Raw genomic sequence first — 55,977 nt, 5'->3', positions numbered from 1 at the left:
GTACCACCCCACGACCGCCGACTGTGCGAACGGCGGCGGGTCGATCGCCCCTTCCCGGTCCAGTCCTCGGGCCACCACGGGTGCCTGCACCCCGAGGTAGGGAATATCGACGCGCTGCGGCAGGGCCGCGCCGAGCGGCCGGTGGGCGGGCGGCAACTCCACTTCCGGCGGCCGCCCGACCGCCGCCATGTCGCCCGTGGTGGGCGCGGATATCCCGGGTCGTACGTCGGTCACCTCGCGCCCCCACAGCCACAGCCCGAGCAGCAGCACCGCCCAGGTCACGCCGGTCAGCAGACGGCCGGTGCCGGAGGAACGTCCGTGGTCGGACATGTCGGTCAGCCCGTCCTGCGGCTCCGGCGGGTACTCCGGAGCACGACGGCCACCGCCGCGGCCGCGGCGAGGATCAGGCCGATCACGGCGTGCCCGGTGCCGGGACCGGCGGCACGCGCCTCGTCGGCGGGGTCCACGGCCGCGAGGCGCGCGGTGCCGCCGCCTCCGGCCCGCACGGGGGCGATCGGGGAGGTGGGGGTGGTGGGCTGGTGTGCGGCCTGGTCGGGCCGCGGCGCTTTCTCCACGACGGTCAGGGCGGCCTTGCGGTCGCTGTCGCCGCAGGTGATCTTCACCTCGTAGGAGCCCGCCTTGACCGAGGCGCGCACCCGGGTCTCGCCGACGAGCGTGCCGTCGGTACCGGTGAGCTTGATGTCCGCGACGAAGGCCGCCGAGACGGCCGTGGCGGTCCGGGTCGTGCAGTCCGAGACCCGCAGCGCGATGTCGGTGCCGGGGGCGGGGGTCGAGGGGGTCACCGCGATGCCGTTGGCTCCGTCCGCCGCGTACGCCGTCGGGGTGAGGACGGCGGCGACCACGAGGCCGGTACAGAGAGTGAGACGTGCTGAACCCATCGTGAACCTCCAGATATCTGGAGCCTCCCCCTCGGGCCGCGGCCCCGCATCCTCAGCGGGGCCGCACTGCTCCGAACGGGTCAGGAAAGGTTTCAGACCCGGTCGACGAGGTCTGCGATCGAGTCCACGACCTTGGACGGCCGGTACGGGAAGTTCTCGACCTGCTCGGGCCGGGTCAGGCCGGTGAGCACCAGGAACGTCTGCATTCCGGCCTCTATGCCGGCCAGGACGTCGGTGTCCATGCGGTCGCCGATCATGGCGCTGGTCTCGGAGTGCGCGCCGATGGCGTTGAGCCCGGTCCGCATCATCAGCGGGTTGGGCTTGCCCGCGAAGTACGGCTGCCTGCCGGTCGCCTTGGTGATCAGCGCGGCGACGGCTCCGGTCGCCGGGAGCGGGCCCTCGGTGGAGGGGCCGGTCTCGTCGGGGTTGGTGGCGATGAAGCGGGCGCCGGCCTCGATGAGCCGTACGGCCTTGGTCATGGCCTCGAAGGAGTACGTGCGGGTCTCGCCGAGGACGACGTAGTCCGGCTCGTGGTCGGTGAGGATGTAGCCGATGTCGTGCAGCGCGGTGGTCAGGCCCGCCTCGCCGATCACGTACGCCGAGCCGCCCGGCCGCTGGTCGTCCAGGAACTGGGCGGTGGCCAGCGCGGAGGTCCAGATGGACTCGACCGGCACGTCCAGGCCCATGCGCCGCAGCCGGGCGTGCAGATCGCGCGGGGTGTAGATCGAGTTGTTCGTCAGGACCAGGAAGGGCTTCCCGGACTCCTTGAGCCTCTTGAGGAACTCCTCGGCGCCGGGGATCGGTATGCCCTCGTGGATGAGCACACCGTCCATGTCGGTGAGCCATGACTCGATGGGCCTGCGGTCTGCCATGTGCGGGATCTCCTGCCGTACGCATGCCGCATGAACGCGGTGCTGGGTGCGCCCCAGCCTAGACAGTGGCCGGATCTTGGGGGAATGGCCAGTTTCCGTGGAGATGACCGCCGACCGGCTCAGCGGCGTCCGCGGGCCAGCAGCAGGGCGCCGCCGGTGACGAGCAACAGGGCGAGGGCCGCGAGGGCGACGGCTGTGCGCAGGCCGGTGAGGGCGAGTTCCTGGGCCTCGTCGGAGAAGGGGAGGCGAGGGATGGAGGTGGAGGTGGAGGTGGAGGTGGAGGTGGAGGTGGAGGCGGGGGTTGCCGTGTGGGCGGCGTCGGTGGCTGTGTCGGTGGCAGTGGCGGTGGCGGTGGCGGTGGCGGCGGTGGCGGCGGCGGCGGTGGATTCGAGGGCCGGGCTGCGCTCGGGAGACGGTTCGGTGTCGACGCCGAAGCGGTAGTCGTTGGACTGGCCGATCCACTCGCCGTCGTCGTCGTGGCGTTGTACGACGGTCGCGTTGGCGGTGACCTCGTTCGGTACGGCGTCCGAGGTGAGAGCGAGCCGGACCTTCACGGTGAGGGTCTTTCCCGGGCCGACGGTGAACCCGGGAAAGCCGGCCGGCTCGTCGGCGAAGACGCCCACGAGCTCGTCGGCGTCGGTGTGCTCGAAGCGGACGGGGTGGGGGCGGGTGCCGCCCCGCGCTGTGCCGTCGTAGAACTCCAGCCGGGGCTGGGAGGGTGCGAGGCTCCGCGCCTCGTCGGCGAGGACGACGACCGGGTGGATGTTCGCGCAGGTCCGGGTGGTGGTGTTGGTGAGGTCCAGGTACCAGGTGCCGTACCCGCCCCCGGCCTCGTAGGAGCGGGGTCCCCCGTGAATACGCGTGGTGACCGGAAACCCCCGCTCCCCGGAGGCGGCACAGGATCCACCGGAGTCGGCATACGCCGACACGGGGAGCAGTACGGCGGCGGCTGCTGCGAGGCAGAGGCAAACGGGCACGGGCACAGGCATGGGCAGTCGCATGAACACATGACCATGCCGGGTGGGGGCGGGGTCGCGGGGGCGCCATGCCGGGCGAGGGGAAGGAGGGGGTGGGATTCCGCCCGATTGGCGGGGGGGCATCCCGCGGGCAATCGTGCCGCCGGGGCGGCACGATTGGGCGCAGACGGCACCCCGCCCACGCCGGGCCGCGCGAGCCACCCCCGCCCGGCCACAACCGCCCCGCCCGCACACGGACGGGCGTCACCCGTCCCCCCGCCCGAACAGCGGCGCGAGCAGCAGTTGCGCCGCGCCTTCCGCGACCCCGCCGGAGGCGACCCGCACCGGCACCGGCAGCGAACCCCGGGCGCGGGCGTCGAGAACGATGGCCACCCCTCGTACGAAGGCATCCGGGGTCGCGGTGATCGTACGGCCGCCGAGCAGCACGAGGTCGATGTCCAGCAGCCCGACGAGGTTCGCGACGCCCTCGCCGAGCACCCGCGCCGCCTCCCCGATCTCGCCGCGTGCCACCGCGTCCAGGCACAGCGTCTCGACGCAGCCCCGGTTCCCGCACTCGCAGCGCGGCCCGTCCAGCTGGATGACCTGGTGTCCGAACTCCCCCGCCCCGGTCCGCGCCCCCCGGTGCACGACCCCGCCGATCACGAGTCCGGCGCCGAGCCCCGTACTGAGGTGGAGATAAGCGAAGGACCCGCCCCCGCCGCCCTGTCCCGCCACGGCCAGTCCGAGCGCCGCCGCGTTGGTGTCCTTGTCGACGACGACGGGCACCCCGAGCCGCCGCATCAGCGTGGACCGCAGCGGAAACCCGTCCCACTCGGGGAACCCGGTGACCCGGTGCAGCATGCCCCGGGCGTGGTCGAGGGGACCGGGGAGAGCGACGCCGATGCCGAGGAGGGAGGCGACCTGGGCGAGCGCCACGCCAGAGGGTTCGAGTCCCTCCGCCACCAAGCCCCCCGCCTCCCGCGCCACCGCCCCCACCAGGGCCTCCGCACCCGCACCCAGGTCCAGCGGGGCCCGGCGTTCGCCGACCACGGTCCCGTTCAGGTCGACAAGGACCGCGCGCAACTCGTCCCGGTCCAGATGGACCCCGATCGCGTGTCCGGCCCCCGGCACCAGACGCAGCACCGTGCGCGGCTTGCCGCCCGTCGACGCGCGCTGCCCGGCCTCCGCCGCCAGCCCCTCCTCCCGGAGCCGGGCGGTGATCTTGCTAACGGCCTGGGGGGTCAGTCCGGTCCGCTCGGCGAGTTCGAGGCGGCTGATGCCGTCCGGGCCCGCGGTGCGCAGCAGGTCGAGCACCAGCGCGGCGTTGTGGCTGCGCAGCGCGAGCAGATTGGCGCCGCCGGGCCCGCTGCCGTACGCCCTGCCGTTCGTCCTGTTCACAGCTCCATTCTCCCCCGCGCTTGCACTTTGGCAACAGCGTTGCGAAAGTGGAGGTCATGACTGGACGCAAGACTGCTGGTACCCCTCTCCGCGTGGGCCTCGTGGGCTACGGCCTCGCCGGCTCCGTCTTCCACGCCCCGCTGATCGCCGCGACCGAGGGCCTCGCCCTGGACACGGTGGTCACCTCGAACCCCGAGCGGCAGGAGCAGGCCCGCGCCGAGTTCCCGGACGTGCGCCCGGTCGCCTCGCCGGACGAGCTGTTCGACCGGGCTGACGAGCTGGACCTGGTCGTCGTCGCGTCCCCGAACAAGACACACGTCCCGCTCGCCACCGCCGCCCTCAAGGCCGGCCTGCCCGTGGTCGTGGACAAGCCCGTCGCCGGCACCGCCGCCGAGGCACGCGAGCTGGCGGCCCTCGCCGAGGAGCGCGGCCTGCTCCTGTCCGTCTTCCAGAACCGCCGCTGGGACAACGACTTCCTGACCCTGCGCAAGCTGTTGGCGGACGGCGAGCTGGGCGACGTCTACCGCTTCGAGTCCCGCTTCGAGCGCTGGCGGCCCCAACTGAAGGGCGGCTGGCGCGAGTCCGGCGACCCGGCAGAGATCGGAGGTCTGCTCTACGACCTCGGCAGCCACCTCGTCGACCAGGCACTGGTCCTCTTCGGCCCCGCGGCCTCCGTGTACGCCGAGTCGGACGTCCGCCGCCCTGGCGCGGAGACGGACGACGACACGTTCATCGCGATCACGCACACCAACGGGGTCCGTACCCACCTGTACGCCTCCGCCACCACCGCCCAACTCGGCCCCCGCTTCCGGGTGCTGGGCTCGAAGGCGGGCTATGTGAAGTACGGCCTCGACCCGCAGGAGGCGGACCTGAAGGAGGGCAGGCGCCCCGGCGGGACCACCGACTGGGGCGCGGAGCCCGAGTCGCTGTGGGGCCGGGTCGGCGCCGGGGGTCCCCCCTCTGGGGGAGAGTCCCCGCTGACCGGCGGCGGCCGCCCAGAACCTACCCTTCCCGGCGACTACCCGGCCTACTATGCGGCCGTGGCCAGGGCCCTTGCCGACGGCGGTCCCAACCCGGTGACCGCGCTGGAGGCGGCCGCCGCCCTCGACGTACTGGAGGCGGCGCGCCGTTCGGCCCGTGACGGAGTGGCGGTGTCGCTGTGACGCAGAACCAGTCGCGCAATCAGTCGCGCAACCAGTCGCACAACCAGGAGATCACCCCGAAGTTCCACCCGGAGCTCACCCCGCCCCTGGAGGAGCTGGAGGCGCAGGAACGCCGTCTGGTCTTCCGCCAGTTCACGAACGACGACGCGTGGGCGCTGGGCTCCCTCATCGTCGACCTGGCCCGCGAACGCCAGGCCCCCGTCGCCGTCGACATCCACCGCGCCGGCCAGCAGCTCTTCCACGCGGCGCTGTCCGGCTCGGCCCCCGACAACGACGCCTGGATCGTCCGCAAGCGCCGGGTCGTGGAGCGCTACGGCTCCGCCTCCTACCTGGTGGGCGCCCGTTTCCGCGCCAAGGGCACGACGTTCGAGGAGTCCTCCCGTCTGGACCCGGACGAGTACGCGGCCCACGGTGGCTCCTTCCCGATCACCGTGGAGGGCGTGGGCGTGATCGGCGCGGTGACGGTGTCGGGGCTGCCGCAGTTGCAGGACCACCGGTTCGTCGTGGAGGCGCTGGAGCAGTTCCTGGGGCTGGCCGAGCAGTGACCGGCCGAGCGGTGACCGGTGACCGGCCGAGCGGTGACCGGTGACCGGCCGAGCGGTGACCGGTGACCGGTGACCGGTGACCGGTGAACGATGACCGGTGAACGGTGACGGGTCATCCAGGGATCGGCCATCCAGTGACCCGTCATCCGGTGACCGGTCACTGAAGGGAAGATCTCGGGGCACCCTCCGGTTGGCATCGCCGTACGGCACACGCACCGACTGGAGGGTCCACCCCATGAGCGACGCGTTGAAGGAATCCATCGGACGGTACGGCGTCTGGAGCGTCGGCCTGCGTTCGGAGGATCCGGACCGGCAGGGCGAACTCGCCGAGGCGGCAGCCGAGTTGGAACAGCTCGGCTTCGGCGCGGTGTGGCTGGGCGGCAACAGCTCCGCAGGCCACGCCGCCCCGCTCCTGGAAGCCACCTCGACGCTCACGGTCGGCACCAGCATCCAGAGCATCTGGGAGCACGAGGCCATCGACAGCGCCGCGAGCTTCGCCGAGCTGGAGGCCGCCCACCCGGGCCGCTTCCTCCTCGGCCTCGGCGTGAGTCACGCCAAGCTCGCGGAACAGTACCGACGCCCGTACTCGGCCCTGGTCGCCTACGTCGACGCCCTGGACGAGGCGGCCGTACCGGCGGACCGCCGGCTCCTGGCCGCCCTCGGTCCGAAGACGCTGGAACTGTCCCGCGACCGGGCCGCCGGCTCGATCCCGTACCTGGTCACGCCCGAGCACACGGCGTACGCCCGCAAGATCCTCGGCGAAGCCCCGCTCCTGGCCCCCGAGCTGGGGGTCGTCCTGGAGGCGGACCCGGACCGGGCCCGCACGCTGGCCCGCGAGTTCCTCGCCATGTACCTCACCCTCCCGAACTACACCAACAACTTCCTGCGCCACGGCTTCACCGACGACGACCTCGCGAACGGCGGCAGCGACCGGCTCGTCGACGCGCTGTTCGCATGGGGCGACGAAACGACGATCCGCGCCCGCATCGACGCGTTCTTCGAGGCGGGCGCGGACCATGTGGCGTTGCAAGTGGTGGACGGCGGGTCCAGGGACGTCCTGCCGCGGGAGAGCTGGCGCCGGGTGGCCGCCCTGCTGGCGTGAGGGGACGCCCCTAGGGGCGCGGGGAACTGCGCGAGCGACCACGGACAACCCGCGGCCGCCGAACAACAGCAGCCCCCCGCCCTCTAGGCGTCCTTGAACTCCTGCCGCTGCCGGCCGAGCCCCTCGATCTCCAGCTCCACCACGTCCCCGGCCCGAAGGAACGGCTTCGGCTCGGGCGCACCGAGCGCCACCCCCGCCGGCGTCCCGGTATTGATCACGTCACCGGGATACAGGGTCATGAACTGGCTGACGTACCGCACCACTTCCCCGACGGGGAAGATCTGCTCGGCCGTCGTACCATCCTGCTTCAGCTCCCCGTTGACCCACAGCTTCAGCGACAGATCCTGCGGATCGGCCACCTCGTCCGCCGTCACCAGCCACGGCCCGAGCGGGTTGAACGTCTCGCAGTTCTTCCCCTTGTCCCAGGTCCCGCCCCGCTCGATCTGGAACTCCCGCTCGGACACGTCGTGCGCCACCGCGTACCCGGCGACACACGCCAGCGCCTCCTCCGTGGACTCCGCGTACCGAGCCGTACGCCCGATGACGACCGCCAGCTCGACCTCCCAGTCGGTCTTCACCGACCCGCGAGGGACCAGCACGGTGTCGTAGGGCCCGACCACCGTGTCCGCGGCCTTGAAGAAGATCACGGGCTCGGCGGGCGGCTCGGCCCCCGTCTCCCGCGCGTGGTCGTGGTAGTTGAGCCCGATGCACACGATCTTGCCGATCCGTGCGAGCGGCGGTCCGACCCGCAGCCCGGTGGCGTCCAGCGCGGGCAGCGAACCCGCGTCGACGGCGGCGCGGATCCGGCCGAGCGCGGCGTCGTCGGCGAGCAGCGGTCCGTCGATGTCCGGCACGACGCCGGACAGATCCCGCAGGGTCCCCTCGGAATCGAGCAGCGCGGGCCGCTCCGATCCCGCCGTACCGACTCGCAGCAACTTCATGGTCACAATCTCCCTCGATCGCGGGCACGTCGACCGATGGGTGCAGCCATCGGATGACTGGTCGATCGTCCAAGGTCGGCGTCCGGTCCGCAATACCCGGTTCACGGACTGGACCGGTGCCCTCAGGCTCCAGGACGCGACGCGGACTCAGCGGTAGAGCACCGCCCGTTCCACCGCGCTCCACGTCGTGCTGGTCACCACGTACAGCGCGGCGGCCAGCGGCACCACCGCCACGGTGAAGAGCGTGAAGAAGGACATGAACGGCATGACCTTGGTTACCGCACCCACCCCGGCCACCTGCCCGCCGCCTCCCACCGGCATCGCCGGATTCGCGGCCATCATCCGCTTCGTACGGCGGTAGTTGAACACGGCCACCACGGCGACGAAGACGAACAGCCCGACGTACACGAGCCCGGCGGCCCCGAACGCCCCGCCGGAGCCGAGCGCGTCCGTCCAGCGGTCGCCGAGGGGCGCGGCGAAGAGCTGGTGCGAGAGGAGTCCGTTCTCCTGTCCGCCGATCCGTGTGTTGGAGAACAGGTGATAGAGGAGGAAGAACGCCGGCATCTGGAACAGGCTCGGCATACAGCCCGACAGCGGCGACACCTTCTCCTCGGCGTGCAGCTCCATCACGGCCTTCTGGAGCTTGGCGGAATCCTTCCCGTGCTTCTTCCTGAGCTCCGCGACCTTCGGCTGGAGCGCGGCCCGGGCCTTCTGTCCCCGCGCGGCGGCCCGGGCCAGGGGATGTACGAGGAGTCGTACGAACGCGGTGAACAGGACGATCGCGGCGGCCGCCGCGGTCGCGCCGAACAGCGGCTGGAGCAGGTCGGCGAGGTGCCGGACCAGATCGGCGAAAACGGACATGGGTGAGCCCTCCGAGGGTCTCGTCGTGCCGGGTGATGAACGACGGCATGACGACCCGCGCGGGGCGGCGATGGAGTGTGGGGGGTGCGGCTGCTGCCCTACGCGACGGTCGTCGGGAGGGCGTGACCCGGCGCTCGGGGCCGTGTGCGCCCCTTCGCGTCGGGGTCGCGTTGCGGCAGGAACGCCGTACGGCGGGCGCGGTCGCGGATGGCCGTACGCACCCGGGTGGGCGGCACGGTGAGCGCGGAGCGGGAGGCGAGGAGCGAACAGGCGGCGAACGCGGAACCGGCCGCGGCGGTCGCGGCGAGCGCGACGGTCGCGGAGAGGCTGCCGGCGTCGAGCATCACGACGTCGAGGAAGAGGATCAGCAGGAGGGCTGCGGGGCGCAGATTCGCCAGACTGCGGATCATGGGCGGGCCCTCCTCTCCTACGTCGGCCGGTACGTCTGCGCGTTCGCGCTTGTACGTGTGCTTGTCCTGCCCTTGGTTATACCTGATCGGGCTCGGCGTGGGGGTGGCCGGTCCGGGCCGCACCGGGACGAGCTGATCGCAGTCCGTCGGCAGCGTCCGCCAGCCGCCGGCCGCTGTCGGCCGGTGCCAGACCGCTGATCGCAGCCACGTGTTCGGCACCTCGCACACCTTCCTCTACAGGTTTTGAAAAGGGCTGTCGCATCCCTCGACAACCCCATACGCCACACCCGATGCTTCCTCGTGGCACGAACGGGACAGGCCACGACTCCGGTTCAGGGACCGGTCGTCGATCGAATCGGAGAAGCCATGATCCGACGTAGAACACTGCTCACCGCCGCGGGCGGGACACTCCTCGGCAGCGCCCTGGCGACCGGCACCGCACGCGCGGACGCCACCATCGCCGTCAACCCCGGCACCTCGTACGGCACGTGGGAGGGCTGGGGCACCTCCCTCGCCTGGTGGGCCAACGTGTTCGGCGCCCGGGACGACTTCGCCGACGCCTTCTTCACCACCAAGTCGGTGTCGTACAACGGGACGACGCTCCCCGGCCTCGGCCTGAACATCGCCCGCTACAACCTGGGCGCGTGCAGCTCGAACAGCGTCGGCGGCGAGACGATGGTGAAGTCGCCCAACATCCCCGCCTTCAAACAGATCCAGGGCTTCTGGCAGGACTGGAACAACGAGGACCCCGCGTCCTCCGCGTGGAACTGGTCGGCGGACGCGAACCAGCGGGCGATGCTGGTGAAGGCGACGCAACGAGGCGCAGTGTCCGAGCTCTTCGCGAACTCCCCGATGTGGTGGATGTGCGCCAACCACAACCCGTCGGGCGCGTCGGGCGGCGGCAACAACCTCCAGACCTGGAACTACCGCCAGCACGCCTCCCACCTGGCGGCCGTGGCCCTGCGCGCGAAGTCGAACTGGGGCGTGAACTTCGCGACCGTGGACCCCTTCAACGAGCCGGCCTCGTCATGGTGGACCGCCACCGGCACCCAGGAGGGCTGCCACATGGACCCCGCGGTCCAGGCCGCCGTACTCCCCTACATGCGCAGCGAACTCGACAAGCGTGGCCTCACCGGCCTGCGCGTCTCCGCCTCCGACGAGACGAACTACGACACCGCCCGCTCCACCTGGGCCTCCTTCAACTCCACCACCAAGGGCCTGGTCAGCCAGGTCAACGTGCACGGCTACCAGGGCTCGGGCGGCCGTAGGGACCTCCTCTACACGGACGTCGTGACGACATCCGGCAAGAAGCTCTGGAACTCGGAGACGGGCGACAGCGACGGCACGGGCCTCACCATGGCGTCGAACCTCTGCCTCGACTTCCGCTGGCTGCACCCGACGGCGTGGGTCTACTGGCAGGTCATGGACCCGACGGCGGGCTGGGCGATGATCGCGTACGACCAGAACACCCTCCAGCCGACGACGGTCCAGACGAAGTACTACGTCATGGCCCAGTTCAGCCGCCACATCCGTCCCGGGATGCGGATCATCGACACCGGCGTGGGCTACGCGGCGGCGGCCTACGACGCGACCGCGAAGCGCCTCGTGATCGTGGCGGTGAACACCTCCACGTCCGCCCAGACCCTCACCTTCGACCTCTCCCGCTTCACCACGGTGACGGGCGGCTCGGGCGGCCTGGTCCCGCGCTGGAACACGGTCACGACGGGCGGCGACAAGTACAGGGCGTACTCGGACACCCGGCTGAGCGGAAAGTCGGTGGCGGTGCCGTTCGCGGCGAAGGCGGTGCAGACGCTGCAGATCGACGGGGTGACGATCTAGAACGGACGTCACGCCTCGGGACTACCTCCGGGACTACTCCGGGGCTCCGGTGACTACAGAGCCCCGGAGCCCCGGAGCCCCGGAGTCCGGGAGCCCGGGAGCCCGGGCGTCCGGGCGTCCGGGCGTCCGGGCGTCCGGGCGTCCGGGCGTCCGGGCGTCCGGGGAAGTGAACGCGCGAACGCGCGAGTCGTAGCCGGAACAAGGCGGACCCGGGCGGACGCAGGCGGACGCAGGCGGACGCAGGCGGACCGAGGCGGAACGAGCCGGTACGACCCCGCACAAGCCGGACGTGCGGGACGTGCCGGAACCCACGCCACCGCCCCCCGCGATCCGCCGATCCGCTTGCTGGCCTGGGGATACCTCTCCCTTTGCCACAGCCCGGCAGTACGGTGTCATGCATGCGCCCCGACACGCCTGCCGAGAACGTCGACCACACCGCCGAAGCGGCACGCCTGGAGCGGACCGCCGGCCTGTATCCCGAGGACGCCGAAGCCCTGCTCCTGCAGGCCGCGGCCCACCTGGAACTCGCCGGCGACCGCCCCGCCGCGAGCACGCTCTACGACCGTCTGCTGTCGTCACCGGACGGCTTGGAGAACCCCTTTCTCGTACGAGCCCTCAAAGCCTCGAACCTCTGGGAGTACGGCCACGAGGCCGAGGCCAGGGCGATCATCGAGGGCGTCCGCGCAGCGTCCCCGCGTGAGGCGGCCCCGTGGGTGATCGTGGCGGAGTCCCTGGAGGCGCACGACGAGCTGGAGGCGGCGCAGGAGACGTTCACGGAGGCGGTACAGCTGCTCCTCAGGGAGGACGCGCAGCCCCCGTACTCGACGCATCCCCTCCTGTTCGGCCGCCACCGGGTCCGCCGCATGCTGGGCGTCGGCCACGACGACTGGGACGTCCTGGCGGACACCCTCCACACCTCCCCCGTCTCCCTGGACGAACTCCACGACCCCAAGCGCGTCTGGTCCCTGGGCTCGGACAACCCGGCGGAACTGGCAGCGGAGATCTCAAGGCTGCGAGCGGAACTCGGTACCTACCGCGAGGCCCTGTCCCGCCCGTTCCCGGTAGCCGTACTGCACTGGCCGGCAGGCGAACTGACGGAACTCGTGTCGGCGTACCCGTCGCTGGCCTCGGAGTACCCCTCCCACGAGGAACACCTCGCGACCATAGAGTCCTCACTCCGCGAACTGGCCTCTTCGGGGACTCCGAACCTCGGCATCGTGACGGGCACTGTCCCGTCGTACGAGGCCTTCGCCGCGTCAGAGGGCGCGTCCCCGGAGGACGCGGCGCTGCTGCCGCAGTACGCGACGACGCTGGCGGCTCGGGGGCGGGCGGTGGTTTGGCCGCCGCAGCGGGGGGCGGGTTGCTGGTGTGGGTCGGGGCGGGGCTATGGGGAGTGTCACGGGGCGTGACACCCCCCGTTCCCGGCCGCAAGCCGCCAAGCCGACCCGGCGTGCAGGCGAGGCGCGACCGCGCCTCTTCTCACCGGTCGACTGAACACCGACGTCAGGGCCCTCGTGCTGGAGCGGCCCGGGTCAAGGGTGGCCCGAAGGGCCATCGCCGAAGGCGACGCGAAGCGCCCTTGAGTCGGGCCGTGGAAGCCTGACACTGGCCAAAGAAGCGGGTGGCCCCGACGGCACCCCGACCCACGCTGCTCGTCCGCGGCACTGTCCAGCTCACCACCGCCGAAGCTGACGTGCTTCCCCTGGTGATTCAACGCATTTCAGGCGCCGTGTCTCTCCAGTTCCATGGCCCAAGTTGCGACTCATGTGCCCAGGGCATCCGCACCGGACTACGCTCTGCGGTGTGTCCGTAAATCCCGAGTGGGAAGCTCCAGAAGGCTCCTGGGCCTCGTCCGCAGCCCGCCGTCGCAACATGCAGGCGATCCGGAGCCGTGACACTAAGCCCGAGAAACTGATCCGGCGGCTAGTCCACGCTCAGGGCCTGCGGTATCGCGTCGCTGCACGTCCCCTGCCAGACCTCCGCCGTACAGCAGACATGGTGTTCCGCGCAGCCAAGGTGGCGGTCTTCGTCGACGGCTGCTACTGGCATGGATGCCCAGAGCACTACGTCCCCCCGAAGACGAATCCCGGTTACTGGTCTCAGAAGGTCCTGCGCAACATGGAGCGTGATCGCGACACTGATCAGCGGCTTCTGGAGGCAGGGTGGCTAGTACTTCGCTTCTGGGAGCACGAGTCGGCTGAAGAGTGCTCGCTCGTGGTCTGCCAGGCGGTCGCCGGCAGAAGGGCCCGGTAGAGGAAAAGCGTCGTTGAACGCCCCTTCCGCAGGAGCGGCCTTAGACGTCTGATCCCAGCGCTTCTCCCAGCGATGTAAGAGTCCAGGCCACAGCCCATTTCCCTCTCCCCTACCCTGTCTCTAGCGAGTGCAGTGCCCAAGCGGCTTCCGTGGGGGGAGGCTGTCTAGCTGGGCTCGCGTCGAGCCACAGCGGGTGCAGGCGATCAGCCTCGACCGCGCGGAACACTGGGGGCAAGGTGGCGGTCGAGCGCACAAACCGCGACGTCCGGACACTCATCACACAGATCGCGGCCGGGGAGATCATGCTCCCTGAGATCCAGCGTGGATACGTATGGAAAGCTTCGCAGGTCGCAAGGCTCGTCGAATCGCTGTACCGCGGATATCCGGCTGGCTCTCTTCTCTTCTGGAAGACTGGACAGCCTGCTGAGACGCGAGGCGCAGCAATCGGCGTGCCTCAGGCCCTGCCGAGCGTTATGCCCCTTTATCTCCTCGACGGGCAGCAGAGACTCACCTCACTCTTCCGAGTGCTGACCGATCACCCGGACGCTCAGGTCGTCTTCAACATCGAGACTGAGGCTTTCCAGAACCAGAGTGCGGCGACTCGGCGGAACAAGAAATGGATCAAGATCTATGACGTTGCGGGTCCTGAGTCCGACGTCTTCGCGATTCACAGCGATCTCAAGGGGGCCGGGCTCGCCATCCCGGACCAGGAGATCGGGCGTCGTCTGAGCGCACTTCAGAAGATCACCCAGCGGGACTTCCACATGGAGGTGCTGCATGACTTCGAATACGAGGAAGTCGCAGACATCTTCGTCCGCGTGAACAGTGGTGGACGAGCACTCAAGACCACCGACCTCGCGCTCGCGACACTGTCCGCACGTACTCCCGGGTTCCTAGGGCAGTTGGAAGCCGAATCAGTCCACTGGGCTGAGCACGGGTACGGGGCTCTGGACGTCAACTTCCTCATCAAAGCTTTGACCTTGAGCCTGTCGACCACGGGCAAGCGATTGGCATCCGTAGCCAAGCTCACCGCTGCCAGCAAGGAAACGGTCGAAGCAGGGTGGGAAACGGTCCGCCGAGGCCTTGCCCGTGTCGTACCTCTCCTTGAGGAGAGGCTCCTAATCCCGACTACGGCCCTGGTCCCATCACTCGCCGCACTCCACCCGTTGATTCTCTACTACGGACAACACCCGGAAGGCGTAGAGGTCACCGATGAAGTGGAGAACGGTCTTCTCTACTGGTTCCTGGCCGCTACCGCCCGCAACCGGTATGGCGGTGCCTCGGACACAGCACTGACACAGGACATCAGGATGCTCGATGCTGAAAACCCTGTAGCAGCATTGCTATCTAACCTGGGAATCCGTGAAGGTGGCGTCTCCGTAACTGCCGACGACTTGGCCGGGCGCAACCACCAAAGTCCCTACCTGATGTTCTGCTATCTCGCAGCGGCACATGCCGGCGCTACCGATTGGTGGGACGGCGGCCCCATCTCCGGAGGCGTCGACAGGTCTGGCAAGCCGCAGTACAGCCTTGTGCATCCGGCCACGAAACTGCGCAACTACGGCAGCAAGTACTCATCCACGGAGATCAACGAACTCGCGAACATCGTGTTCGTCTCCGATCAGACGGCAAAGAACATCATCGGCAGTACCTCCCCGGCCGACTACCTGCAGAACGTGAGCACCAGCGACCGCGTAGCCCATGCGATTCCGAGCGACCCTGCCGTACTGGAAGCCGAGGGGTACCCTCACTTTCTCGTCGCCCGGCGGACCTTGCTCGCGGAAAGGATCACGGCACTCCTGGACCAGTTCCGGCCTGCTTTCCTGACGAAGGACATCACCGCGGCTGGGACCCGTGCACCACGGTCGTTCGTCCTCGCCTGGTACACCGGAGCCGGCCGCAGCGTACTCGTGGCAGAGGCTGAAGCTGATGGCCAGAGTTGGATGGGGTGGATTGACCCCTCGGACTTCGAGGCAGCACTCGATGCTGCCGCAACAGGCCTCGCCAGCGATGTGCCAGTCGGCGACGAGACAGCACCGCTACGCGTCGACGACGAGGGCAGCGTCACCTTTGCCCTCGGTCCGTTCATAGTTCGGGGCTCGCTCGATCAGTGGCGGACGGCAGTCAAAGATGCCTTTGAACACGCACAGCCGCTGGCCGAGTGCCCAGAACCCAACGACGATCAATGGCCCGCGGAACCAGAAGAGTTCCTGCTCTCGGACGCTGGAGTGCATGCCTAAGATACGGGCTGCCCCCTGAGAACCCCGGGCGCGGATTCGGCGAGCATCGGCGCGACGCTCGGAATCCCCGGCACAGGCACCTCGGGGGGTATGTCGAGACGGCACGACTGCCACCTCCCCCGGGCAGTGCGGTCCGAGGGTACGTGTTCGGTAATCCAGTCTCTTGGCACTGCGGCAACCGCGGATAGTTTCAGCTGGGGAGTGAGGCGGACTGTCACGAGTTCCCAAGCCGGGTCACGCAGCATGGTCTCGTATTCGTTGCGCGAGATGTAAACCGTGAGTCGGCCCCTCCGCACTGTGGTCTTCACTTCCAGGTGGGCCGAGTGCTGATAAGCATCAACGAAGATGTCGTATCCATAGCCGTCCGACCATGCTGCGACGTGCTCCACTCGGCCCTCCGCTGATTCGGACAGCAACTCAAGGAGCGCGAGTTCACCCGCTGTGCCGATCCGGGATCGCTCCTCGGTGTCTACCTTTCCCCACGCTGTACTCACTTGCGCGTAAGCCTCTTCTGGAGTGAGACCGAGGGTCTCGGCCGCGCGCAAGGCGTCTTCGGGGAGTTCGTCGGGCCTGCGAATGAGCAGGTCAGCATCTCTGAACCACGGCACCCCGCTATGAGCCATCGCAGCATTGAAGACTCTGCAGCTCACAGGCGCTCCGCTTTTCGCATCGCCCAGAAGCCCCGTTTCCCGGACCCAGGTGTAAGCAGCGTCGTACTGGGTTGGCGTGATGTCACTGTAGTCACCGTGTGTAGTGAACAGAGCCCGGACCCGTGCGACACCGCTAGCTGGAAGCCTCTCCAGCCAGCGAACTGCCGCACGCAGGACCGGCTCAGGCGGCACGGGCACGGAGGTGACCCATCAGCGCCTGGAGATCTCGGTGGTCGAGTCCACCGCCGATGGCCGGCTCCTCCTCAAGGTCAGCCAATTGCTGGACGGCCGGATCATCCAGAATGCTCCCCATGAATTGCAATTTGTCACTGAGCCGTTGATCAACGATTTCGTCGATCGTGCCCTCCGAAGCGAGCACCGTGATCCGAGTCTCCGCCTCCGGAGCAAGACCCAGGCGGTGAATGCGGTCGAGGCTCTGGAGGAAGCGGCCAGCAGCGAAGTCTCGGTCCACATAAACAGCGTCATGGCAGTGATGGTGAAGACTGATGCCTTCACCGAGGGTGCCAGGATTGGACAAGAGAACCAGGCAGTCAGGGTCGTATCGGAACCGCTTGATTGCCTCCTCACGGTCAGCATCGCCCATCGCCCCGTAGACCAGAGCAGGCGAAAACTCGCTGAGCATGCTTTCCAGCGTGTTGAGGCTCCGCACGAAGGTGGACCAGACGAGCGTCTTACGTCCTTGAGCGGCGTTCCGGCTAATGATTGCCAGTACCTCACGGTACTTCGGCGACATTTCGTAGTTCGGTAGGTCCCGCATCAGGTCGAACAGTGGCGTGCCCTCAGGCACGGAGATAGGAGGCACCTGATACGACAGCGGCTCATAACGCGTCGTGCCGACGGCGAGCAACGCCGGGCTCGTCGCCGCCATCAGCATGTAGACAATGACCTTGCCGAGAGCGAGGAAGTCTCCTTCCGAACCAGCGGCACGCGCGGAAAATCGCCCGACGAGCGCCTCGTACACCTCCTGGTGAAGAGGCGGCATAGCAACGGTGCGCAGGGTCGTGGAAACAGGCGGCAGTCCGAGTTCACCTTTGGTTGTGCGAGTGAACAGGGGGCGCAGAACCTGACTCGCTTTGGCGAGGTCCCCGCCAGCCACGGCCTGAATTACCTTCTGTCGCCCATGGCCAGGCCACACGAAGCCGAAAAGGTTCTCAAGATCCTTGACGCCGTTCGGAGCCGGCGTCCCGGTAAGGATCAGCCGGTGTCTGCTGCGAGGGCCAAGGGCGAGGCAGGCAGCACCATCCGTCCCGTCAGCTCCACGCTTCATCCGGTGCGCTTCGTCGAGCAAGAGCATGGATGGCCGTGCGGCTAGCCATTGGCCAAGTTCATTCACGACCCCGTCTTGACGTAGCCGCTCGTAGTTGACGATGAGTGCGTCCGCCGCCGGATCGGCGTCCCGCGAGAACACATCCATACGCAGCGGCTCACTCAGGCACTGCTGGTTCTCGTACTTCCAGGACTCGTAGCAGGACTTCGGCCCCACGATCAGGAGCCGCTCAATGCCCTTGGTCCGTCGCAGAGTCTGGAAAACGGCAAGGCCCACCCGGGTCTTGCCCGCGCCCGGAACGGAGAAGTTGGCGCCGTGGCGCAGGGACAGCAGTTTCGCAATGTCCCGACGCTGGAACGGCGTGAGATCCGCTATCCAGCCTGCGCCAAGCAGGCTGTTGACCTCCTCCGGGGCGACTTCTCCGTCCGGGCCAGCTGTCGGCTCAAGGCGTTTGGCGACGGTCTGTGCGTCGACGGCGGAGTCTGTGGCTAGTGCGGCTAGCTGAGGGTCCCAGGCGACGCTGGTGGGTGCTGGCCAAGTGGCAAGCGCCACCAGGTTCGTCAGGAGATCGTCAATCTCGACCTCCATGGTGCCTGGCGAGCGCTGGACACTGCTCTGGAATCGGAGGGCGAGGCGACGCAGCTCACCCTCGTATCCAGATCCAGCCCGGAGCCGGGCTCGAGTCACACCGTCGCCGAAGCCGATCTCCAGGCTCGGAGCAGAAGACTGCTCGGCCATCAGTTCTCCCGTGTCGCGTCGAGCAGCCAGGCAACACCGTCCCCAGGCGAACTGAAGGTACGCCCTGCCTGCTTCGCGAGACGGGCAAGGCTGGCCTTCAACGTAAGCAACGCGTCGTCAAAGGCGTCCTCGTCGAGCGCGCGCTTGGCCCTGGCATCCGCGAACTCCGCGGCACACTGGTTGACGTAGTCAGCGGCATCGGTGAGACGCGCAGGGACAGCAACCTGGCGCTTCTGGAGTTCGGCGTTCGCCCCTGCCATCTTGACGGCGACATCGAACGTCTTGCGGGCCGACTTGATGAGCGCATCAGCCTTAGTCACGGCTGGTGCATCCAGCTTGTCGCCGGCTTGCGCTGCCGCCTTCGCCTGGAGCAGGGCATCCGTAAGAGCTCGCGTGGTCTTCACTGCCGCAGTAGCGTCCGGGATCGCGACGCCTGAGAGACCCGGGATCGAAACGGCAGCGGACTCCTGTACCGCGGGCCGCAGCTCATCGGGCAGACGCTCTTCGAGGTACCGGCTGTGAAAGTCAGCTTCCGCGAGGCGCACAGTCGTCTTCGCGTAGTTCAGCACCACCATGGCCAGACGCGATTCTTTGAGCTGTTCAGCAGCGTCCGCGTCGGTCTTGGCCAGCTTGGTGTAATCACGGTGAAGCTCGCGGAGCTTCTCCTGGTGGTCCTCGAAGTCGACCAGCCGCAGTACAGCACCGTTCGTGGTCTGGCTGCGGTCAATCGCATCAATGATCAACTGATAGACCCAGCGGTCCTGCTGGAGAGTCGTCTTCTTGATGTTGAAGTCACGAGCCACGTCCTCCTCGCGACGGCCATCGGCAAGCTGGTCTTCGATCGCGATGAGACGGTTAATGTACGAGTACTCGCGACGCCTGTCGCGGCGCAACTGCAGAGCAAGCTCAACACTGTTGATATCGCGACGGGACGTATCAGCAGGGAGGACGCCCACCCGGATGTCCCTGATGCCGAGATCCTTCAGCGCGGCACAGCGGGTGTTTCCGTCGACGAGGATGCCGTCCGGGCTGATGATCCCAGGCTCCCGCTGCCCTACGTCGTCCAGCTCGTCTTGCAGTGCAACGTAGTCCGGGTCGGTCTGGTTGGGGTTTGAGGGCCGACAACGTAGCAAGTCATGCAGATACGTTTGTGCGGCTTCACTCCACGGCTCTTCCTCCAGGACCCGGTTGCGCTCCGGGTCCAGAGTGCGCTGCGCGCGGATGCGGTGGGTGTCAGGGTTGAAGTAGAGCATGTCGACCGGCATTGAGATGACGTGCAAGTGCTTCTGCTCACCGCGCCACTCGACGGTGATCTTGGCGCCATCTTCAGCCATGGCTTGTTTCAGCCGTTCGTCCACCAGCGAGCGAATCTTCTCGCCCTCGGGCGGGACGCCGAACTTCACGGCCATAATCAGAGCCTCCAAGGAACCAGACGCAGCGTGCCCCAGCATCATGGCAGGACCTGCTGACAGAGGGTGTGCCGATAACCCACAATCAGCGTCTCGATCACTTGGAGAACGGAGCAAGAAGTGACGCTGCCAGCCTGGGACGACCCTGACCTCAAGGCCGGAACCATGGTCCGCGGAGCGCTTTGGCTCGTCCAAGTCATCGGCGAAGGGCAGACCTTCACCAAGGAACAGATCCGCAATGCTTTCCCTGGGATCTCGCAGGCGGACCGGCGCATACGCGACCTCCGCGACTACGGCTGGGTCATGCTGACCAACACCGAGGACGCCACCCTGACAGCCGAGGACCAGCGCTTCGAGAAGGCAGGAGTCCCGGTGTGGGACCCAGTGGCGCGGCGGGCGGCGATACCGCAGAAGACTGTCTCCAGCAAAGAGAAGCAGGCCATCATGGCCCGGGATCACTACATGTGCACGATCTGCGGCATCTCCGGAGGCGAGTCCTATCATGACGACTCCAACCAAACCGGTGTGCTCTCAGTCACCAGGCGAACGACGGTCTTGCCCGACGGCAACGAGGAAACCCTCCTTGTCACCGAGTGCAAGCGCTGCCGCTCCGGCTCAGACGGAAGCCCCGCACGTGCCGACGAAGCCCTGGCAGAGATCAAACAACTCGACTCCGGTGACCAACGCCGCCTCCTCCGGTGGATGGAACGGGGCCGTCGCGGCACTACGCCGCTCGAGCGCGCTTGGAACACTTACCGGCGCTTGCCGGCCGACGCTCGGGACGAGCTGCGGTCGGCGCTCCAACGTTGACGGACAGATCGCCTGCCAGCGTGTACGAAGGGAGAGGCCGCGGCGAGTGTTGTCACTGGGGCGCCGTAGACTTCAAATCTTGTCCGCCTCGCCGAGCCATTCGCCCTCGTCCGCTGAAGTGCTGCCGCTAGGGTGCAGCCGGGTTCACGCGGAGTTGGACACCTGTTATGTCTGTGGGACCGAGCGCACTAGTGCTCCCCCTGCGCTGGCTCAGCCCGCGCACTTGGAAGGAGATCGCGATGTCGGCGGCGGAACACAAGCAGAGACTCGAAGTCGTCGAGATCTGCGCCGGCGCCGGTGGTCAGTCCTTCGGGCTGCATCGGGCCGGGTTCACCCACCGGCTCGCGGTCGAGCTGGACGCCCAGGCAGCCCACACGCTGGATCAGAACCTTCGCCGAGTCCTTAAAGAGGACGGCGTAGATGTACCCACCCACCTGGTAGCCGTCGGCGATGTGGCAGATCCCAGCGTATGGGACCCGGATTCCCATCAGGGAGTTGCACTCTTGGCGGGTGGCGTCCCCTGCCCTCCGTTCAGCATCGCGGGAAAGCAGTTGGGCTCAAGTGACGAGCGCGACCTGTTTGCCTGGGCTATTGAGCTCTGCGGCCGAATCAAGCCCAAGGCGCTACTCCTTGAGAATGTGCGCGGCCTCAGCGCGAACCGGTTTTCCGGCTACCGACAGGCCGTACTAGACAAGCTCCACGAGTTTGGCTACATCGCCTTCTGGAAGCTGCTTCAAGCTTCAGATTTTGGCGTTCCCCAGCTACGTCCACGTTTCGTCCTGATCGCACTGCAGCCCGAATACGCCGAATACTTTAGGTGGCCCCAGGAGCGTTCCAAGAAACCGCCCACGGTGGGCGAAGTACTCTTCGACCTCATGGGCGAGAATGGCTGGGGCGAAGAGGAAGTCGCCGCCTGGGCCCAAAAGGCTAACGCCATCGCCCCTACCATCGTGGGTGGCTCGAAGAAGCATGGCGGCGCCGATCTCGGCCCGACCCGGGCAAAGAAGGCCTGGGCTGATCTGGGTGTCGACGCTATGGGCATCCAAAACGAAGCACCGGTTCCAGGGTTCAAACCCCGCGAGGGTGTTACTGGGCCGAAGCTGACAACCAAAATGGTCGCAAGGCTTCAGGGCTGGTACGACGAGTTCGGCGAATGGGAGTTCCTGGGGCGTAAGACGTCGGTGTACCGGCAGATCGGTAACGCCTTCCCTCCGCCTGTAGCCAAGGCGCTTGGGGAAGCCATCAGGGATGCGCTTCTCCAGAAGGGGGATCCGCGCCCTCTAGTCGAGACCTCCAGCACTGTCCACGACCCTGTGTACAAACTGCTGCGGCAGCAAACCCGCCCGCTTACTGCCGAGCAGATCATCACCAAGCTCTCGAAGACCGGCGTCTCCATGGACCAGCCTGAAGTAGAGCGGCGGTTGAACCACTTGGGGCACGACTTCGAGCTGGAGAAGACGGAGCGCAAGTCCGGCGAACTTGCCTACAGTCTCGGACAGTTCAAGGCTTTTGTCGGCCAGGATGGCCATCAGCGCCACGACTTGTTTACACAACACCGGGCAAAGATCAGCTAAGGCTGCCGTCAGTAAGCTAGGCCGTGACCGGTATGACCTCCCGGCGCAGCCATGCACCGAACCATGCGGCCTCGCAAGCACTCACGTCCCGCAGGGTGGCGCGCCCTCGGGATCTTCCTTGGCGAAGCCCTCAGCTCCGCGCCATGAAGAATGAAGCCGAAGTGGAGATGTGTCCGCGGCCAGCGCCCCTTTGGGCTCGTCTCGTCCCAGAATTTGGCGAACTCCTCTCCGTTTCTCCGGTGAAGAGCCTGAGAGAAACCCTCCAGGGTCATGCCCCAGCTCTCCTGTGCTCCGGGGCCGAAGATGAACAGGATCCCCACCGCTTCAAGCAACCCGAAGCTCCCACTTCATCCCTGGCATCCCGCCGATCCAGCAGGTGTGGGCCCGGTTTGAGACATGGAGCCTTACCTTGTCGATGTCGGGCTGCCCCGCATCCCTCCAGCCCGTGAGGGTCTGCTCGACCCTGTCCCACAGCGCGACTGGACCGCCCTGGCGAACCGTCCACCCGGACGTGGCGTCCGTGAAGGCGGCGAAAGACTCCCGCTCGGCGTCGAACAGGTAGAGCAGCCGTGACCCACTGCCGTCCACCGCCCGAACGAACTGAGTTCCAGGAACAGCGAGTTGTGTGAGAAACGCCGGCATCCACTCCTCCAGCAGGGTCGGCGGAACCGTGACCGGGCGCTCGGTGTCCGCGTAGGCGGTGCGAGCCGAGAGATCGCCGGCCAACGGAGCCGCCGCCTGCGAGCGGGCCTGCATGAAGGAAGAGCGGCCAATGAAGCGCCCCTCTGCCGTGCCCTCCTCGTTCACGGTCACCTTCGCCAAACCAGCTCCATACGGCCAGGATCCGACCGTGGCGAGGATGATCCCGCCGGGCTTGGTCTGCCGGACCCAGGCGTACGGGATGCGGCGCACCGCGCAGGTGGCGATCACTCGGTCGTAGGGGGCACGGTGAGGGTGGCCGAGGAGACCGTCGCCGGTCACGGTCCAGGTGGAGTAGCCGGCCTCTTCCAGTGCGGCGTCCGCGCGGGCGGCGACCTGCGGGTCCACCTCGATCGTGGTGACGTTGTCCTCGCCCAGGCGGTGACACATCAGCGCGGTGGAGTAGCCAGTGCCGGTACCGATCTCCAGAACCGTCTGTCCGGCGCCCAGCTCCAGGTCCTCGAGCATGCCGACTACTGTCACGGGCGTGGTGGAGGAAGATGTTGGCACTCCGGTGACAGGTTCAGCGGCCTCATCGGCGGTCAGGTGACCGTCGAGTTGGGTGGCCAAGGACTGATCAATGTAGGCGGTCTGCACCCATTCCTCCGGGTCTGTACCGAGCGCGGTCACGGGACGCCACCGTCCACCGTCGACCGGCAGGAAAACACCCGGGTTGAGGAACAACTCCCGCGGCACAGCCTCTACCGCCGCTCGCCACTCCCGGCTCTTGAGAGCCCCAGCTGCTTCCAGCCGGTCGGCGAGCGCCCGCCGCTGTGGTGCACTGTCAGGCAAGTGCATCAGCTTCTCCTTCTGCAAGTGCTCCCTGTACGAGCAGTTGGGCGAAAGCCGCCGCCATCTCCAGCCCGGTTTTCTCCTCCAGCCAGCCCCACTGTCCGTTGGGATTCAGCTCCAACCAGTGGAACGCGCCATCGCTGTCCACGGCCAGGTCGAAGGACCCGGAGGCCAGGCCGAAGTGGTCCAGATAGGCGTGCAGGGTCTTCTCCAGGCGGTTCGGCAGGTCTACCACGCTGTACGTGAGCGCGCCGTAGTCCCTCCGCCAGTCCAAAAGGTCGGAGTCGATGCGCACGGCGAACGTACGCCGTCCCACGATCAGTACGCGGAGGTCCGCGACCTTGTCCACACGGGCCTGGAACAGGTGCGGAGTGATGCACACGGTCTCGTCCAGTTCCTCGGCCCGGACCGGTTCCGCCCACGAGGTGAAGCCGACACCGTCTCGCTGGTACGGGGTCCAGCGCAGCGTCTTGTGGATCACTTGACGATGTTCACGGATGAACCGGCGCGCCTCGTTGGGATCGTTCGTCACAAGCGTCGGCGGCACGCTCAGGCCCATTCGGTGAGCCATCGCGAGTTGTGTGGGCTTGTAGTCGGCGGCCCCGTTTCTCAGCGGATGGTTCAGCCACAGGCAGCCTTGCAGGCCGTAGAGGGTGCCGCCCAGTCCGTATCGGACTTGGGCGGCGGCGAACTGCGCGTCAGGGTCCTGGAGATGTTCGAAAGTAGGCCAGACGGGCCGCCGCCAGTACACCGCGCCCACACGTTCCAAGCCGACGATTCTCGACGGAGTGCGGATCTGCCCCATCGCTGGGGACGGACCGATTCCGAATCGAGCCGACACCGTGAGGCCGCCCACGCCGACATCGGCAGGATTGAAACGGACCACTGGCACGCCCCGCCGGTTGATGTGGGCAATGACCATGTCCGCGGTGACGTCGTTCGCCTCGGTGGCCACCAGCACCGCCCTCTCCTCGGTCATCGCGATCAGTCCTGCTGACTGTCCTGGTCGTGCCCCTGGTCGGGCTGGGAGTCCAGGTTGGTGGAGGTTGACGTCGCCGTGGCAGAGCTGGTGCCGTGCTTGCCCATCTCGACCACCTGGCTCAAGTGGTCGTAGAACACTCCCGTCTGTGTCGTGGGATCGATGGTGACGGTGGTGAACGGCTGCTCAACCGTCACCGGGTAGGGCGCCAGTCGGCCGATACCCCAGGGGCGGACAGGGACGAGTTGCTTCCGGGTGTGGTTCTTGGTCACGGGGTCTCCTTCTGCTTCCGAGTGAAGTGGACGTTGCCGAGACGAGGCCGCCACGCGGTGTGCGTTTGCCTCGTGCAAGGCGACGCGTGTGAGGAGATCCACCAGGTCGCCCTCACCGGTACGAACCTGCGTCTCCCGTTCCATGCGGAACGCCTTACAGGCAGGACAGTCGGCTCTCATCGATTGCGGCTTTCCACGTCGAGGAACGCTTCCGTGCACCGTGCGAGGTTCACGAGGCGCTGCCAGGCCGCGAAAGAGCTCACCTCTGCCTGCGGCGACTCGTCGAGAAGGCGGGCACCAAGGCGGCGCATCACCCGTACCGCCTCCCGGTCGTCGCTCTGGGTCTCGCTGAGGAGCGAACGGAGCATTCTGGAAATGCTCTCGGTGCGCCGCACGGTGTCCGACAGGGGAGGTACGTCCAGTCTCGGCTGGTTGATCGCGCGGGCCTCGGCGAGGAACGTGGCGCGGTCGAGTCGCTGGGTCTCTGTCAGTTGGTGCGCGATCTCCACGATTGACTCCCGTAGTCGTGTTCGTCCTGTCACAGACAGTGAACGACGGGACGCCTAGTGACCGGCAGGAAAAACAGCCCTGGTTCGGTCCGCGTTCAACCGGAAAAACTGACTCGCTCTTTAGCTACGTCCGGGCGTGGAAGACGAGCCGACCCTACGGTGGTCGATGTGACGGCGGCGAACGAACAGCTCCAGGCGCTCATGCGTGAATTAGGCCTCACGCAGGAGGAGTTGGCGGAGGCGATGAACGCCGCGATTGAGCAGTTCACGGGCAGACGCGGCACCGTATCGGCTCGCACGATCCATAACCTCACCGCCGGAAAGACCCGGTGGCCGCAGGCCAAGCAACGCCTGGCGTTGGAGGCAGTATTTGGATGTACCGCAATCGAGTTGGGGTTCAAGCCCCACGCCCGATCTGTGGTCGCCCGTCCGACGTCCACAAGCAAGCAGCACCATGGGGAGGAGCCCGTGCTCCGCCGAACCTTCCTCACGACCGCCTCCGCCGCCGCTCTCAAGCCCCTCGCTCCCACTCCAGCGTCAGACACGGAGTGGTCGGGCCGAGTGGGCCAGTCCGACGTGAGCCGGCTCGCCGCCCAGTTCGCGCTGATCATCGCCAACGACAACACGACTGGCGGAACTCACCAGGTCGAGCAGGCCGCGCTCGACTGGTCCCAGCAGGCATTGCACCTTCAAAGGACGAGGTCCGCCTCTCAGCGGGTACGCGGGCAGCTCTACGGCCTGGCAGCATCCTTCACCGGCTCAGCGCTGTGGGCCGCCATCGACGGCGGCCGCCTCGACCAGGCGCAACGGCATCTGAACGAGGCCGTCGCCCTCGCCGGCCTCTCCGGTGACCCCGCAATCCAGTTCCGCACGTGGGGACACGCCGGAGCCTTGTACCGGAACCTGGGCCAGTACAGCAGTGCCCTCGCCGCCGACGAGGCCGCAAAACGTACCCGTGCCGCCCGCGACTCGCTCTACGCCTCCCTCGTACACGCACGTACCGCGGTGCACCACGCGGATCTACGAGACCAGCAAACCGCCCTGCGGTGCCTTGGCTTCGCCGAGACCGCATTGGCCAGGGCGGACACCGATGCCGCACGACCGGTGTGGTTGCGGTTCTACGACTCGGCCGAGTTCCACCTACTCGCCCTCACCACAACCACCACGCTCGGCCTGTGGGAGCAAGCGGAGGCGCATGCCCATCACACCCTTGCGAAACTGCGGCCCGATATGAAGCGCAACCGGGCCCTCACGTACGCCTACCTCGCCCACGCCCAGCTCGGCCAACGCGAGGCTGAGCTCGCCGTAGCCACTGCGTACAAGGTCCCTGCCCAGGCGAGGCAGGGGCGCACCGCCCGCCTGTTGAACGCCTTCGGGCACCGGCTCCACGCCCTCGCCCCTGACGCCCCCGCCACCCGCGAATGGTTCGAAAAGGAGCTCCTGTGAGTCTTGAGCTGCGGCACTACACCGATGTCGAGCCAGTACGACAGACGATCGTGGACATCCATGTAGAGGTCCGTCAGCGCGACCTGGGCCTCACCGGTCCCTTCTATGCCGCCGAACGATTCAATGATCGGCTGACAGGACACAGCTCCGTGCTCGGCTGGGAAACAGTCATCGCCTACGACGGGATCGAGCCCGCCGGTTTTGCCTACGCCACCCCGCTCGGTTCCAGCACCCGCTGGTGGTCATCCATGACCACCCCGCTTCCCGACGGGTACACGGTCGAGACGGGCAAGCGCACCCTCGCGCTGAACGAGATCGTGGTCCGCCGCCCCTGGCGTGGCACAGGCCTCGCACATCGCATCCACGAAGAGCTCTTGGCCGGCAGAGGTGAGGATCGGGTCACCCTCCTCGTCAATCCGAAGGCGGGAGACGGCAAAGTCCAGGCTCTCTATGAGGGTTGGGGATACGAGAAGATCGGCGAGCAGCAGCCTTTCGCAGACTCCCCCGTGTTCGCCGCGATGATGCGCGATCCACTGCGGCAGCGATGACCGCCCTTGGTTCACGGTCAATGCCCGAAGGGAAGAGGCGGTCACTGGCGGATGCGCCGGTGGAAGGTCGAATCCCGCACGCCCCCGCCGGTGTCACCCTCAGTGAACCGAAAACCCCCCATCCACAAAGATCGACTGCCCGGTGACATACCCCGACCCCCGCCCCGCCAGAAACACCGCCGCGCCCGCGAAGTCCTCGGCCAGCCCGTTGCGGCCGGTCATCGTGCGGGCGCCCAGGGCCGCCACCTTCTCCGGGTCGGAGGAGAGCCGGGTGTTGAGGGGGGTCATGACGAAGCCGGGGACCAGGGTGTTGCAGGTGACGCCGTGGGGGGACCATGCCTCGGCCTGGGAGCGGGCCAGGGACTCCAGGGCCCCCTTGGAGACGCCGTAGGCGCCGCTGTGGACGAACGCGCGGTGGGCCTGTTGGGAGGTGATGTGGATGATCCGGCCGAAGCCCCGCTCGGCCATGCCGGGTCCGAAGCGCCGGCCCAGCAGGTAGGGCGCCTCCAGGTTCACCGCCATCGTGATGTCCCAGACCTCGTCGCCCAGCTCGTCCATCGGCGGCCGCAGGTTGATCCCGGCGCTGTTGACGAGGATGTCGGGCTCGCCGAACGCCTCGGCTGCCTGGTCCGCCGCCGCGCGCACTCCGTCGCGGGTGCTCAGGTCGGCGCTCACCCAGGCCGCGCGGCAGCCGGCCGCGGTCAGCTCGTCGACGGTGGCGGCCAGTTCCGGTTCCCTGCGCGCCACGATCACCACGCTCGCCCCGGCTCGGGCGAGGGCCCCGGCGATGGCCCGGCCGATGCCGGAGCTGCCGCCTGTCACCACGGCGACCCGGCCGTCCAGCGAGAACAGTTCGGAGAGGTAGGTCTGCGAGGTCGTCATCTCCGCACCCTAAACGGCGTCTGCATGGCGACCCGTACCCGGTCCGGTCGGTGTCGAGGCGGTCGGCTTTCCTGTCTCCCTGCGGCGTCGGCACCGCGGTAGAAACCGCTTCAGCTGTGTCAGTGGTCTCTGTTAGCTTCATGCGGCTCGTGTGATCCGCGAGCCTCAAGGGCGAACAGGAGTGGGGCAGTTGACAGGAAGACACATGGCTGGAAGACGACTGGCCGGGAGGCGGCCGGCCGGAAGACGAAGAACCGCGTCCGCGCAGCTGGCGGCGCTGTGCTGTGCGGCGGCGGTCGTGGTGTCGGGGACCGGCATGTCCGGCACGGCGTACGCGGCGGAGAACCTGCCGCCGAAGCAGCCGCTCGTGCAGGACCTGCAGACGGGGACCAAGGCGTGCGCGACCGGTGAGAACCGGGCGTACGTCGGGGCGCCGCCGACGCTCGGGGCCGTCCTGTACGACCCGGAGGAGGACAACCAGCCCGCCGAGGCCAACATGGTCAGGGGTGAGTTCGAGGCGTGGTGGACGGATGCGTCCGGGGTCGAGCAGCGCCGGACGTACACGTCCTACGAGACGTTGTCGGGGTCGCGGCTGCCGTGGCGGATGCCGGACGACATCCCGGCTAACACGGTGATCTCCTGGCACGTCCGCGCCGACGACGGCAAGGCGACCTCCGCCTGGAGTTCTGAAGGCGGCGGCTCCGTCTGCGAGTTCGTGTACGACGACGCCAGTCCGGAGAAGGCGGTCGTCACCTCTCCCGACTTCTCGGAGGAGCAGACCGGGGGCGGCGTCGGCGTCTACGGCAGCTTCACCATGGACTCCCCGTCACCGGACGTCGTCGAGTACCGCTACGAGTTCATCGGCGGCCCGTACGGGAGTGCCCGGCCGGACGAGATGGGCGGTCCCGCCACCATCCGGTTCCTGCCGCTCCAGGCCCGCCCGGACTACCTGAGCGTCCGCGCGATCGACCGCTCGGGGCGCAGCAGCGGGACGACCACGTACTGGTTCCGGGTCCCGAGCGGTCGCGCACCCGTGGCCCACTGGAAGCTCGACGACGCGGCGGGAGCCACCAGCGCCGCCGCCGAGACGGGCACCGCCGCTCGCGCCGGGAGCGGCGTGACCTTCGGCGGTCCGGCACCCCGGGGCACCGGCGCCACCGCCACCGTCGCCCTGGACGGCAGCCGCCACGGCTTCCTCACTCCGGACGCCCCGGCCGTCGACACCGGCAAGACCTTCGCCGTCAGCGCCTGGGTGCGGCCCGCGCAGACCGACCGGACGATGACCGTCGCCGGCCAGGACGCGGGCGACACGACCGGCTTCCGCCTCGGACTGAGCAGCCCGGACTCCGGGCCCACCTGGACGTTCGGCATCGGCGGCGCACGGGTGTCGGGCGGTGCTCCGGAGACCGGTGAGTGGGCCCATCTGCTGGGGCTCTACGACGCGGAGACCGGCAAGGCGCAGCTTTACGTCAACGGCCGCCCGGTCGGCACCGCCGTCGAGGCCACGCCCGCCGGGGCGAACGACGCGTTCCAGATCGGCCGCGCCCGCAGCGGGTCCGGCTACCACGCGCGGTGGCACGGTGACATCGGTGACGTACGGGCGTACGACAGGGTCGTGGTGCCGGTAGAGGTGGCCGAACTGAGCCGCCGCACACCGAAGCTGCTCGGACACTGGTCGCTGGAGACCGCGGCGGACGGCACGAGCCCGGAGCAGCAGGGCGGGGCGCCGCTCAGGCTCGGCACCGGAGCGGCGATCTACCAGAGCTCCGACAGCTCCTGCATCCCGGATCTGGACCCCGACTGCACCTACACGCCGCCCGCCCTGGTCGGCGACGGGCACCTTCGGCTGGACGGCGACACCGGGCACGCCGTCGCCGAGGGCCCGGTGGTGGACACCGGGGACAGCTTCACCCTGGGCGTGGTGGTACGGCTGGCGGATGCCGAACCGGCCCACCCGATGACCGTGCTGTCCCAGGCGGGCGAGCACACCGACACCTTCAAGGTGCGCTACGAACCTTCCGAGCACGCCTGGCAGCTGATCATGCCGGAGAAGGACGAGGCCGGCGCCGCCGAGACGGTGGTGTCGCAGATCGAGTCGGCGGACGGCGGCGAGGGTCAGGGCCACCGCCTGGCCGTGGTCTATGACGACGCCACCGACACGGTCAAGCTCTTCCTGGACGGCTGGACCAACGCCCAGGCGACCGGGACCCTGCCGAACGGCTGGCGCAGCTCCGGGGCGCTCCAGATCGGCCGGGCGCAGGTCGGCGACGGCTGGGGCGAGTACCTGCACGGGGACGTCGACGAGGTGCAGGCGTACGCCGGCGCGCTGAAGGACGACAGGATCAGCGGTCTGGGCTGGGGGACGGACCCCTGCGTCGAGTGCTAGTCGGTCGGTAGTCGCTGACCGCCGGGCCGAGTGCGGGGCTGAGCGTCGGTAGGCCCGACGCTCAGCCCCGCCGTCTGTCGGCCCTCCGCTCAGTCCCTCCGCCCCGCCGTCCAGGGATCCGCCCGGCGCGCGAGCGTACGAACCTGCCGGCGTACGTCCTTCGGGAGGCGGCGCAGGAGGGTGCGGGCGGCGCGGCGGGCGGTGGGGGTCGCCGTCGCGTGCAGGAGTGCGCGGTGAGGGACGGAGAGGTGGCCCGGGGGGCCCACGGTGAGGCGGAGTTGGCCGTCGGGGCCGCCCCAGGCGGGGTGGACCAGGCGGGGCGGGGTGCCGGTCGTGAACGCGGCGGGGCAGAAGGGGACGCCGGTGAGGCGGAACCGGCGGCCGACGCCGAGGAGTTGGGCGTAGGCCCACACCAGGTGCGTGCCGGCAGGCATCTCGGTGCCGCCGGCGAGGGTCAGGGGGTCGATGGTGGTCTCGCCCGTGATGATCACGCGGTGGCGGCCGTTGCCGAGCGGCTCGGTGCGCGGGGCGAGGTCGGTCTCCGGGAACCACCAGAGGTTGCGGGCGGCGTCGTGGACGAGGAACTCGCCGCGGGCGTCGCCGAGGGGGTGCGGGACCTCCCAGTCCTCGGCGCCCTTGATGTCCGCCAGCAGATCGGGGTCCAGGAGGAGACGGCCGTAGCGCTCGACGAGGGTGAGGGGTTCGCCGTCGGGGCGGAGCATGCCGATCGTCGTCGTGACGACGAGTCTGCCGTTCCGCCTGCGGATGGCGTCGACCGTGACCTGGGGCTTGATCTTCTGGACGCGGCGCGCGAGTTCGACCAGGGAGTCCAGGTTGCCGTCCTCCAGGAGACGGGCTCTGAGCCTGGTGATCGCGGGGAGCCCGTCCCGTACGCCCGGCGGGTAGCAGTCGAGGGCCATGCGGCGTACGACGTCGAAGTACCGTTCGAGGTTGCTGCCCGTGCGCTGGAGGACGCGGGGTTCGACGACCGGGCGCAGGAGTTCGACGCGGTAGGAACGGCGCAGCAGGTGGTTCTGGAGGGGGCCCGGTTCGGTGCCCTCCTTAATGGCCTCCACGACCGTGCGCAGGTGGCCGTAGTAGGTCTCGGGCGTGGTGGCGCGTCCGCTGGTGTTGCCTCCGTCCTCGCGGCGGTTCCATACGTAGCAGGGGTGGTCGCCGAGGATGGAGACCCTCTTCGCGCGCACGTACGCGCGGGCCATGAAGAGCTGGTCCTCCAGGCGTACGGGTCCCTCGGGGAAGGTGATCTCCTCGTCGAGGAGGAAGGCCCGGCGGAACATCTTGTGGGGCGTCAGGCTGTCCATGAGGGGCGCGTCCTCGGCCGTGCAGTGTTCGACGGTGCGCTTGAAGACGCTGCTGGGGCCCTGCATGGTGCCCACGACCTTGCCCAGGACGATGTCCGAGGCGTTGCGCGCGGCGAGGTCGTACAGGCGCTCGAGGGCCTCCGGGGTCAGTTCGTCGTCCTGGTCGACGAACTGCACGTACTCGCCGCGAGCCGTACGGACACCCACGTTGCGGGGTTTGCCCGGCCAGCCGGAGTTCTCCTGGTGGACCACGCGCACGTGCGGATGCCGGGTGGCCAGCTCGTCGAGGCGGTGCGGGGAGTCGTCGGTCGAGCCGTCGTTGACGTAGACGATCTCGTACGCGTCCCGGCCGATGCTCTGGTGGAGGAGCGAGGGGGCGCAGCGGTCGATGTACTCGCCCGCGTTGTAGACCGGCACCACAATGCTGACTTTGAGCATCTATTACCCCGAACATGGTCGTATCAGGTGATTTCGGACCCGGTCTCACCGTAGTCGGAGCCCTCGATCGCGTCCGGCCAGGCGCGTCGGAGTGTCGGAAATGCCGGAGAAGTGCCGGAGGACTCGGGATCGCCACGTCCGCCCTTCCCTGCTGGACTTCGGCCCTCGCCGAAGCCCAGCAGGGAAGTCCCAGCAGGGAGTCCCAGCAGGGAGGTCGACGACCGTCGGCTCGCTCAGGCCTGGCCTAGCTCAGGCCTAGCTCAGGCCTCGCTCAGGCCTCGCTCAGGCCCTCGCTCAGGCCGCCGGTGCCAGTTCCGCCTTGCCGAACAACAGGGCGTAGCCGGGCGGCAGTTGGGCCAGCACGCGGTCCACCAGGTCGTCGCCGACCAGACCCGGCAGGACGCTCAGAACTGAGCTGACGTCCCAGCGGGCCGTGGCCGGGGTGGCCCCCTGGACACGGGCGGCGACCGCGTCCACGAACTCCGCCGCCGTCAGCGGACGGGTCGCCGGGATCTGGGAGGCGACCACGCGGGCCGCCTCCTCGGGGAGGGCGCGGGCCAGATCGACGCGTTCGTCGCCGGTGACGTGACCGCCGAGGGCGGAGAGGACGACGCGGGTGACGCGTTCCGCCTCCGCCGTGGTCGGGTACTGGCCGGACTCCCGTACGGCGTCGATCAGTTCGGTCCAGCTGGTCGTGCTCAGTACTGTCATATGGGCTCCCTTCTTCGGTCCTGCGGGTCGTCCCGCCGGGTCAGCCGGTCAGCTGCTCAACCAGTCGGCCGCTCAGCCGCTCAGCTGCTTACGTCCGCTGTCGCCGCCCGTGATCTGGATCCGGCGCGGCTTGGCCTGCTCCGCCACCGGGATACGCAGGGTCAGGACACCGGCGTCGTACGAGGCGTCGACGCGTTCCGTGTCGAGGGTGTCGCCGAGGAAGAGCTGACGGGTGAAGGTGCCCGTGGGGCGTTCGGCGACGATCAGTTCCGCGTCCTCGGGGGCGGGGGAACGGCGTTCGGCGCGGACGTTCAGGACGTTGCGTTCGACGTCGATCTCGATCGTCTCGGGGTCGATGCCGGGGAGGTCGAAGTGGACGACGAACTCGTCCCCGGAGCGGTAGGCGTCCATCGCCATCGCGGTGGGGCGGGCGGTGGAGCCGAGGACCTGCTGCGCGAGGCGGTCGAGTTCGCGGAAGGGGTCCGTACGCATGAGCATCACAGTTCACTCCTTTCCTCAGGTGCTGGCTGTGCGATGCCTCATGCTTCTTATATAGCTCGAAGGAGGAAACTTGACAAGCCTCGACTCAGGAGGCCGCGTCGTTCCAGGTGAGCGCTAGCCTCGGGACACATCGCACCGGACCGCACGGCGCCGGATCACACCGGACCGCACGGCACCGGAAGGCACTGGATCGCACCGGATCGCACCGACCCGGGCAGCACAGGAGGCAGACATGGCGAAGGTTCCCAGCGCGGTCGTCGCGGCGAGCGGTCTCGTCGGCGGGTACGGCGTCGCCCGCTGGACCAGGAAGCGGCAGCTGGGCGGCGTCGTACTGGCCGCCGCCGGGGCCGCGGCCGCACAACAGTGGCGCCGGCAGGCGGGCGGGAAGGCCGCGGGGGCACTGACCGCCGCGTACGTCGCCGCCTTCGCCGGGTCGCACCCGCTGGCCAAGAAGGTGGGAGCCTGGCCGGCCGTCTTCGGCGTGGCCGGAGCGATGGCCCTGGCTTCGTGGGCGGTGGCGGACCGGAACGCCGGTTAGTTCTAGTCGGTCCTCTGCGCCCCGGTCGGCTCGCCGCGCCCGGCTCGGCCCGCTGCACCCGGCCCCGCCCGCTGCACCCCGTCGGCCCGCTACCCCCGGTGCCCCAGCACGTTCACCACCCGTCCGTTCGGGTCCCGTACGAAGAACCGTCGTACGCCCCACTCCTCGTCCCGCAGCTCCCGTACGATCTCCGCGCCCGAGCCCGCCACCTGCGCGTACACCGCGTCGACGTCCTCGACCTCCACGCTCATGTCGGGGACGACGGGGGCGGTGCGTTCCTCGGTGAGGAAGATGATCTGGGCGGTGGGGTTGGACGGGGAAGCGAGGGTGGTGACCCAGCCCAGGTTCATGACCTCCTCCAGGCCGAGCAGGCCGTAGAAGTCCCGGCTTGTTCGCATCGCTTCCTCGGACCGGACGTGGATGTCGGGGACGACCCTGCGCACTGTCACCGGCGTCTCTCCTCGCGCTCATGCGGTTTCTGTTATCGGCTGCCCTTCCCGCTCGTCTCCTCACCGTCCCCCACTGGCACGCGATTCGACCCCGAGGAACGAAACACGTGACACGAGAGATCAGCCGCCGGAGCATGCTCAAAGCCACGGGCGTCACAGCCGGAGCCGTCGGTATCGGTACCGCCCTCGGCACCGGCACGCCGGCCGCCGCGGCAGATGCCGCCGCCCCCGCGCACCCCGGCCTCCTGCACACCCGGGCCGACCTGGACCGCATGGCCGCAAAGGTGGAGGCGGGCGCCGCCCCCTACACCGCCGGTTTCGCCAAGCTGGCCGTCAACCGCCATGCGGCGAGCGGCTGGACGGCCAACCCGCAGGCCACCGTGTACCGGGGGGCGGGCTCCCCACAGAACTACGCGATCCTCTACAACGACGTGCACGCCGCCTACCAGAACGCGCTGCGCGGACACGTCAGCGGTGACAGCGCGTACCTCGACACCGCCGTGACGATCCTCAACGCCTGGTCGGCCAAGCTCACCGGCCTCGAAGGCAGCGCCGACCGGTTCCTCGCCGCCGGGCTCTACGGCTACCAGTTCGCCAACGCCGCCGAACTCGTCCGTGACCACGGCGACTTCGAGCTCGGCCGGTTCCAGGAGATGCTCAGCAAGGTCTTCGCGCCGCTGAGCGACAGCTTCCTGGCCGACCACAACGGCGCCGTCGTCACCAACTACTGGACCAACTGGGACCTGGCCGCCATGGCCTGCGTCCTGGCCACCGGCATCTTCTGCGACGACAGAGCCCAAGTCGCCCGCGCCGTCGACTACTTCAAGAACGGCGAGGGCCTGGGCGCCGTCCGGCACGCCATCCCCGTCGTGCACGACGACGGACTCGCCGAGTGGGTCGAGGCCGGCCGCGACCAGGGGCACGCGCTGCTCGGCGTCGGTCTCATGGGCACCGTGTGCGAGATGGCCTGGAACCAGGGCATCGACCTGTACGGCTACGACGACAGCCGCTTCCTCAAGGGCGCCCAGTACGTGGCCAAGTGGAGCATGGGCGGCAACGTCCCGTACACCGCCAACACCCGCGCCAAGGGTGCCATCAACGGCTGGTCCGGCCAGGAGACCGCCTCCGACGCCGCCGCCGTGGACCCGGCCATGCAGCGCCCGATCTGGGCGATGATCGCCAACCACTACACCAAGCGGCGGGGGCTGTCCGCCACGTACCTCACCCGGATCGCCGCGAAGGCCGCGCCCGAGGGCGGTGGCGGGGACTACGGGCCCAACAGCGGCGGCTACGACCAACTCGGGTTCGGCACGCTGGCGTTCACGCGGGACAGGGTGGCGGACACGTCGGCCTCCCCGAGCCCGAGTCCGAGCCCGGCGGCCGGTGCGTCCGCCGCCTCCTCGGGCGGTGGGTCGGACGCCGCCCGCCCGCAGGCCGGGACGTCCCCGTCCGCCTCGGCCGCCGAGGGCCTCGCCGCCACCGGTTCCGGCGACATCGTCGGCTGGACGGCCGCCGCGGGCGTCACCGCCGTTGCCGGCGGGCTGCTCTTCCTGCGGCGGCGGGACCGGGTCCGGCGCGACGGCGCCCAGTAGGAAACCGCGAGCTGCGGTGGTCCGGGGCGGGATTTCGCCCCCGCCGCCCCTTCCCGTTCCCGTCCTTCCGGGGCTCCGCCCCAGACCCCGCTCCTCAAACGCCGGAGGGGCTCGATTTCAGCCCGTCCGGCGTTTGAGGACGAGGCCCTTCGGGCCGAAAGCGGGGGTCTGGGGGCGCAGCCCCCAGGGACGGGAAGGGGCGGCGGGGGCGGGCGAGAAAAGCCTGCCCGCACCCCACCCCTACGCCGTAGCCCTCCTCGGCCCCTTCTCCGTCACCGCTGACGTCGCTGACGTCGCCGCCGCCGTCAGTGGCGTCGCGATGTCCTCCAGGGAGCGGCGTTCCGCGCGGACGGCGAGGAACGCCGCGACCAGGCCGGCCGCGCACATCAGGGCCGCGCCGATCTGGAAGGCGAGGACCGTGTCGCCGACCTTGCCCGTGCCGGTGAGGTCGGCGAAGAGGATGGGGCCGCTGATGCCGCCGGCGGCGGTGCCGATGGCGTAGAAGAAGGCGATGGACATGGCCCGGGTCTCCATCGGGAAGACCTCGGAGACCGTCAGGTAAGCGCTCGACGCGCCCGCGGAGGCGAAGAACAGCACCGCGCACCAGCAGGCGGTCAGCGTGGACGCGCTGAGGGACCCGCGGTCGAAGAGCCAGGCGGTGCCGAAGAGCAGCAGGCCCGAGAGCAGGTAGGTCGACGAGATCATCACCTTGCGGCCGACCGTGTCGAACAGCTTGCCCAGCAGCAGCGGGCCGAAGAAGTTGCCGACGGCGATGACGGCGAAGTAGTAGCCGGTGTCGCCGGTGGGGACGTCGTAGAACGTGGTGAGGATCGCGCCGAAGCCGAAGGTGATGGCGTTGTAGAGGAAGGCCTGGCCGATGAAGAGGGAGAAGCCGAGGATCGCCCGCCTGCGGTAGTCGGAGAAGACCGTGCGGCCGATCTCCAGGAAGGTGACGCTGCGGCGCTGGTGGATGGCGAGTTCGCCCTCGGCCCGCGGCAGCGGTTCGCCCCTCTCGGCCTCCACCCGTTGCTCGATGGAGGAGACGATTCGTTCCGCCTCCTCGTCCCTGCCGTGGATCAGCAGCCAGCGCGGGCTCTCCGGGACGTGGCGGCGTACGAGGAGGATCACCAGGGCGAGGACCGCGCCCAGGGCGAAGGTCAGCCGCCAGCCGATGTTCGCCGGGAAGATGTCCGTGTCCAGCGCGACGATCGACAGCAGCGAGCCGCCGACCGCGCCCAGCCAGAAGCTGCCGTTGATCATCAGGTCGACGCGGCCGCGGTACTCCTTGGGGATCAGTTCGTCGATCGCGGAGTTGATGGCCGCGTACTCGCCACCGATGCCGAAGCCGGTCAGGAAGCGGAAGGCGAAGAACCACCAGGTGTCGAAGGCGACGGCGGTCAGCGCGGTCGCCGCCAGATACACCGCCAGGGTGATCATGAAGAGCTTTTTGCGCCCCCAGATGTCGGTCAGACGACCCCAGAACAGGGCGCCTGAGCAGGCGCCGGCCACGTAGAGCGCGGCGGCGATGCCGGTGACCTGGCCGGAGCTGATCGGCAGTCCGCTGCCGGGTTCGGAGAGGCGGCCTGCGATGTTGCCGACGACGGTGACTTCGAGGCCGTCGAGGATCCACACGGTGCCGAGACCGATGACGATCGTCCAGTGCCAGCGCGACCACGGGAGGCGGTCGAGGCGGGCGGGGATGTCGGTCGTCACGGTCCGGCCTGTCTCGGCCTGCGCGGTGGTCATGGGCCCCCTCCTCCTTGAGCGAGAACCCGGATCGGGTGCCCTCGACCGGTGCGGTTACGCCCCCAGCGCCCGCGACACCGTGTAGATCAACAAGCCCACCAGCGAACCGACCACCGTGCCGTTGATCCGGATGAACTGGAGGTCACGGCCGATGTTCGCCTCGATCTTCTTCGTCGTGTGCTCGGCGTCCCAGCCCGCCACCGTGTCGGTGATCAGGGAGGTGATCTCCTTGCGGTAGGTGGTCACGACATAGACCGCCGCGCCCTCCAGCCAGCCGTCGACCTTGGCCTGCACCTTCGGGTCGACGGCCATCCGGGCGCCCAGGGACAGCAGGGAGGCGCGCACCCGCAGCCGTAGCTCACTGCGCTCGTCCTCGGCCGCCGAGACGATCATGGATCGTACGGCGGACCAGGCGGAGTCGATCAGGTCCTGGACCTCGCCGCGGCCCAGCACTTCGCCCTTGAGCCGCTCGACACGCGTGCGTGTGTCGGTGTCGGACTGGAGGTCGGAGGCGAAGTCGGTGAGGAAGCGGTCGAGGGCGCCGCGGGCCGGGTGGGAAGGCATGTCCCGCATCTCCACGCAGAAGCGCAGCAGTTCCTTGTAGACGCGGTCGCCGACCTTCCTGTCGACGAACCTCGGGGTCCAGCCGGGCGCCCCGCCCTGTACGGCGTCCATCACGGAGTCGCTGTGCAGCACCAGCCAGTCGTGCGCGCGGGCCACGATCAGGTCGACGGCACGACGGTGGCCACCGTCCGCGACGACCTTCTCCAGCATCTTGCCGATGCCGGGCGCGATCTCCTGCGCGTCGGCCCTTCTCGTGATCGCCTCGCCGACCACCGCCTGGACGTCCGAGTCGCGCAACACGGTCAGCGCGCCCCGGAGCGCGGCCGACAGCTCGGCCGTCACCCGGTCGGCGTGCTCGGGGTCCGCGAGCCAGGTGCCGAGCCGGCCGCCTATGCCGACGGCCCGCAGCCGCTGTCGTACGACGTCTTCGGAGAGGAAGTTCTCCCCGACGAACTCGCCCAGCGACACCCCCAACTGGTCCTTCTTGGTGGGGATGATCGCGGTGTGCGGGATGGGCAGGCCCAGCGGGTGCCGGAAGAGGGCGGTGACCGCGAACCAGTCGGCCATCGCACCGACCATGCCGGCCTCGGCGGCCGCGGCGACATAGCCCGCCCAGGTGCCGGCGCCCTGGTGGGAGGCCCACTTGGCGAGGACGTACACGAGCGCCACGAACAGCAGCATGCCGGTGGCGGTGAGCTTCATCCGGCGGACGCCGCGCTGCTTCTCCTCATCGGCCTCGCTGAACGTGTTCATGGCGCGGTTCGTGAAGCCTCCGGGGCGGGCATGCTGCCCTTCGGCCCCGATTGATCCCGTTTCCGTACGTTCCATCCGCTCCACCCGTTCGGTGATCCCTCACACATTGTCCCTTCCTGACCGACTCCTGGAACGGAACAAGAGTTCCCGGCGTCTGTCCGGTCGGGGGAACGCGACGGGGTCCTGTCAGTTTTCCCCGGTCCATGGCTCATCATGGACTCATCAGATCGGAGCCTCGGGCTCCCATCGCCCGAGGAGAACAACACAGCATGACCCGGCGTCATGGTTACGCCCTGCTCGCCGCGATCCTCTCCGTGATCGTGGCCCTGTCCGCCGCCATCTACGTCGGAGTGGCAACCGACGACGGTACGAACGAACGCACCACGCTGGCCAGCGGGCCCGCCCCCCACAACTCCGCAGCCCCGGTCTCCACCGGCGTCTGGGTCGGCTCCTGGTCAGCCTCCCCGGTCGGCGGCGAACCCGGCACCGAGACCGACGGCCTGGCCGGCCGCTCGGTACGCAACGTCGTCCACGCGAGCGTCGGTGGTACGAGTGCCCGCATCACGCTGTCCAATCTCTACGGCCAGTCGCCGCTGACCATCACCCACGCCTCGGTCGCCCTCGCGGCCGGCACCGGCACCGCCGCAGCGGACGCCCAGACCATGCGGCGCCTGACGTTCGGCGGCAACACCGTCGTCGTCGTCCCGGCCGGCCAGCAGGTGCTCAGCGACGCCGTCGTCCTGCGCATCCCGGCCGGCAGCGACGTCCTGGTCACCACCTACTCCCCCACCGCGTCAGGCCCGGTCACCTACCACCCCCGGGCCCGCCAGACCTCGTACGCCGCCGACGGCGACCGCGCCGAGGACCCGACGGCGACCGCGTACACCGAGCGGACCGAGTACTGGCGCTACCTGACCGCGCTGGACGTGCTCAGCGACGAGGCCGAGGGCACCGTCGTCGCCTTCGGCGACTCGCTCACCGACGGCGTCGGCTCCACCGAGAACGCCAACCACCGCTGGACCGACCTCCTGTCCCAGCGGCTGCGCGCCGCGATCGAGGCCGGCCGGGACGTGCCCCGCTACAGCGTCGTCAACCAGGGAATCGGCGGAAATCAGATCCTCGCCGACGGCCTCGGGCGCCCCGCCGAGAACCAGGCCGGCGTAGACCGCTTCGCCCGGGACGTCCTCGGCCGCCCGAACGTCAAGGTGGCCGTCATCGACCTCGGCATCAACGACATCCTGCGCAACCCCCGACTGGCCGACCCCGACGCCATCCTCGACGGCCTGCGGGCAGCGGTCCGCCAGGCCCACGCCCGCGGCATCAAGGTCATCGGCGCCACCCTGATGCCCTTCGGCGGCCACCGCGGCTACACCGACGCCCGCGAGTCCGTACGGCAGCAGATCAACGCCGAGATCCGCGCGGGCAAGGTCTACGACGCCGTCGTCGACTTCGACAAGGCGGTCCGCGACCCCTACAACCCGCGCAGGTTCCGCTCCGACTACGACTCGGGCGACCACCTCCACCCCAGCGACAAGGGGTACGAGCGCATGGCCGCGACCTTCGACCTGGACGACCTGAAGGGGGCGGCACCGGCGGAACTGTGACGCCGGGGGACGCCGGTATCCAGGCACCGGGGGGCTGGTCTCCGTGGTGTGCCGGGTGCGGGTGAGCGGGGGCTGGTCGCGCAGTTCCCCGCGCCCCTGAGGGGCGTCCACTCATCCGGGTCGAAGCGCCGAGGGCCTGGGATCCGAGGCCGGGGTTCGTAGGCCCGGGGGCTGGTTTGCGTGGTGTGCCGGGTGCGGGTGAGCGGGGGCTGGTCGCGCAGTTCCCCGCGCCCCTGAGGGGCGTCCACTCATCCGGGTCGAAGCGCCGAGGGCCTGGGATCCGAGGCCGGGGTTCGTAGGCCCGGGGGCTGGTTTGCGTGGTGTGCCGGGTGCGGGTGAGCGGGGGCTGGTCGCGCAGTTCCCCGCGCCCCTGAGGGGCGTCCACTCATCCGGGTCGAAGCGCCGAGGGCCTGGGATCCGAGGCCGGGGTTCGGAGGCCCGGGGGCTGGTTTGCGTGGTGTGCCGGGTGCGGGTGAGCGGGGGCTGGTCGCGCAGTTCCCCGCGCCCCTGAGGGGCGTCCACTCACCCGGGAGGGGTCAGTACTCGCGGCGGCGGCGCCGGTCCCGTTCCTCCCGGCGTTCCTCGCGACGCTCCTCGCGGCGTTCGTGATGGTCCCGCAGCAGGTCGTGGTGACCTTCGAGCATCCTGCGGTGGGCGTCGCGGGCGTCGTCCCGGACGGACTGGCCCAGTTCCCGCAGGGACGCCTTGCGGTCCAGCTTCTCCTGGCGGCTCTCCTCCTTCAGGCGCTGCCGCTCGGCCCGCGTGAGCTTGCGCTCCACGCCGACCCCGCCCCAGAAGGCGAAGCCCGTCACGATCACCCGCGGGGCGCCCGGGTCACCCGGCACACCCTCCTCGCGCTGGTCGAAACCGCCCATGATGCCGATGCCCCGGACGACGACCTCGACGCCGGGCGGCACGATCACCTGCATCCCGCCCATGATCGCGACGCAGTTGATCTCGACCTCACGGTCCGCGAAGTTCGCCTCACGCAGATCGATCTCGCCGCCGCCCCAGAAGGCGAAGCAGTTGAACCGCTTCGGCACCGTCCAGCGGCCCCTGCGCTGGAACCCCGACATGACGGCCACGGCCCACGTCGACGACCCCTCGCCACCGACGATCCGCCCCGCCCAACCCCCGCTCTGCGCGGGCTCCTTGGTCATCGAGATTCGAGGAGCGGAAACGACGCCCGCGCCGGACGGCAGGTCCCGGGTGATCGGCGCGAGTTCGCCGTACGTCCGCGCCCTGTACGTCGCGTCCAGCCGTTCCCCGAACTCCTCCATGTCGAGGCGCCCCTCCGCGAGGGCGTCCCGCAGGACCTCGGCGACTCGTTCACGATCGGCGTCGGAGGCGCGCAGCTCCGGGGCATCCTCGGTCATACCCGCCAGCCTACGAGTTCCGGGCGACGGGCACTATGGCATCCACTGAGGGGCACGACGGCAGCCACTACGGCAGCCGCTCGGCGGTCGTCGCCCGCTCCACGTACATCTTCGCGATCACCGCCTCGATGTCCGGCTCCCGCACGGACAGGTCCACCAGCGGATACTCCGCCGCGATCCGCGCCACCAGCGGCGCCGCCGACGCCGCCGCCGGGAACGCCAGCCACTGCCGGGGGCCCTCCACCTTCACCACCCGCGCGGGCGGCGGCGCCTCGATCGGCGGCAGTTCGCGCTCCAGGTCGACCACCAGGACCCGCTCGCTCTCCCCCGCCTCGTGCAGACCGGTGAGCGGACCGTCGTACATCAGACGCCCGTGGTCGATGACCATCACCCGCGAACACAACTGCTCGATGTCCTGGAGATCGTGCGTGGTCAGCAGCACCGTCGTGCCGTTCTCGGTGTTCAACTCCCGCAGGAACTCCCGCACCTTGGACTTCGACACGACGTCCAGGCCGATCGTCGGCTCGTCGAGGTACAGCACCTCCGGATCGTGCAGCAGGGCCGCCGCGATGTCACCGCGCATCCGCTGACCGAGCGAGAGCTGCCGTACCGGAACGTCCAACAGCTCGCCCAGTTCGAGGAGTTCGACGAGCCGGTCGAGGTTCTCGCGGTAACGCCCGTCGGGGATGCGGTACATGCGGTGCATCAGCCGGTAGGAGTCGATCAGCGGCAGGTCCCACCACAGCGTCGTACGCTGCCCGAACACCACCCCGATCCGATGCGCCAGCCGCGCCCGCTCCCGGGACGGATCGATCCCCGCGACCCGCAGCCGGCCACCGCTCGGCGTCAGGATCCCGGTCAGCATCTTGATCGTCGTCGACTTCCCGGCACCGTTCGGACCGATGTACCCGACCATCTCGCCACGCGGCACGGTGAAGGAGATCGAGTCGACCGCCCGCACCTCACGCCGCTCCCGCTTCAGGAAACCCGTCTTCTTGCGCACGTCGAAGACCTTCTCGACGCGGTCCAGCTCGATGAACGCACGGTCCACTTCTAGCTCCCTGTACTCCGATACGACCGAAGCCCCGTCCGCCACACCACACCGGCCAGCGCACAGCACACGGCCGCCACCAGCGGCGAGACGAAGGCCGTCCACGCGGGCAGCCCGAGCGGCAGCGGTCGGCCCAACACATAGGCGGCCGGCACCCAGTTGACGAAGGCCAGCGGCAGCACGAACGTCACCCCCCGCACCAGGTCCTTCGCGAAGATGGTCGGCGGATACTGCAACAGCGTCGTGCCGCCGTACGTGAACGCGTTCTGCACCTCGGAGGCGTCCTGCGCCACGAACTGGAAGGCCGCACCCCCGACGAACACCGCGCCGAAGATCCCGGCACCGCCCAGCACCATCACCGGCATCAGCACCAGCTTGAGCGGCGTCCACTGCAAATCGAGCTCGATCAGCGCATAGCCCAGCACCAGCGCCCCCTGGGTCACCCGGCCCAGCCGCCGCAGCCCGAACCGGTCGGCGGCCACCTGCGCCAGCACCGGCGCCGGCCGCACGAGCAGCGTGTCGAGCGTGCCGTCACGCACGCGGCGGCCCAGCCGGTCCATCGAACCGATCGCCAGGTCCGCCAGCCCGAACGACACCGACGACAGGCCGTACAGGAAGGCGACCTCCGGCAACGGATAACCGCCCAGAGCGTCCACCTGCGAGAACATCAGCAGGATCGCGACGAAGTCGAGCGCGGTCGCCGCGAAATTACCGACCGTGGTCATCACGAAGGAAGCCCGGTAGGCCATCGTCGAGCGGATCCACATCGCCGCGATCAGACGGTACGTCCGCACCCCCTCCGCGATCCGGCCCATCGCAGCCGCCTCGGCCCGCCACCCGCCCTCAGCCACCCTGAACCACCACCCGACGCGTCGCCATGACCTGCACCAGCCGCCCCAGAGCCAGCAACGCCACCGCCCAGCCGGCCTGGAAGAGATACGTCCCCCACGGGTCCGCCTCCCCCAGCAGCACGTCCGCGGGCGCCTGCAACAACGACGACCACGGCAGAGCCCGTACGACCTCGCCGAGCGCCCCCGGGAACACGTTCAGCGGAAAGATCATCCCCGAACAGAAGAACCCGACGAGCCACGCCATCTGCACCACACCCGTCCCGTCCAGCAGCCAGAACGCGCTCAGCGCCACCAGGAACCGGATGCCGTAACCCACCACCATCGCCAGCAGCACCGCGAACAGGAAGGCACACCAGGTCGCCACATCACCGGGCACCGCCGCCGGAAAGACCAGCACCCCGAACAGGAACGGCAGCACACCCCGTCCCACCAACTGGAACAGCGCCCGCCCCAGGTCCGCGGCCAGCCACCACAGTTGCAGATCCGCCGGCCGGTACAGATCGATCGCGATGTCACCCGTGCGGATGCGCTCCATCAGCTCGTCCTCGACCCCGCCGCCCCCGATCGCCAGCGTCGACAGCAGCGCCTGCCCCACCCACACATAGGTGACGGCCTGCGCCTGGTCGTACCCGCCCAGATGCGGCCGCTCCTCCCACAACGCCAGATACGTGTAGACCAGGATCAGACCGAAAACGGTGTTGGTGAACACCCCCGCGGCGGTCGCCACCCGATACGTCGCGTACCGTCGAAAACCCCCCGCCGCGACGGCCAGGTACAACCGCGCCGTATCCACGGCAAACCGCCCTCCTCGCCCACCCAGCCCGCACCGACACCGAAGCGCAGGAGCCTAGTCCGCGGGCTGTGGGCCACGCCACGCATTTTCCGGGCAAGCGCGTGCCGATTGCCGGGAACGGAACGCGCGGTGCGAGAGTCTTCATCTGAGGGCGCAGAAGGCGTACGAGGCGTACGGGAAGCAAGACGCGAAACAGGAGTCCGTGCACGACATGAGCGACGAGCCGCAGCCGCAGCAACCGACCCAGGGCTGGGCACCCAGAGAGCCCGAAGCGGCCGCCGCCGAGACAGGGGCCAAGCCCAAGCGGCCCAAGCGCACCGGCTGGCGGCGGATCATCCCCACCTGGCGCATGGTGCTCGGCACCTTCGTCATCGGCGTGCTGCTCCTGGCCGGCCTGTTCTTCCTCGGCTACTCCATGGTCAAGATCCCGGCCGCCAACGCCTTCGCCACCAAGCAGAGCAACGTCTACCTCTACGCCGACGGCAGCCAGCTCGCCCGCGACGGCGAGGTCAACCGCGAGAACGTCGGCCTCGCGCAGATCTCCAAGGACGCCCAGCACTCCGTCCTGGCCGCCGAGGACCGCGACTTCTACAGCGAGTCCGCCATCGACCCCAAGGCGATGCTCCGCGCCGGATGGAACACCGCCACCGGCAAGGGCAAGCAGTCCGGCTCCACCATCACCCAGCAGTACGTCAAGAACTACTACCTCGCGCAGGAACAGACCGTGACGCGCAAGGTGAAGGAGTTCTTCATCTCGATCAAGCTGGACCGCACCGAGAGCAAGAGCCAGATCCTCGAGGGCTACCTCAACACCAGCTACTTCGGCCGCAACGCCTACGGCATCCAGGCCGCCGCCCAGGCCTACTACGGCATCGACGCCACCGACCTCGACCCGGCCAAGGGCGCCTACCTCGCCGCCCTGCTCAACGCGCCCAGCGAGTACGACGTCGTCGCCCACCCCGAGAACAAGGCCGCCGCCCAGGCCCGCTGGAACTACGTCCTCGACGGCATGGTCACCAAGGGCTGGCTCAGCGCCTCCGACCGCGCCGCCATGAAGTTCCCGATGCCGAAAGAAGCCACCGTCTCCACCGGCATGTCCGGGCAGCGCGGCTACATCGTCGACGCGATCAAGGACTACCTCACCGAGAACAAGATCCTCGACAAGGACCAGCTCGCCGTCGGCGGCTACCGCATCACCACCACCCTGCAGAAGAGCAAGCAGAACGCCTTCGTCGACGCGGTCAACGACCAGCTCATGGACAAGCTCGACAAGAAGAACCGCAAGGTCGACACCTACGTCCGCGCGGGCGGCGCCGCCGTCGACCCCAAGACCGGCAAGGTCGTCGCCATGTACGGCGGCATCGACTACGTGAAGCAGTACACGAACAACGCCACCCGCGGCGACTTCCAGGTCGGCTCCACCTTCAAGCCGTTCGTGTTCACCTCCGCCGTCCAGAACGACTCGGTGACCCAGGACGGCCGCACGATCACCCCGAACACCATCTACGACGGCACCAACAAGCGGCCCATCGTGGGCTGGGACGGCGGCACCTACGCCCCCGAGAACGAGGACCAGGGCTCGTACGGCAACATCACCGTCCGCGAGGCCACCGACAAGTCCGTCAACTCGGTGTACGCGCAGATGGCCGTCGACGTCGGCTCCGACAAGGTCAAGCAGACCGCGATCGACCTCGGCCTGCCCGCCAACACCCCCGACCTGACCGCGTCCCCGTCCATCGCGCTCGGCCCGTCCACCGCCAGCGTCCTCGACATGGCCGAGGCCTACGCCACCCTCGCCAACCACGGCAAACACGGCACGTACACGATGATCGACAAGATCACCAAGGACGGCACGAACGCCATCGAGCTGCCCGAGAAGAAGACCAGCCAGGCCGTCAGCCGCGAAGCCGCCGACACCACCACCTCCGTCCTCCAAAGCGTCGTCGAGGGCGGCACCGCCACCGCCGCCCAGGCCGCCGGCCGCCCCGCCGCGGGCAAGACCGGCACCGCCGAGGAGGACACCGCCGCCTGGTTCGCCGGCTACACCCCCGAGCTCGCCACCGTCGTCTCCGTCATGGGCCAGGACCCGGTGACGGCCGCGCACAAGTCCCTGTACGGGGCGATGGGCCTGGAGCGCATCAACGGCGGCGGGGCGCCCACCGAGATCTGGGCCCAGTTCACCAAGGACGCCCTCAAGGACAAGCCGGTCACCGACTTCGACCTCGAACTCCAACCGGGCGCCGACGTGGTCCAGCCCCCCGTCACCGACGTCCCCACCGACCCAGGCACGGGCGACGAGAACACCGGCGGCACCACGGGAGACACCACCGGCGGCCAGGACACCGAGGGCCAGACCGAGGGCCAGACCGGCGACCCCGCCACCGACGGCGGCACCACCGACGGCACCACGGGAGACACGACAACGGGCGCCACCACCGGCGACACGACCGGCGGCGACCCGACCACCGACGGCGGCACCACCGACGGCACCACCGGAGACACCACAGGCGGCGACACCGCCACCGGCGGCACCACGGGAGACACCACCGGCGGCGACACCGGAGGCACGACGGACGGCGGCACGACGACCGGGGTGGGCCCGCAGCTCACCACCAGGAGACAGTGACCGCGCACGGAAACGCGCAGAGAACGTGAAAGGGGCTGGTGACGACGGTCACCAGCCCCTCTTCGCTCGCTGCTGTTCTACAGATACAGGCCGGTCGAGTCCTCGGACCCCTCGAACCGGTCCGCGGCCACCGCGTGCAGATCACGCTCACGCATCAGCACGTAAGCGATGCCCCGCACCTCCACCTCGGCCCGGTCCTCCGGATCGAACAGCACCCGGTCACCCGGCTCCACGGACCGCACGTTCTGCCCCACCGCGACGACGTCCGCCCACGCCAGCCGACGACCGACGGCCGCGGTGGCCGGAATCAGAATCCCGCCACCGGAACGCCGCTCGCCCTCACTGGCGTCCTGCCGCACGAGCACACGGTCGTGCAGCATCCGGATGGGCAGCTTGTCGTGCTGGTCGCTGTGCTGGTTTCTCTTGGCGCTCACGCCTCTGAACCTACCTGCCTTCACCGGCCCCGGAAGCCGCCGGGTCGACCCTCACTCAGCCCTTACGCCGCCGGGTCCCCAGGGCAAGCAGCCCCACGACCCCCACAACGATGATCGCGACCGGCACGACCCGCTCCAGCCGAGGCGCGCCTTCCTCGTCGACGAACCGCGCCTTCACATCACTCACGGCCCGGTTGACCCCGACATAGGCCCGCCCGAGCGTGTGATCGATATTGGAGACGACCTTGGCCTTGGCATCGCCCACGATCGTCTTGGGATGCACCCGCACCCCGATCTCGTCGAGTGTCTCGGCCAGCAATTCGCGGCGGCGCTTGATGTCCGCCTCGATCTGCGCCGGGGTTCTCGTGTCCGACGTGTCCGACGTGTCCGCCACCGTACGGCCTCCGAAGTCAGCTGATGCTTTGTTCCGGACAGTCTGTCAGCTCCGGGCCGGAACGCACTGTCAGGACCCCCCGTTACGCTAGGCCGATGAGCGAGCGACTCCAGCCCGGCGACGTGGCCCCCGCCTTCACCCTCCCCGACGCCGACGGCACCGAGGTGTCCCTGTCCGACCACAAGGGCCGCAAGGTCATCGTCTACTTCTACCCGGCGGCCCTGACTCCAGGCTGCACCAAGCAGGCGTGCGACTTCACGGACAACCTCGAGCTGCTGGCCGGCGCGGGCTACGACGTCATCGGCATCTCCCCCGACAAGCCGGAGAAGCTGGCGAAGTTCCGCGAGAAGGAATCCCTGAAGATCACCCTCCTCGCCGACCCGGAAAAAACCGTCACCGAGGCCTACGCCGCGTACGGCGAGAAGAAGAACTACGGCAAGACCTACATGGGCGTCATCCGCTCCACGATCGTCGTGGACGAGGAGGGCAAGGTCGAACGCGCCCTCTACAACGTCCGGGCGACCGGCCACGTAGCGAAGATCATCAAGGACTTGGGTATCTGAACGAAACCCAGACGTCAGGAGCCAGGTCGGGCCGCTCGGGCACCGGCCTGTGCTCCTCACTCCACTCCCCGGGAGCAAGCTCGCCGGCCACCCGCCGCCAGAACCGCACGGCACCGGCATTGGCGTCCTGAAACGCCACCTCCCACTCCCCCGGATGCCGCCCGACGACTTCCCGCACGGCCCGCATCCCCACCCCACTCCTCCGCACCCCTCGCACGACGAAAAAGCTGTTGAGCACGCGGGTGGGCCCACTGAGCCTCCGCACGAAGGCGAACCCGACGGGATGCTCGTCGCCCAGGCTGAAGAGATACGGGGCCCAGTCGACATCACCGGAAAAGGCGGCCTCCAACCGCTCCTTCCGGAACGACCCGTCGGCGTTGGGCAGCTGACCCCCGAACTCGGACAGATCATGCCGGAAGAGAAGCCAGAGGCGTTCGACGGTGGGGCGATCGGCGGGGGTTGCCGGTCGGATGGTCAACTCTGCTGAGGTCATGAAAAAAGCCTCCCGAGCGGACAAGGGTCCGCACCTGGAAGGCCTCGCCGGTAAGCATATCAACCGCCTTTACGTTCCGAGCGTGACTGTCGGACAACCGATCCGTTACTCCGTACGAGCCACGAACACGTGGCCGAGATCGGAGGGGAACGATGGGGGCCAGTGGGTATCCGAAGGAGCGGCTGGAGGAGGCGGCTCGGGGGGCGCGGACGTTGTCGGAGGCGTTGGGGAGGCTGGGGGTTGATCCGCGGAGCTCGACGCGGCGGTACGTCTTCCAGCGGATGAAGAAGCTGGGCGTGGATGTCTCGCACTTCGAGCGTGAAGGGGTGCGATGGACCAAGGAAGTCCTTCAGGCAGCGGTCTCAGCCTCGACGAACATGTGCGAGGTACTGCGCCGCCTCGAGCTCGAGGTGGTAGGCGGACACCACACGCACATCAGCCGCCGGATCAAGGCGTACGGCATCGACACCTCGCACTTCCAGGTACCGACACAGCGGGGCTAGGCGTGGCGCCCGCGAACGCCGGAAGGGCTACTCGTCATGCAACCGACCGGCCAGGCCCGGCGCATCCCGAGCGATCGGCTCAGGTGGGCATTGACGACGACGGGCATGCCGGAGCGATGCGCCATGTGCGGCACGGAAGGGGTCTGGCGAGGGCACCCGCTCTCCCTGGAAGTCGACCACATCGACGGAAACTGGCGCGACAACCGCATCCAGAATCTGCGGTTTCTGTGCCCCAACTGTCATTCGACAACAGATAGTTACCGGGGTCGCGGCAAGGGCAGGACTTCATGAGCAGCGGCATGAAGTACACCCGGGAACGGCTGGCCGAAGCCGCAGTGCGGTGTTCCGACATCGACGAGGTCATCGCCTACTTCGGCACCCGGCCATACGGCCGACTTCGCCGTCATCTCTTCCGGCGCTTCGACCACTTCGGGATCGATGTCTCGCACATGCCCCGCCAGAGGCGGATGAGCCAAGCTCCTCCCAGACCAGCCACCGACGAGTTGCGCCGAGCGGTCGAGGGAGCAACCTCCACCGCGAGTACGCTCCGCGCTCTGGGGATGGAGCCCTACAACAGCAGGTTGCGCGCTCTGCTCCGCTACTGGGTGGCTGAGGACGGTCTCGACACCTCTCACTTCCTGGGGCAGGCACATCAACGCGGCGGGCAAGGCACTGTGCCCCTCAGGCGCGCCGGGGACATCCTGGTTCAACATGACGGCACCCGTCGGACAAGAACCCACCTGCTGCGCAGGGCGCTCTTGGAGGTGGGCGTGCCTGAGGAGTGCGCCGAGTGCGGAACGGGTCCCGAGTGGCTGGGCAAGCCCATGACCCTGGAGGTCGATCACATCAACGGTGACTGGAGCGACGACCGACAAGAGAACCTGCGGTTGTTGTGCCCCAACTGCCACGCGATCACCAGCACCTGGTGCCGAGGCGGCCGCAGGGCCCCAAGTCCTCGACTACGAGGCCGCCTCGCCGGGTAGCATGAGCGCGCGGGCGGCCGTGGCGGAACTGGCCTACGCGCAACACTTAGGATGTTGTGGGAGAAATCCCTTGAGGGTTCGAGTCCCTCCGGCCGCACACCTTTGATTCGAAGGCCCACCCAGTGCCGGGTGGGCCTTCGCCGTTGTCAGCCCAACAGCTCCCGCACCACAGGCACCAGCGCCCTGAACGCCTGCCCCCGATGGCTGATCGCGTTCTTCTCCGCCGCCGTCAGCTCGGCGCACGTCCGGGTCTCGCCCTCCGGCTGGAGGATCGGGTCGTAGCCGAAGCCGTTCGTGCCCACCGGCGTATGCCGCAGCATCCCCCGCAGTCGACCCTCGACCACCCTTTCCGTACCGTCCGGCAACGCGAGCGCCGCCGCGCAGGCGAAGTGGGCGCCTCGGTGTTCGTCGGCGATGTCGGAGAGCTGGGCCAGGAGGAGGTCCAGGTTGGCCTTGTCGTCGCCGTGCCGGCCGGCCCAGCGGGCGGAGAAGATGCCGGGGGCGCCGCCCAGGACGTCCACGCAGAGGCCGGAGTCGTCGGCCACGGCGGGCAGGCCGGTTGCCTGGGCGAGGGCGTGGGCCTTGAGCAGGGCGTTCTCGGCGAAGGTGACGCCTGTTTCCTTGACGTCGGGGATGTCGGGGTACGCCTCCGCGCCGACGAGGTCGTGGGGCAGGGAGGCGTCGGCGAGGATCGCGCGGAGTTCGGTGATCTTTCCGGCGTTGCGGGTGGCGAGGATCAGGCGGGTCATGGGGTTCAGTATCCCGGCCCCATGGCCCTCGCTGCTTCCCGGTTTCCCGGCTGACCTACGGCGTGCAGACCTTCGTCAGTTCGCCCGCCGCGTCGGTGATCGGGCTCAGGTCGGGGGTGTTGTCGCCGTTCTTGACGGAGGTGCGGACGTTGGTGACGGCCTCGCCCAGGTTGTCGACGGCCTTGTTGACGTCGGCGTTGTCGGTCTTGTCGCCGATGTCGTCGAGGTTCTTGTCGATGGAGTTGAGAGACTCCTCGAGCTGCGTCGGGTCGTTCGACGCGTTTTCCACGGCCTGCTGGAGGTCGGTGACGCTGTCGGCGATGGCGTCGGCGGTCTGGACGCAGTCCAGTGCCTTGCTGACGGCGTCGCAGCCGGTGGTGAGGCCGGTCGTCAGTCCGACGGCGGCCACCGCGGCGACGATGGCGATTCGGCGACTTGGGCGGCGTCGGCTCGCGGCCATGGATCTGTTCCCTCCCGTTGGCAGGGCCCCAGGTCGTGTCCTGGCCGGCCCTCGTGCTGGCCGGGCGCACGGCGGTGAGCCGTACGCCCGTACCCGTAGTGACGCGAGGACGGTCGGCGGGGTTGCGGCCGACGGTCGTCCTTCTTGGTGCGTCCTTTACTTTTCGAGGACGGTATCAAGTGCCTTGTGCTGCAGGGCGGCCAGGTCTGTGCAGCCGGCGACGGCGAGGTCGAGGAGGGCGTTGAGTTCGTCGCGGGCGAAGGGTTCGGCTTCGGCGGTGCCCTGGACCTCGACGAAGCGTCCGTCGCCGGTGCAGACGACGTTCATGTCGGTCTCGGCGCGGACGTCTTCCTCGTAGCAGAGGTCCAGCAGGGGGACGCCTCCTACGATGCCGACCGAGACCGCGCTGACGGTTCCGGTCAGGGGCTGGCGGCCGGCTTTGATGAGCTTCTTGCCCTGGGCCCAGGTGATGGCGTCGGCGAGGGCGACGTAGGCGCCGGTGATCGCGGCGGTGCGGGTGCCGCCGTCGGCCTGCAGGACGTCGCAGTCGAGGACGATGGTGTTCTCGCCGAGGGCCTTGTAGTCGATGACCGCGCGCAGGGAGCGGCCGATGAGGCGGCTGATCTCGTGGGTGCGGCCGCCGATCTTGCCGCGTACGGATTCGCGGTCGCCGCGGGTGTTGGTGGCGCGGGGGAGCATCGAGTATTCGGCGGTGACCCAGCCTTCGCCGCTGCCTTTGCGCCAGCGGGGGACGCCTTCGGTGACGGAGGCGGTGCAGAAGACCTTGGTGTCGCCGAAGGAGACGAGGACGGAGCCTTCGGCGTGCTTGCTCCAGCCGCGTTCGATGGTGACCGGGCGGAGTTGTTCGGGGGTGCGGCCGTCGATTCGAGACATGGTGTCGAGCCTAGCCGTACATGGGGAAGGGGCCCGTCCCGTGGTGGGAAAGGGCCCCTTCCGGGTGGGTGCGCGGCCGTTGGCGGGCGCACGGGCTCACATGAGGTCTTCGATTTCCGCGGCGATGGGGTCGGCGTCGGTGCCGATGACGACCTGGATGGCGGTGCCCATCTTGACGACGCCGTGGGCGCCGGCGGCCTTCAGGGCGGCTTCGTCGACCTTGCTGGCGTCGACGACTTCGGTGCGGAGGCGGGTGATGCAGCCTTCGACCTCTTCGATGTTGTCGATGCCGCCGAGCCCGGCAACGATCTTCTCAGCCTTGCTGGCCATGTTCTTTCTCCCTGATCCGAACCGCTTTTTGGCAGTAACCCACAGTTGGCCCGTGTTTGCGAGCGATCGCGCCGCACGTATCGGAAGACGGCGCCGCAGCGCTGAAATCGCCCGGGGCTGGTCTACACCACTTGGCGGGCGGCCGACAAGCCGTGAGCGCGGGGAGGCCGGGGGGCGGAGATCCGGGGTTACTGATCCGCACGGTGGGCAGCGGCCCGGACAGTGGCCAGACGGGTAGCCCACAGTAGCTGTCCCGTCACGGGAATCGCGGGTTCCTTATGTGTCCTTCATCGTGCTAGAACAGGTCTACACCACTGAGTGGTGTAGACCACCACCCGATGGAGGAAGTATGAGTTCCGCCACCGCAACGGCGACTCCCGCGAAGAAGCGAGGATCCGGCCTGTTCCAGGGCCTGCAAAAGGTCGGCCGTAGCCTACAGCTCCCGATCGCCGTGCTGCCGGCGGCGGGCCTAATAGTCCGTCTCGGCCAGCCGGACGTCTTCGGGGCCGACGGCCTCGGCTGGGACAAGGTCGCCCTGGTCTTCGACAAGGCGGGCGGCGCCATTACCGGCAGTCTTCCGATGCTCTTCTGCATCGGTGTCGCCATCGGCTTCGCCAAGAAGTCCGACGGCTCGACCGCCCTCGCCGCGCTGGTCGGGTTCCTGGTCTACAGCAAGGTCCTCGAAGCCTTCCCCGTGACCGAGGCCAAGGTCACCAAGGGTGCGGACATAGCCGCGAGTTACAACAACCCCGGTGTCCTCGGCGGCATCATCATGGGTCTGCTCTCCGCGGTCCTCTGGCAGAGGTTCCACCGTACGAAGTTGGTCGACTGGCTCGGCTTCTTCAATGGCCGCCGACTCGTTCCGATCATCATGGCCTTCGTCGGCATCGTCGTCGGTGTCTTCTTCGGTCTGGTCTGGGAGCCCATCGGCGAGGGCATCGGAAACTTCGGCGAGTGGATGACCGGCCTGGGGTCCTTCGGTGCCGCCCTCTTCGGTCTGATCAACCGTGCGTTGATCCCCGTCGGCATGCACCAGTTCGTGAACACGGTGGCCTGGTTCCAGCTTGGTGACTTCACCGACGCCGCCGGTCAGGTCGTCCACGGCGACTACAGCCGCTTCCTCGCCGGCGACCCGACCGCCGGGATGTTCATGTCCGGCTTCTTCCCGATCATGATGTTCGGTCTGCCGGCCGCCGCGCTGGCCATCGCGCACACGGCTCGCCCAGAGCGCCGCAAGGCCGTGACGGGCATGATGGTCTCGCTCGCCCTGACGTCCTTCGTGACCGGTGTGACCGAGCCGATCGAGTTCTCGTTCATGTTCATCGCTCCGCTCCTCTACGTGATCCACGCGGTGCTGACCGCTGTCTCCATGGCCGTCACCTGGGGTCTGGGAGTCCACGCGGGCTTCAACTTCTCCGCGGGCTTCATCGACTACGCACTGAACTGGAACTTGGCCACCAAGCCCTGGTTGATCATCCCGATCGGCCTGGTCTTCGCGGCGATCTACTACGTGGTCTTCCGCTTCGCCATCATCAAGTTCGACCTCGCCACCCCGGGCCGCGAGCCCGAGGAGGAGGTCGAGGACCTCACCAAGGCGTGAGACCCCGGCCGTAGCAGGCGTGCGGCACGCAGGCGTACGGCATGACGAAGGCCCCGGAACCGTGCAGGTTCCGGGGCCTTCATGCACGGACGAAGCTCAGATCTCGTACGACTTCCTCGGTGCCGCCAGTTCCACCGGGCCGTCGTACGTCGCGCGTGCGTCGGTCAGGTTGGTCTGGGGGTCGGTCCACGGGGGGATGTGGGTGAGGACCAGGCGGCGGGCTCCTGCCCTACTCGCCGTCTCGCCCGCCTCGCGGCCGTTGAGGTGCAGGTCGGGGATGCTCTCCTTGCCGTGCGTGAAGGCGGCCTCGCACAGGAACAGGTCGGTGTCGCGGGCGAGTTCGTCCAGGGCCGGGCTGATGCCGGTGTCGCCGGAGTAGGTGAGGGACTTGCCGGCGTGCTCGACGCGGATGCCGTACGCCTCGACGGGGTGGGCCACGCGTTCGGTGTGGACCGTGAACGGGCCGATCTCGAAGGTGGACGGCTTGACCGTGTGGAAGTCGAAGACCTCGCTCATGGAGGAGGCGGTGGGGGTGTCGGCGTAGGCCGTGGTGAGGCGGTGTTCGGTGCCTTCGGGGCCGTAGACCGGGATCGGGTCGCAGCGGCCGCCGTCGTGGCGGTAGTAGCGCGCGACGAAGTACGCGCACATGTCGATGCAGTGGTCGGCGTGCAGGTGGCTGAGGAAGATCGCGTCGAGGTCGTAGAGACCGCAGTGGCGCTGCAGCTCGCCAAGGGCACCGTTGCCCATGTCGAGAAGCAGCCGGAAGCCGTCGGCCTCGACGAGGTAGCTCGAGCAGGCCGATTCCGCGGACGGGAACGACCCCGAGCAGCCGACGACGGTGAGCTTCATAAAGCAGAAACCTCCGCTGGCGGGAACTTTTCTGGGAAGGAGACGGGGGTCGTGCGGTTCGTCGAGCGTAAGGCGCAAAACTCATGGTCGCTCCTCCACCAGGGGCTGTTGTGGGCGAACTCACCTGTGGTGTCACCGGTTCGGCTGGACCCGGGGGGCGTGCGGCGTGGGGAAAGGGCGCGCAGGGGTGATCGCGCGCCGGTAACGTCATGCCCATGGATACGTCCTGGTGGCTGGCGCTCGCGGCGGTGGTACTGCTGGCGCTGGTCGCCACGCTGGTGGACGGCTGGGGGCGCGGCCGGCGTCCCGCGGGGCGGCGGACGCGTCCGCCGGGGCGTCCGGCAGGGCC

General features: G+C 68.7%; 53 protein-coding genes, 1 tRNA gene and 2 pseudogenes (1 of these 56 running past the window's edge). 22 read left to right on the top strand and 34 right to left on the bottom strand.

The window, feature by feature from the left end:
- From ACWBNA_RS34330 to ACWBNA_RS34310, 5 genes are all read right to left on the bottom strand, one after another.
- On the bottom strand, positions 1–330 hold the 5' end (the start) of the coding sequence (locus tag ACWBNA_RS34330; protein ID WP_482708419.1) for a class F sortase. The gene continues 336 nt to the left of window position 1, outside the view; the window shows 330 of its 666 coding nt (coding positions 1–330); its start codon is at positions 328–330; the stop codon falls past the left edge of the window.
- Positions 331–335: 5 nt separating this feature from the next.
- Positions 336–899: a hypothetical protein gene (locus tag ACWBNA_RS34325; RefSeq protein ID WP_482708418.1), complete on the bottom strand. Its 564-nt coding sequence runs from the start codon at positions 897–899 to the stop codon at positions 336–338.
- Positions 900–991: 92 nt separating this feature from the next.
- Positions 992–1,771: an HAD-IIA family hydrolase gene (locus ACWBNA_RS34320; protein WP_482708417.1), complete on the bottom strand. Its 780-nt coding sequence runs from the start codon at positions 1,769–1,771 to the stop codon at positions 992–994.
- Positions 1,772–1,890: 119 nt separating this feature from the next.
- Positions 1,891–2,772 (bottom strand): hypothetical protein, encoded by an 882-nt coding sequence (locus ACWBNA_RS34315; RefSeq protein WP_482708416.1) that lies wholly within the window; start codon positions 2,770–2,772, stop codon positions 1,891–1,893.
- 219 nt (positions 2,773–2,991) lie between these two features.
- Complete coding sequence (locus ACWBNA_RS34310) at positions 2,992–4,125, bottom strand: ROK family transcriptional regulator (RefSeq protein ID WP_482708415.1); 1,134 nt, start codon at positions 4,123–4,125, stop codon at positions 2,992–2,994.
- A gap of 56 nt (positions 4,126–4,181) precedes the next feature.
- Here ACWBNA_RS34310 and ACWBNA_RS34305 point away from each other — a divergent pair, with 56 nt between their 5' ends.
- The 3 genes from ACWBNA_RS34305 (at position 4,182) to ACWBNA_RS34295 (ending at position 6,935) form a co-directional block, all read left to right on the top strand.
- On the top strand, positions 4,182–5,288 hold the full coding sequence (locus tag ACWBNA_RS34305; protein ID WP_482708414.1) for a Gfo/Idh/MocA family oxidoreductase: 1,107 nt from the start codon (positions 4,182–4,184) through the stop codon (positions 5,286–5,288).
- A complete protein-coding gene (locus ACWBNA_RS34300; RefSeq protein WP_482708413.1) occupies positions 5,285–5,833 on the top strand; it encodes a heme-degrading domain-containing protein in 549 nt (182 codons plus the stop codon). Before ACWBNA_RS34305 ends, ACWBNA_RS34300 begins: the two co-directional genes overlap by 4 nt.
- A gap of 235 nt (positions 5,834–6,068) precedes the next feature.
- Positions 6,069–6,935 (top strand): LLM class F420-dependent oxidoreductase, encoded by an 867-nt coding sequence (locus ACWBNA_RS34295; RefSeq protein ID WP_482708412.1) that lies wholly within the window; start codon positions 6,069–6,071, stop codon positions 6,933–6,935.
- A gap of 83 nt (positions 6,936–7,018) precedes the next feature.
- Here ACWBNA_RS34295 and ACWBNA_RS34290 read toward each other — a convergent pair whose 3' ends face one another.
- The 3 genes from ACWBNA_RS34290 to ACWBNA_RS34280 all read right to left on the bottom strand — a co-directional run bounded on the left by ACWBNA_RS34290 (position 7,019) and on the right by ACWBNA_RS34280 (position 9,147).
- Positions 7,019–7,876: a fumarylacetoacetate hydrolase family protein gene (locus tag ACWBNA_RS34290; RefSeq protein ID WP_482708411.1), complete on the bottom strand. Its 858-nt coding sequence runs from the start codon at positions 7,874–7,876 to the stop codon at positions 7,019–7,021.
- A gap of 147 nt (positions 7,877–8,023) precedes the next feature.
- Entirely contained in the window at positions 8,024–8,737 is a 714-nt protein-coding gene (locus ACWBNA_RS34285) for a YidC/Oxa1 family membrane protein insertase (RefSeq protein ID WP_482708410.1), read from the bottom strand.
- A gap of 98 nt (positions 8,738–8,835) precedes the next feature.
- Positions 8,836–9,147: a DUF6412 domain-containing protein gene (locus ACWBNA_RS34280; RefSeq protein ID WP_482708409.1), complete on the bottom strand. Its 312-nt coding sequence runs from the start codon at positions 9,145–9,147 to the stop codon at positions 8,836–8,838.
- A 366-nt stretch (positions 9,148–9,513) separates the two neighbouring features.
- Between ACWBNA_RS34280 and ACWBNA_RS34275 the strand changes: the two genes are divergently transcribed.
- The 4 genes from ACWBNA_RS34275 (at position 9,514) to ACWBNA_RS34260 (ending at position 15,479) form a co-directional block, all read left to right on the top strand.
- Positions 9,514–10,986 carry a glycoside hydrolase gene (locus ACWBNA_RS34275; protein ID WP_482708407.1) on the top strand — a complete coding sequence of 491 codons (1,473 nt, stop codon included), beginning with the start codon at positions 9,514–9,516 and terminating at the stop codon, positions 10,984–10,986.
- A 398-nt stretch (positions 10,987–11,384) separates the two neighbouring features.
- Entirely contained in the window at positions 11,385–12,395 is a 1,011-nt protein-coding gene (locus tag ACWBNA_RS34270; protein ID WP_482708406.1) for an SEC-C metal-binding domain-containing protein, read from the top strand.
- A 355-nt stretch (positions 12,396–12,750) separates the two neighbouring features.
- A complete protein-coding gene (locus tag ACWBNA_RS34265) occupies positions 12,751–13,239 on the top strand; it encodes a very short patch repair endonuclease (protein ID WP_482708405.1) in 489 nt (162 codons plus the stop codon).
- A 236-nt stretch (positions 13,240–13,475) separates the two neighbouring features.
- Positions 13,476–15,479, top strand: a complete 2,004-nt coding sequence (locus tag ACWBNA_RS34260) for a GmrSD restriction endonuclease domain-containing protein (protein WP_482708404.1) — start codon at positions 13,476–13,478, stop codon at positions 15,477–15,479.
- On the opposite strand, the gene ACWBNA_RS34255 is transcribed toward ACWBNA_RS34260, so the two are convergent.
- From ACWBNA_RS34255 to ACWBNA_RS34245, 3 genes are read right to left on the bottom strand one after another with little or no spacing between them, the layout of a single operon-like run.
- Entirely contained in the window at positions 15,476–16,327 is an 852-nt protein-coding gene (locus ACWBNA_RS34255; protein ID WP_482708403.1) for a protein NO VEIN domain-containing protein, read from the bottom strand. The two genes, ACWBNA_RS34260 and ACWBNA_RS34255, sit on opposite strands and share 4 nt — an antisense overlap.
- The gene (locus ACWBNA_RS34250; RefSeq protein ID WP_482708402.1) at positions 16,311–18,155 is read right to left on the bottom strand and encodes a DEAD/DEAH box helicase; all 1,845 of its coding nucleotides are present in this window, start codon (positions 18,153–18,155) and stop codon (positions 16,311–16,313) included. Before ACWBNA_RS34250 ends, ACWBNA_RS34255 begins: the two co-directional genes overlap by 17 nt.
- Positions 18,155–19,564, bottom strand: a complete 1,410-nt coding sequence (locus tag ACWBNA_RS34245) for a transcriptional regulator (protein ID WP_482708401.1) — start codon at positions 19,562–19,564, stop codon at positions 18,155–18,157. The genes ACWBNA_RS34250 and ACWBNA_RS34245 overlap by 1 nt, the downstream gene beginning before the upstream one ends.
- Positions 19,565–19,684: 120 nt before the next feature.
- Here ACWBNA_RS34245 and ACWBNA_RS34240 point away from each other — a divergent pair, with 120 nt between their 5' ends.
- Together ACWBNA_RS34240 and ACWBNA_RS34235 are read left to right on the top strand one after the other, a co-directional pair.
- A complete protein-coding gene (locus ACWBNA_RS34240) occupies positions 19,685–20,374 on the top strand; it encodes a hypothetical protein (RefSeq protein ID WP_482708400.1) in 690 nt (229 codons plus the stop codon).
- A 239-nt stretch (positions 20,375–20,613) separates the two neighbouring features.
- On the top strand, positions 20,614–21,948 hold the full coding sequence (locus tag ACWBNA_RS34235; RefSeq protein WP_482708399.1) for a DNA cytosine methyltransferase: 1,335 nt from the start codon (positions 20,614–20,616) through the stop codon (positions 21,946–21,948).
- Positions 21,949–22,272: 324 nt separating this feature from the next.
- Here ACWBNA_RS34235 and tgmC read toward each other — a convergent pair whose 3' ends face one another.
- The 4 genes from tgmC to ACWBNA_RS34215 form a co-directional block, all read right to left on the bottom strand.
- Positions 22,273–23,445 carry an ATP-grasp peptide maturase system methyltransferase gene (tgmC, locus tag ACWBNA_RS34230; RefSeq protein WP_482708398.1) on the bottom strand — a complete coding sequence of 391 codons (1,173 nt, stop codon included), beginning with the start codon at positions 23,443–23,445 and terminating at the stop codon, positions 22,273–22,275.
- Positions 23,432–24,418 carry an ATP-grasp ribosomal peptide maturase gene (gene tgmB, locus ACWBNA_RS34225; protein ID WP_482708397.1) on the bottom strand — a complete coding sequence of 329 codons (987 nt, stop codon included), beginning with the start codon at positions 24,416–24,418 and terminating at the stop codon, positions 23,432–23,434. Before tgmB ends, tgmC begins: the two co-directional genes overlap by 14 nt.
- A gap of 5 nt (positions 24,419–24,423) precedes the next feature.
- Positions 24,424–24,690, bottom strand: coding sequence for a putative ATP-grasp-modified RiPP (tgmA, locus tag ACWBNA_RS34220; RefSeq protein WP_482708396.1), 267 nt, complete (start codon positions 24,688–24,690; stop codon positions 24,424–24,426).
- 176 nt (positions 24,691–24,866) lie between these two features.
- On the bottom strand, positions 24,867–25,199 hold the full coding sequence (locus ACWBNA_RS34215; protein WP_482708395.1) for a hypothetical protein: 333 nt from the start codon (positions 25,197–25,199) through the stop codon (positions 24,867–24,869).
- A 168-nt stretch (positions 25,200–25,367) separates the two neighbouring features.
- Here ACWBNA_RS34215 and ACWBNA_RS34210 point away from each other — a divergent pair, with 168 nt between their 5' ends.
- Entirely contained in the window at positions 25,368–26,645 is a 1,278-nt protein-coding gene (locus ACWBNA_RS34210; RefSeq protein WP_482708394.1) for a helix-turn-helix transcriptional regulator, read from the top strand.
- Positions 26,642–27,193, top strand: a complete 552-nt coding sequence (locus ACWBNA_RS34205; protein WP_482708393.1) for a GNAT family N-acetyltransferase — start codon at positions 26,642–26,644, stop codon at positions 27,191–27,193. The genes ACWBNA_RS34210 and ACWBNA_RS34205 overlap by 4 nt, the downstream gene beginning before the upstream one ends.
- Positions 27,194–27,292: 99 nt before the next feature.
- Here ACWBNA_RS34205 and ACWBNA_RS34200 read toward each other — a convergent pair whose 3' ends face one another.
- A complete protein-coding gene (locus tag ACWBNA_RS34200) occupies positions 27,293–28,075 on the bottom strand; it encodes an SDR family NAD(P)-dependent oxidoreductase (RefSeq protein WP_482708392.1) in 783 nt (260 codons plus the stop codon).
- 316 nt (positions 28,076–28,391) lie between these two features.
- On the opposite strand from ACWBNA_RS34200, the gene ACWBNA_RS34195 reads away from it, so the two are divergent.
- Positions 28,392–30,461 (top strand): laminin G domain-containing protein, encoded by a 2,070-nt coding sequence (locus ACWBNA_RS34195; RefSeq protein WP_482708450.1) that lies wholly within the window; start codon positions 28,392–28,394, stop codon positions 30,459–30,461.
- 89 nt (positions 30,462–30,550) lie between these two features.
- Here the strand turns inward: ACWBNA_RS34195 and ACWBNA_RS34190 are convergent, their stop codons facing one another.
- From ACWBNA_RS34190 to ACWBNA_RS34180, 3 genes are all read right to left on the bottom strand, one after another.
- Positions 30,551–32,221, bottom strand: coding sequence for a glycosyltransferase family 2 protein (locus ACWBNA_RS34190; protein WP_482708391.1), 1,671 nt, complete (start codon positions 32,219–32,221; stop codon positions 30,551–30,553).
- A 294-nt stretch (positions 32,222–32,515) separates the two neighbouring features.
- Positions 32,516–32,932, bottom strand: a complete 417-nt coding sequence (locus tag ACWBNA_RS34185; RefSeq protein WP_482708390.1) for a DUF2267 domain-containing protein — start codon at positions 32,930–32,932, stop codon at positions 32,516–32,518.
- A gap of 72 nt (positions 32,933–33,004) precedes the next feature.
- The gene (locus tag ACWBNA_RS34180; protein ID WP_482708389.1) at positions 33,005–33,430 is read right to left on the bottom strand and encodes an Hsp20/alpha crystallin family protein; all 426 of its coding nucleotides are present in this window, start codon (positions 33,428–33,430) and stop codon (positions 33,005–33,007) included.
- A gap of 235 nt (positions 33,431–33,665) precedes the next feature.
- Between ACWBNA_RS34180 and ACWBNA_RS34175 the strand changes: the two genes are divergently transcribed.
- Positions 33,666–33,971 carry a hypothetical protein gene (locus ACWBNA_RS34175; RefSeq protein ID WP_482708388.1) on the top strand — a complete coding sequence of 102 codons (306 nt, stop codon included), beginning with the start codon at positions 33,666–33,668 and terminating at the stop codon, positions 33,969–33,971.
- Between the two features lie 89 nt (positions 33,972–34,060).
- On the opposite strand, the gene ACWBNA_RS34170 is transcribed toward ACWBNA_RS34175, so the two are convergent.
- A complete protein-coding gene (locus tag ACWBNA_RS34170) occupies positions 34,061–34,420 on the bottom strand; it encodes a VOC family protein (RefSeq protein ID WP_482708387.1) in 360 nt (119 codons plus the stop codon).
- 134 nt (positions 34,421–34,554) lie between these two features.
- Here ACWBNA_RS34170 and ACWBNA_RS34165 point away from each other — a divergent pair, with 134 nt between their 5' ends.
- Complete coding sequence (locus tag ACWBNA_RS34165) at positions 34,555–36,012, top strand: alginate lyase family protein (protein WP_482708449.1); 1,458 nt, start codon at positions 34,555–34,557, stop codon at positions 36,010–36,012.
- A 240-nt stretch (positions 36,013–36,252) separates the two neighbouring features.
- Here the strand turns inward: ACWBNA_RS34165 and ACWBNA_RS34160 are convergent, their stop codons facing one another.
- Entirely contained in the window at positions 36,253–37,758 is a 1,506-nt protein-coding gene (locus ACWBNA_RS34160) for an MFS transporter (RefSeq protein WP_482708386.1), read from the bottom strand.
- 54 nt (positions 37,759–37,812) lie between these two features.
- A complete protein-coding gene (locus ACWBNA_RS34155) occupies positions 37,813–39,150 on the bottom strand; it encodes a DUF445 domain-containing protein (protein WP_482708385.1) in 1,338 nt (445 codons plus the stop codon).
- A 194-nt stretch (positions 39,151–39,344) separates the two neighbouring features.
- Here ACWBNA_RS34155 and ACWBNA_RS34150 point away from each other — a divergent pair, with 194 nt between their 5' ends.
- Positions 39,345–40,679: an SGNH/GDSL hydrolase family protein gene (locus tag ACWBNA_RS34150; RefSeq protein ID WP_482708384.1), complete on the top strand. Its 1,335-nt coding sequence runs from the start codon at positions 39,345–39,347 to the stop codon at positions 40,677–40,679.
- Between the two features lie 536 nt (positions 40,680–41,215).
- Here the strand turns inward: ACWBNA_RS34150 and ACWBNA_RS34145 are convergent.
- The 4 genes from ACWBNA_RS34145 to ACWBNA_RS34130 all read right to left on the bottom strand — a co-directional run bounded on the left by ACWBNA_RS34145 (position 41,216) and on the right by ACWBNA_RS34130 (position 44,750).
- Positions 41,216–42,055, bottom strand: coding sequence for a DUF1707 SHOCT-like domain-containing protein (locus ACWBNA_RS34145; RefSeq protein WP_482708383.1), 840 nt, complete (start codon positions 42,053–42,055; stop codon positions 41,216–41,218).
- Positions 42,056–42,122: 67 nt separating this feature from the next.
- Positions 42,123–43,151, bottom strand: a complete 1,029-nt coding sequence (locus tag ACWBNA_RS34140; protein WP_482708382.1) for an ABC transporter ATP-binding protein — start codon at positions 43,149–43,151, stop codon at positions 42,123–42,125.
- Positions 43,109–43,921, bottom strand: a complete 813-nt coding sequence (locus ACWBNA_RS34135) for an ABC transporter permease (protein WP_482708381.1) — start codon at positions 43,919–43,921, stop codon at positions 43,109–43,111. Before ACWBNA_RS34135 ends, ACWBNA_RS34140 begins: the two co-directional genes overlap by 43 nt.
- A 28-nt stretch (positions 43,922–43,949) precedes the next feature.
- Complete coding sequence (locus ACWBNA_RS34130) at positions 43,950–44,750, bottom strand: ABC transporter permease (RefSeq protein ID WP_482708380.1); 801 nt, start codon at positions 44,748–44,750, stop codon at positions 43,950–43,952.
- A 211-nt stretch (positions 44,751–44,961) separates the two neighbouring features.
- Here ACWBNA_RS34130 and ACWBNA_RS34125 point away from each other — a divergent pair, with 211 nt between their 5' ends.
- Positions 44,962–47,376: a transglycosylase domain-containing protein gene (locus tag ACWBNA_RS34125; RefSeq protein ID WP_482708379.1), complete on the top strand. Its 2,415-nt coding sequence runs from the start codon at positions 44,962–44,964 to the stop codon at positions 47,374–47,376.
- Positions 47,377–47,453: 77 nt separating this feature from the next.
- On the opposite strand, the gene ACWBNA_RS34120 is transcribed toward ACWBNA_RS34125, so the two are convergent.
- Positions 47,454–47,810, bottom strand: coding sequence for a GroES family chaperonin (locus ACWBNA_RS34120; protein WP_482708378.1), 357 nt, complete (start codon positions 47,808–47,810; stop codon positions 47,454–47,456).
- Between the two features lie 55 nt (positions 47,811–47,865).
- Positions 47,866–48,204 (bottom strand): DUF3618 domain-containing protein, encoded by a 339-nt coding sequence (locus tag ACWBNA_RS34115; protein WP_482708376.1) that lies wholly within the window; start codon positions 48,202–48,204, stop codon positions 47,866–47,868.
- 95 nt (positions 48,205–48,299) lie between these two features.
- On the opposite strand from ACWBNA_RS34115, the gene bcp reads away from it, so the two are divergent.
- Positions 48,300–48,767, top strand: a complete 468-nt coding sequence (gene bcp, locus ACWBNA_RS34110; RefSeq protein ID WP_482708375.1) for a thioredoxin-dependent thiol peroxidase — start codon at positions 48,300–48,302, stop codon at positions 48,765–48,767.
- Here bcp and ACWBNA_RS34105 read toward each other — a convergent pair.
- The gene (locus ACWBNA_RS34105) at positions 48,748–49,260 is read right to left on the bottom strand and encodes a GNAT family N-acetyltransferase (RefSeq protein ID WP_482708374.1); all 513 of its coding nucleotides are present in this window, start codon (positions 49,258–49,260) and stop codon (positions 48,748–48,750) included. The genes bcp and ACWBNA_RS34105 overlap by 20 nt on opposite strands.
- 152 nt (positions 49,261–49,412) lie before the next feature.
- Here ACWBNA_RS34105 and ACWBNA_RS34100 point away from each other — a divergent pair.
- From ACWBNA_RS34100 to ACWBNA_RS34090, 3 genes and pseudogenes are all read left to right on the top strand, one after another.
- Positions 49,413–50,054, top strand: a pseudogene (locus tag ACWBNA_RS34100) (HNH endonuclease signature motif containing protein).
- Positions 50,051–50,746 carry an HNH endonuclease gene (locus ACWBNA_RS34095; RefSeq protein ID WP_482708373.1) on the top strand — a complete coding sequence of 232 codons (696 nt, stop codon included), beginning with the start codon at positions 50,051–50,053 and terminating at the stop codon, positions 50,744–50,746. The pseudogene ACWBNA_RS34100 and the gene ACWBNA_RS34095 overlap by 4 nt, the downstream one beginning before the upstream one ends.
- Positions 50,747–50,759: 13 nt before the next feature.
- Positions 50,760–50,843 (top strand) — tRNA-Leu (locus ACWBNA_RS34090).
- A gap of 49 nt (positions 50,844–50,892) precedes the next feature.
- Here ACWBNA_RS34090 and rdgB read toward each other — a convergent pair.
- The 4 genes from rdgB to ACWBNA_RS34070 form a co-directional block, all read right to left on the bottom strand.
- Positions 50,893–51,495, bottom strand: a complete 603-nt coding sequence (rdgB, locus tag ACWBNA_RS34085; RefSeq protein ID WP_482708372.1) for an RdgB/HAM1 family non-canonical purine NTP pyrophosphatase — start codon at positions 51,493–51,495, stop codon at positions 50,893–50,895.
- 55 nt (positions 51,496–51,550) lie between these two features.
- Entirely contained in the window at positions 51,551–51,955 is a 405-nt protein-coding gene (locus ACWBNA_RS34080) for a hypothetical protein (RefSeq protein WP_482708371.1), read from the bottom strand.
- 156 nt (positions 51,956–52,111) lie between these two features.
- Entirely contained in the window at positions 52,112–52,849 is a 738-nt protein-coding gene (rph, locus tag ACWBNA_RS34075; protein ID WP_383859388.1) for a ribonuclease PH, read from the bottom strand.
- Between the two features lie 96 nt (positions 52,850–52,945).
- Positions 52,946–53,179, bottom strand: a complete 234-nt coding sequence (locus ACWBNA_RS34070) for a PTS sugar transporter subunit IIB (protein WP_030042553.1) — start codon at positions 53,177–53,179, stop codon at positions 52,946–52,948.
- A gap of 349 nt (positions 53,180–53,528) precedes the next feature.
- On the opposite strand from ACWBNA_RS34070, the gene ACWBNA_RS34065 reads away from it, so the two are divergent.
- Positions 53,529–54,779 carry a PTS transporter subunit EIIC gene (locus ACWBNA_RS34065; RefSeq protein WP_482708370.1) on the top strand — a complete coding sequence of 417 codons (1,251 nt, stop codon included), beginning with the start codon at positions 53,529–53,531 and terminating at the stop codon, positions 54,777–54,779.
- A 96-nt stretch (positions 54,780–54,875) separates the two neighbouring features.
- On the opposite strand, the gene ACWBNA_RS34060 is transcribed toward ACWBNA_RS34065, so the two are convergent.
- Positions 54,876–55,628: an MBL fold metallo-hydrolase gene (locus tag ACWBNA_RS34060; RefSeq protein WP_482708369.1), complete on the bottom strand. Its 753-nt coding sequence runs from the start codon at positions 55,626–55,628 to the stop codon at positions 54,876–54,878.
- 215 nt (positions 55,629–55,843) lie between these two features.
- Between ACWBNA_RS34060 and ACWBNA_RS34055 the strand changes: the two are divergent.
- A pseudogene (locus ACWBNA_RS34055) lies at positions 55,844–55,977 on the top strand (type II toxin-antitoxin system PemK/MazF family toxin); the annotation flags it as partial.

The organism is Streptomyces sp. Q2 (assembly GCF_056820935.1).
The sequence above is the reverse complement of the archived record's forward strand: the minus strand, read 5'-3'. Positions and strand labels throughout refer to the sequence as shown.

Bases quoted from the DNA above. Each gene is read 5' to 3' on its own strand.
- ACWBNA_RS34315 (WP_482708416.1), bottom strand. From the start codon at position 2,772: ATGCGACTGCCCATGCCTGTGCCCGTGCCCGTTTGCCTCTGCCTCGCA.
- ACWBNA_RS34180 (WP_482708389.1), bottom strand. From the start codon at position 33,430: ATGCTCATGCGTACGGACCCCTTCCGCGAACTCGACCGCCTCGCGCAG.
- ACWBNA_RS34235 (WP_482708399.1), top strand. From the start codon at position 20,614: ATGTCGGCGGCGGAACACAAGCAGAGACTCGAAGTCGTCGAGATCTGC.
- ACWBNA_RS34305 (WP_482708414.1), top strand. From the start codon at position 4,182: ATGACTGGACGCAAGACTGCTGGTACCCCTCTCCGCGTGGGCCTCGTG.
- rdgB (WP_482708372.1), bottom strand. From the start codon at position 51,495: ATGACCCGCCTGATCCTCGCCACCCGCAACGCCGGAAAGATCACCGAA.
- ACWBNA_RS34065 (WP_482708370.1), top strand. From the start codon at position 53,529: ATGAGTTCCGCCACCGCAACGGCGACTCCCGCGAAGAAGCGAGGATCC.
- tgmC (WP_482708398.1), bottom strand. From the start codon at position 23,445: ATGCACTTGCCTGACAGTGCACCACAGCGGCGGGCGCTCGCCGACCGG.
- ACWBNA_RS34280 (WP_482708409.1), bottom strand. From the start codon at position 9,147: ATGATCCGCAGTCTGGCGAATCTGCGCCCCGCAGCCCTCCTGCTGATC.
- ACWBNA_RS34295 (WP_482708412.1), top strand. From the start codon at position 6,069: ATGAGCGACGCGTTGAAGGAATCCATCGGACGGTACGGCGTCTGGAGC.
- ACWBNA_RS34250 (WP_482708402.1), bottom strand. From the start codon at position 18,155: ATGGCCGAGCAGTCTTCTGCTCCGAGCCTGGAGATCGGCTTCGGCGAC.
- ACWBNA_RS34135 (WP_482708381.1), bottom strand. From the start codon at position 43,921: ATGGGCCGGATCGCGGAGGGGGTGCGGACGTACCGTCTGATCGCGGCG.
- ACWBNA_RS34070 (WP_030042553.1), bottom strand. From the start codon at position 53,179: ATGGCCAGCAAGGCTGAGAAGATCGTTGCCGGGCTCGGCGGCATCGAC.
- ACWBNA_RS34325 (WP_482708418.1), bottom strand. From the start codon at position 899: ATGGGTTCAGCACGTCTCACTCTCTGTACCGGCCTCGTGGTCGCCGCC.
- ACWBNA_RS34185 (WP_482708390.1), bottom strand. From the start codon at position 32,932: ATGACAGTACTGAGCACGACCAGCTGGACCGAACTGATCGACGCCGTA.
- ACWBNA_RS34080 (WP_482708371.1), bottom strand. From the start codon at position 51,955: ATGGCCGCGAGCCGACGCCGCCCAAGTCGCCGAATCGCCATCGTCGCC.
- bcp (WP_482708375.1), top strand. From the start codon at position 48,300: ATGAGCGAGCGACTCCAGCCCGGCGACGTGGCCCCCGCCTTCACCCTC.
- ACWBNA_RS34190 (WP_482708391.1), bottom strand. From the start codon at position 32,221: ATGCTCAAAGTCAGCATTGTGGTGCCGGTCTACAACGCGGGCGAGTAC.
- ACWBNA_RS34105 (WP_482708374.1), bottom strand. From the start codon at position 49,260: ATGACCTCAGCAGAGTTGACCATCCGACCGGCAACCCCCGCCGATCGC.
- ACWBNA_RS34275 (WP_482708407.1), top strand. From the start codon at position 9,514: ATGATCCGACGTAGAACACTGCTCACCGCCGCGGGCGGGACACTCCTC.
- ACWBNA_RS34155 (WP_482708385.1), bottom strand. From the start codon at position 39,150: ATGGAACGTACGGAAACGGGATCAATCGGGGCCGAAGGGCAGCATGCC.
- ACWBNA_RS34270 (WP_482708406.1), top strand. From the start codon at position 11,385: ATGCGCCCCGACACGCCTGCCGAGAACGTCGACCACACCGCCGAAGCG.
- ACWBNA_RS34125 (WP_482708379.1), top strand. From the start codon at position 44,962: ATGAGCGACGAGCCGCAGCCGCAGCAACCGACCCAGGGCTGGGCACCC.
- ACWBNA_RS34095 (WP_482708373.1), top strand. From the start codon at position 50,051: ATGAGCAGCGGCATGAAGTACACCCGGGAACGGCTGGCCGAAGCCGCA.
- ACWBNA_RS34245 (WP_482708401.1), bottom strand. From the start codon at position 19,564: ATGGCCGTGAAGTTCGGCGTCCCGCCCGAGGGCGAGAAGATTCGCTCG.
- ACWBNA_RS34060 (WP_482708369.1), bottom strand. From the start codon at position 55,628: ATGAAGCTCACCGTCGTCGGCTGCTCGGGGTCGTTCCCGTCCGCGGAA.
- ACWBNA_RS34175 (WP_482708388.1), top strand. From the start codon at position 33,666: ATGGCGAAGGTTCCCAGCGCGGTCGTCGCGGCGAGCGGTCTCGTCGGC.
- ACWBNA_RS34285 (WP_482708410.1), bottom strand. From the start codon at position 8,737: ATGTCCGTTTTCGCCGATCTGGTCCGGCACCTCGCCGACCTGCTCCAG.
- rph (WP_383859388.1), bottom strand. From the start codon at position 52,849: ATGTCTCGAATCGACGGCCGCACCCCCGAACAACTCCGCCCGGTCACC.
- ACWBNA_RS34150 (WP_482708384.1), top strand. From the start codon at position 39,345: ATGACCCGGCGTCATGGTTACGCCCTGCTCGCCGCGATCCTCTCCGTG.
- ACWBNA_RS34195 (WP_482708450.1), top strand. From the start codon at position 28,392: ATGTCCGGCACGGCGTACGCGGCGGAGAACCTGCCGCCGAAGCAGCCG.
- ACWBNA_RS34290 (WP_482708411.1), bottom strand. From the start codon at position 7,876: ATGAAGTTGCTGCGAGTCGGTACGGCGGGATCGGAGCGGCCCGCGCTG.
- tgmB (WP_482708397.1), bottom strand. From the start codon at position 24,418: ATGACCGAGGAGAGGGCGGTGCTGGTGGCCACCGAGGCGAACGACGTC.
- ACWBNA_RS34160 (WP_482708386.1), bottom strand. From the start codon at position 37,758: ATGACCACCGCGCAGGCCGAGACAGGCCGGACCGTGACGACCGACATC.
- ACWBNA_RS34165 (WP_482708449.1), top strand. From the start codon at position 34,555: ATGCTCAAAGCCACGGGCGTCACAGCCGGAGCCGTCGGTATCGGTACC.
- ACWBNA_RS34145 (WP_482708383.1), bottom strand. From the start codon at position 42,055: ATGACCGAGGATGCCCCGGAGCTGCGCGCCTCCGACGCCGATCGTGAA.
- ACWBNA_RS34200 (WP_482708392.1), bottom strand. From the start codon at position 28,075: ATGACGACCTCGCAGACCTACCTCTCCGAACTGTTCTCGCTGGACGGC.
- ACWBNA_RS34265 (WP_482708405.1), top strand. From the start codon at position 12,751: ATGTGCCCAGGGCATCCGCACCGGACTACGCTCTGCGGTGTGTCCGTA.
- ACWBNA_RS34320 (WP_482708417.1), bottom strand. From the start codon at position 1,771: ATGGCAGACCGCAGGCCCATCGAGTCATGGCTCACCGACATGGACGGT.